General features: G+C 69.6%; 57 protein-coding genes (2 of these 57 cut by a window edge). 33 read left to right on the top strand and 24 right to left on the bottom strand.

Annotation, left to right across the window (positions count from 1 at the left end):
• A protein-coding gene (locus AB0M48_RS29600) for a tetratricopeptide repeat protein (protein ID WP_363848251.1) crosses the window boundary here: on the bottom strand, window positions 1–2225 show its 5' portion. It extends 706 nt beyond the left edge of the window; the window shows 2225 of its 2931 coding nt (coding positions 1–2225); the start codon lies at window positions 2223–2225; its stop codon lies off the left edge, out of view.
• A gap of 120 nt (window positions 2226–2345) precedes the next feature.
• Here AB0M48_RS29600 and AB0M48_RS29595 point away from each other — a divergent pair, with 120 nt between their 5' ends.
• Both AB0M48_RS29595 and AB0M48_RS29590 read left to right on the top strand, forming a co-directional pair.
• Complete coding sequence (locus AB0M48_RS29595; protein ID WP_363848248.1) at window positions 2346–2918, top strand: hypothetical protein; 573 nt, start codon at window positions 2346–2348, stop codon at window positions 2916–2918.
• A 94-nt stretch (window positions 2919–3012) separates the two neighbouring features.
• Window positions 3013–3942 carry a hypothetical protein gene (locus AB0M48_RS29590; protein WP_363848245.1) on the top strand — a complete coding sequence of 310 codons (930 nt, stop codon included), beginning with the start codon at window positions 3013–3015 and terminating at the stop codon, window positions 3940–3942.
• On the opposite strand, the gene AB0M48_RS29585 is transcribed toward AB0M48_RS29590, so the two are convergent.
• The 3 genes from AB0M48_RS29585 to AB0M48_RS29575 all read right to left on the bottom strand — a co-directional run bounded on the left by AB0M48_RS29585 (window position 3937) and on the right by AB0M48_RS29575 (window position 6297).
• A complete protein-coding gene (locus AB0M48_RS29585; protein ID WP_363848242.1) occupies window positions 3937–4338 on the bottom strand; it encodes a PPOX class F420-dependent oxidoreductase in 402 nt (133 codons plus the stop codon). The two genes, AB0M48_RS29590 and AB0M48_RS29585, sit on opposite strands and share 6 nt — an antisense overlap.
• A 33-nt stretch (window positions 4339–4371) precedes the next feature.
• The gene (locus AB0M48_RS29580) at window positions 4372–5355 is read right to left on the bottom strand and encodes a hypothetical protein (protein WP_363848239.1); all 984 of its coding nucleotides are present in this window, start codon (window positions 5353–5355) and stop codon (window positions 4372–4374) included.
• Between the two features lie 87 nt (window positions 5356–5442).
• On the bottom strand, window positions 5443–6297 hold the full coding sequence (locus AB0M48_RS29575; protein ID WP_363848237.1) for a glycosyltransferase family 2 protein: 855 nt from the start codon (window positions 6295–6297) through the stop codon (window positions 5443–5445).
• Between the two features lie 38 nt (window positions 6298–6335).
• On the opposite strand from AB0M48_RS29575, the gene AB0M48_RS29570 reads away from it, so the two are divergent.
• From AB0M48_RS29570 to AB0M48_RS29545, 6 genes are all read left to right on the top strand, one after another.
• Entirely contained in the window at window positions 6336–6824 is a 489-nt protein-coding gene (locus AB0M48_RS29570) for an HAD domain-containing protein (protein ID WP_363848234.1), read from the top strand.
• Window positions 6825–6913: 89 nt separating this feature from the next.
• Complete coding sequence (locus tag AB0M48_RS29565) at window positions 6914–8035, top strand: extracellular solute-binding protein (RefSeq protein ID WP_363848231.1); 1122 nt, start codon at window positions 6914–6916, stop codon at window positions 8033–8035.
• A complete protein-coding gene (locus AB0M48_RS29560) occupies window positions 8032–8952 on the top strand; it encodes an ABC transporter permease (RefSeq protein ID WP_363848228.1) in 921 nt (306 codons plus the stop codon). Before AB0M48_RS29565 ends, AB0M48_RS29560 begins: the two co-directional genes overlap by 4 nt.
• Window positions 8940–9722 (top strand): ABC transporter permease subunit, encoded by a 783-nt coding sequence (locus tag AB0M48_RS29555; protein ID WP_363848226.1) that lies wholly within the window; start codon window positions 8940–8942, stop codon window positions 9720–9722. The genes AB0M48_RS29560 and AB0M48_RS29555 overlap by 13 nt, the downstream gene beginning before the upstream one ends.
• Window positions 9723–9726: 4 nt before the next feature.
• The gene (locus tag AB0M48_RS29550; RefSeq protein WP_363848223.1) at window positions 9727–10758 is read left to right on the top strand and encodes an ABC transporter ATP-binding protein; all 1032 of its coding nucleotides are present in this window, start codon (window positions 9727–9729) and stop codon (window positions 10756–10758) included.
• Window positions 10755–11885, top strand: coding sequence for a low temperature requirement protein A (locus AB0M48_RS29545; protein WP_363848221.1), 1131 nt, complete (start codon window positions 10755–10757; stop codon window positions 11883–11885). Before AB0M48_RS29550 ends, AB0M48_RS29545 begins: the two co-directional genes overlap by 4 nt.
• On the opposite strand, the gene AB0M48_RS29540 is transcribed toward AB0M48_RS29545, so the two are convergent.
• A complete protein-coding gene (locus AB0M48_RS29540) occupies window positions 11867–13054 on the bottom strand; it encodes a hypothetical protein (protein WP_363848218.1) in 1188 nt (395 codons plus the stop codon). The genes AB0M48_RS29545 and AB0M48_RS29540 overlap by 19 nt on opposite strands.
• A 75-nt stretch (window positions 13055–13129) precedes the next feature.
• Here AB0M48_RS29540 and AB0M48_RS29535 point away from each other — a divergent pair, with 75 nt between their 5' ends.
• Together AB0M48_RS29535 and AB0M48_RS29530 are read left to right on the top strand one after the other, a co-directional pair.
• Window positions 13130–13525 (top strand): VOC family protein, encoded by a 396-nt coding sequence (locus AB0M48_RS29535; protein ID WP_266041445.1) that lies wholly within the window; start codon window positions 13130–13132, stop codon window positions 13523–13525.
• Window positions 13526–14686, top strand: coding sequence for an MFS transporter (locus tag AB0M48_RS29530; protein WP_363848216.1), 1161 nt, complete (start codon window positions 13526–13528; stop codon window positions 14684–14686).
• Between the two features lie 16 nt (window positions 14687–14702).
• Here AB0M48_RS29530 and AB0M48_RS29525 read toward each other — a convergent pair whose 3' ends face one another.
• Window positions 14703–15974: a hypothetical protein gene (locus AB0M48_RS29525; RefSeq protein WP_363848547.1), complete on the bottom strand. Its 1272-nt coding sequence runs from the start codon at window positions 15972–15974 to the stop codon at window positions 14703–14705.
• Window positions 15975–16275: 301 nt separating this feature from the next.
• On the opposite strand from AB0M48_RS29525, the gene AB0M48_RS29520 reads away from it, so the two are divergent.
• The gene (locus tag AB0M48_RS29520) at window positions 16276–16878 is read left to right on the top strand and encodes a DUF305 domain-containing protein (protein ID WP_363848213.1); all 603 of its coding nucleotides are present in this window, start codon (window positions 16276–16278) and stop codon (window positions 16876–16878) included.
• Window positions 16879–16886: 8 nt separating this feature from the next.
• Here AB0M48_RS29520 and AB0M48_RS29515 read toward each other — a convergent pair whose 3' ends face one another.
• Window positions 16887–17213, bottom strand: coding sequence for an antibiotic biosynthesis monooxygenase (locus tag AB0M48_RS29515; protein WP_363848210.1), 327 nt, complete (start codon window positions 17211–17213; stop codon window positions 16887–16889).
• 80 nt (window positions 17214–17293) lie between these two features.
• Between AB0M48_RS29515 and AB0M48_RS29510 the strand changes: the two genes are divergently transcribed.
• The gene (locus AB0M48_RS29510; RefSeq protein ID WP_363848206.1) at window positions 17294–17884 is read left to right on the top strand and encodes a helix-turn-helix domain-containing protein; all 591 of its coding nucleotides are present in this window, start codon (window positions 17294–17296) and stop codon (window positions 17882–17884) included.
• On the opposite strand, the gene AB0M48_RS29505 is transcribed toward AB0M48_RS29510, so the two are convergent.
• Window positions 17877–18701: an SDR family NAD(P)-dependent oxidoreductase gene (locus AB0M48_RS29505; RefSeq protein ID WP_363848204.1), complete on the bottom strand. Its 825-nt coding sequence runs from the start codon at window positions 18699–18701 to the stop codon at window positions 17877–17879. The two genes, AB0M48_RS29510 and AB0M48_RS29505, sit on opposite strands and share 8 nt — an antisense overlap.
• Before the next feature lie 100 nt (window positions 18702–18801).
• On the opposite strand from AB0M48_RS29505, the gene AB0M48_RS29500 reads away from it, so the two are divergent.
• The 3 genes from AB0M48_RS29500 to AB0M48_RS29490 are packed head-to-tail and all read left to right on the top strand — an operon-like array spanning window position 18802 to window position 21391.
• The gene (locus AB0M48_RS29500; RefSeq protein WP_363848201.1) at window positions 18802–19731 is read left to right on the top strand and encodes a LysR family transcriptional regulator; all 930 of its coding nucleotides are present in this window, start codon (window positions 18802–18804) and stop codon (window positions 19729–19731) included.
• A 57-nt stretch (window positions 19732–19788) separates the two neighbouring features.
• Window positions 19789–20682 (top strand): ABC transporter ATP-binding protein, encoded by an 894-nt coding sequence (locus tag AB0M48_RS29495; RefSeq protein ID WP_363848199.1) that lies wholly within the window; start codon window positions 19789–19791, stop codon window positions 20680–20682.
• Window positions 20666–21391 (top strand): ABC transporter permease, encoded by a 726-nt coding sequence (locus tag AB0M48_RS29490; RefSeq protein ID WP_363848196.1) that lies wholly within the window; start codon window positions 20666–20668, stop codon window positions 21389–21391. Before AB0M48_RS29495 ends, AB0M48_RS29490 begins: the two co-directional genes overlap by 17 nt.
• On the opposite strand, the gene AB0M48_RS29485 is transcribed toward AB0M48_RS29490, so the two are convergent.
• Window positions 21283–22800, bottom strand: coding sequence for a transposase (locus tag AB0M48_RS29485; protein ID WP_363848193.1), 1518 nt, complete (start codon window positions 22798–22800; stop codon window positions 21283–21285). The genes AB0M48_RS29490 and AB0M48_RS29485 overlap by 109 nt on opposite strands.
• A gap of 29 nt (window positions 22801–22829) precedes the next feature.
• Between AB0M48_RS29485 and AB0M48_RS29480 the strand changes: the two genes are divergently transcribed.
• Window positions 22830–23984 carry a sensor histidine kinase gene (locus AB0M48_RS29480; protein ID WP_363848190.1) on the top strand — a complete coding sequence of 385 codons (1155 nt, stop codon included), beginning with the start codon at window positions 22830–22832 and terminating at the stop codon, window positions 23982–23984.
• Window positions 23981–24616, top strand: coding sequence for a response regulator transcription factor (locus tag AB0M48_RS29475; protein ID WP_363848188.1), 636 nt, complete (start codon window positions 23981–23983; stop codon window positions 24614–24616). Before AB0M48_RS29480 ends, AB0M48_RS29475 begins: the two co-directional genes overlap by 4 nt.
• Window positions 24617–24772: 156 nt before the next feature.
• Here the strand turns inward: AB0M48_RS29475 and AB0M48_RS29470 are convergent, their stop codons facing one another.
• From AB0M48_RS29470 to uraH, 10 genes are all read right to left on the bottom strand, one after another.
• Entirely contained in the window at window positions 24773–26038 is a 1266-nt protein-coding gene (locus tag AB0M48_RS29470) for a hypothetical protein (protein ID WP_363848185.1), read from the bottom strand.
• Window positions 26039–26157: 119 nt separating this feature from the next.
• Window positions 26158–26526, bottom strand: coding sequence for a gamma-glutamylcyclotransferase (locus AB0M48_RS29465; RefSeq protein ID WP_363848182.1), 369 nt, complete (start codon window positions 26524–26526; stop codon window positions 26158–26160).
• A 106-nt stretch (window positions 26527–26632) separates the two neighbouring features.
• Window positions 26633–27583, bottom strand: a complete 951-nt coding sequence (locus tag AB0M48_RS29460) for an XdhC family protein (RefSeq protein ID WP_363848179.1) — start codon at window positions 27581–27583, stop codon at window positions 26633–26635.
• A 160-nt stretch (window positions 27584–27743) separates the two neighbouring features.
• Window positions 27744–29150 (bottom strand): NCS2 family permease, encoded by a 1407-nt coding sequence (locus AB0M48_RS29455; protein WP_363848176.1) that lies wholly within the window; start codon window positions 29148–29150, stop codon window positions 27744–27746.
• Window positions 29151–29245: 95 nt separating this feature from the next.
• Window positions 29246–29707, bottom strand: a complete 462-nt coding sequence (locus tag AB0M48_RS29450; RefSeq protein WP_363848174.1) for a nucleoside deaminase — start codon at window positions 29705–29707, stop codon at window positions 29246–29248.
• 19 nt (window positions 29708–29726) lie between these two features.
• Window positions 29727–31913: a molybdopterin cofactor-binding domain-containing protein gene (locus AB0M48_RS29445; RefSeq protein ID WP_363848171.1), complete on the bottom strand. Its 2187-nt coding sequence runs from the start codon at window positions 31911–31913 to the stop codon at window positions 29727–29729.
• Window positions 31910–33262, bottom strand: coding sequence for an 8-oxoguanine deaminase (locus tag AB0M48_RS29440; protein WP_363848168.1), 1353 nt, complete (start codon window positions 33260–33262; stop codon window positions 31910–31912). The genes AB0M48_RS29445 and AB0M48_RS29440 overlap by 4 nt, the downstream gene beginning before the upstream one ends.
• Window positions 33259–33720 (bottom strand): (2Fe-2S)-binding protein, encoded by a 462-nt coding sequence (locus AB0M48_RS29435; protein ID WP_319987244.1) that lies wholly within the window; start codon window positions 33718–33720, stop codon window positions 33259–33261. The genes AB0M48_RS29440 and AB0M48_RS29435 overlap by 4 nt, the downstream gene beginning before the upstream one ends.
• Window positions 33711–34571 (bottom strand): xanthine dehydrogenase family protein subunit M, encoded by an 861-nt coding sequence (locus tag AB0M48_RS29430; protein ID WP_363848166.1) that lies wholly within the window; start codon window positions 34569–34571, stop codon window positions 33711–33713. The genes AB0M48_RS29435 and AB0M48_RS29430 overlap by 10 nt, the downstream gene beginning before the upstream one ends.
• 2 nt (window positions 34572–34573) lie before the next feature.
• Entirely contained in the window at window positions 34574–34888 is a 315-nt protein-coding gene (gene uraH / locus AB0M48_RS29425; RefSeq protein WP_363848164.1) for a hydroxyisourate hydrolase, read from the bottom strand.
• A 128-nt stretch (window positions 34889–35016) separates the two neighbouring features.
• Here uraH and AB0M48_RS29420 point away from each other — a divergent pair, with 128 nt between their 5' ends.
• The 10 genes from AB0M48_RS29420 (at window position 35017) to AB0M48_RS29375 (ending at window position 43857) form a co-directional block, all read left to right on the top strand.
• Window positions 35017–36456, top strand: coding sequence for a PucR family transcriptional regulator (locus AB0M48_RS29420; RefSeq protein WP_363848161.1), 1440 nt, complete (start codon window positions 35017–35019; stop codon window positions 36454–36456).
• A 9-nt stretch (window positions 36457–36465) separates the two neighbouring features.
• Window positions 36466–36765 (top strand): hypothetical protein, encoded by a 300-nt coding sequence (locus AB0M48_RS29415; RefSeq protein ID WP_363848159.1) that lies wholly within the window; start codon window positions 36466–36468, stop codon window positions 36763–36765.
• Window positions 36766–36908: 143 nt separating this feature from the next.
• Window positions 36909–37157 carry a hypothetical protein gene (locus tag AB0M48_RS29410; protein ID WP_363848156.1) on the top strand — a complete coding sequence of 83 codons (249 nt, stop codon included), beginning with the start codon at window positions 36909–36911 and terminating at the stop codon, window positions 37155–37157.
• A gap of 51 nt (window positions 37158–37208) precedes the next feature.
• Complete coding sequence (locus AB0M48_RS29405) at window positions 37209–37943, top strand: hypothetical protein (protein ID WP_363848153.1); 735 nt, start codon at window positions 37209–37211, stop codon at window positions 37941–37943.
• Between the two features lie 122 nt (window positions 37944–38065).
• Window positions 38066–38908: a helix-turn-helix transcriptional regulator gene (locus tag AB0M48_RS29400; protein WP_363848151.1), complete on the top strand. Its 843-nt coding sequence runs from the start codon at window positions 38066–38068 to the stop codon at window positions 38906–38908.
• A gap of 98 nt (window positions 38909–39006) precedes the next feature.
• A complete protein-coding gene (locus AB0M48_RS29395) occupies window positions 39007–39906 on the top strand; it encodes a superoxide dismutase (protein WP_363848148.1) in 900 nt (299 codons plus the stop codon).
• Between the two features lie 223 nt (window positions 39907–40129).
• Complete coding sequence (locus AB0M48_RS29390) at window positions 40130–42499, top strand: nitrate- and nitrite sensing domain-containing protein (RefSeq protein ID WP_363848145.1); 2370 nt, start codon at window positions 40130–40132, stop codon at window positions 42497–42499.
• Complete coding sequence (locus tag AB0M48_RS29385; protein WP_090066952.1) at window positions 42496–42930, top strand: roadblock/LC7 domain-containing protein; 435 nt, start codon at window positions 42496–42498, stop codon at window positions 42928–42930. The genes AB0M48_RS29390 and AB0M48_RS29385 overlap by 4 nt, the downstream gene beginning before the upstream one ends.
• Window positions 42930–43295 carry a DUF742 domain-containing protein gene (locus AB0M48_RS29380; protein ID WP_363848141.1) on the top strand — a complete coding sequence of 122 codons (366 nt, stop codon included), beginning with the start codon at window positions 42930–42932 and terminating at the stop codon, window positions 43293–43295. The genes AB0M48_RS29385 and AB0M48_RS29380 overlap by 1 nt, the downstream gene beginning before the upstream one ends.
• Window positions 43276–43857, top strand: a complete 582-nt coding sequence (locus AB0M48_RS29375; protein WP_363848138.1) for an ATP/GTP-binding protein — start codon at window positions 43276–43278, stop codon at window positions 43855–43857. The genes AB0M48_RS29380 and AB0M48_RS29375 overlap by 20 nt, the downstream gene beginning before the upstream one ends.
• 164 nt (window positions 43858–44021) lie before the next feature.
• On the opposite strand, the gene AB0M48_RS29370 is transcribed toward AB0M48_RS29375, so the two are convergent.
• The 4 genes from AB0M48_RS29370 to eat all read right to left on the bottom strand — a co-directional run bounded on the left by AB0M48_RS29370 (window position 44022) and on the right by eat (window position 48240).
• Window positions 44022–44885 (bottom strand): 3-hydroxybutyryl-CoA dehydrogenase, encoded by an 864-nt coding sequence (locus AB0M48_RS29370; protein WP_319987230.1) that lies wholly within the window; start codon window positions 44883–44885, stop codon window positions 44022–44024.
• Window positions 44878–45771, bottom strand: a complete 894-nt coding sequence (locus AB0M48_RS29365; protein ID WP_363848135.1) for an NAD-dependent epimerase/dehydratase family protein — start codon at window positions 45769–45771, stop codon at window positions 44878–44880. Before AB0M48_RS29365 ends, AB0M48_RS29370 begins: the two co-directional genes overlap by 8 nt.
• Window positions 45772–45784: 13 nt before the next feature.
• Window positions 45785–46597, bottom strand: a complete 813-nt coding sequence (locus AB0M48_RS29360) for an IniB N-terminal domain-containing protein (protein WP_363848132.1) — start codon at window positions 46595–46597, stop codon at window positions 45785–45787.
• Between the two features lie 218 nt (window positions 46598–46815).
• The gene (gene eat / locus AB0M48_RS29355) at window positions 46816–48240 is read right to left on the bottom strand and encodes an ethanolamine permease (RefSeq protein WP_363848129.1); all 1425 of its coding nucleotides are present in this window, start codon (window positions 48238–48240) and stop codon (window positions 46816–46818) included.
• Between the two features lie 111 nt (window positions 48241–48351).
• Here eat and AB0M48_RS29350 point away from each other — a divergent pair, with 111 nt between their 5' ends.
• From AB0M48_RS29350 to AB0M48_RS29325, 6 genes are all read left to right on the top strand, one after another.
• A complete protein-coding gene (locus AB0M48_RS29350) occupies window positions 48352–49692 on the top strand; it encodes a glutamine synthetase family protein (protein WP_363848126.1) in 1341 nt (446 codons plus the stop codon).
• Window positions 49679–50374 (top strand): gamma-glutamyl-gamma-aminobutyrate hydrolase family protein, encoded by a 696-nt coding sequence (locus AB0M48_RS29345; protein WP_363848123.1) that lies wholly within the window; start codon window positions 49679–49681, stop codon window positions 50372–50374. Before AB0M48_RS29350 ends, AB0M48_RS29345 begins: the two co-directional genes overlap by 14 nt.
• Window positions 50371–51723 carry an aldehyde dehydrogenase family protein gene (locus tag AB0M48_RS29340; protein ID WP_363848120.1) on the top strand — a complete coding sequence of 451 codons (1353 nt, stop codon included), beginning with the start codon at window positions 50371–50373 and terminating at the stop codon, window positions 51721–51723. The genes AB0M48_RS29345 and AB0M48_RS29340 overlap by 4 nt, the downstream gene beginning before the upstream one ends.
• A 13-nt stretch (window positions 51724–51736) precedes the next feature.
• Complete coding sequence (locus AB0M48_RS29335; RefSeq protein WP_363848117.1) at window positions 51737–52504, top strand: 3-oxoacyl-ACP reductase; 768 nt, start codon at window positions 51737–51739, stop codon at window positions 52502–52504.
• Entirely contained in the window at window positions 52505–53203 is a 699-nt protein-coding gene (locus AB0M48_RS29330; protein ID WP_363848114.1) for a GntR family transcriptional regulator, read from the top strand.
• Between the two features lie 182 nt (window positions 53204–53385).
• Entirely contained in the window at window positions 53386–55029 is a 1644-nt protein-coding gene (locus AB0M48_RS29325; RefSeq protein ID WP_363848111.1) for an AMP-binding protein, read from the top strand.
• Between the two features lie 133 nt (window positions 55030–55162).
• Here the strand turns inward: AB0M48_RS29325 and AB0M48_RS29320 are convergent, their stop codons facing one another.
• On the bottom strand, window positions 55163–55603 hold the 3' portion of the coding sequence (locus AB0M48_RS29320; RefSeq protein ID WP_363848108.1) for a hypothetical protein. It continues 87 nt past the right edge of the window; 441 of the gene's 528 nt are visible here — the last part of the coding sequence; its start codon lies beyond the right edge, outside the window; it ends in the stop codon at window positions 55163–55165.

The raw sequence follows: 55603 nt of genomic DNA, 5'->3' as shown, positions 1-55603 counted from the left end.
AGGTCGCCGCACTGCTCGCACTTCGCCTGTGCGGCCTCGAAGTGCTTCATCGCCTCGTCGTGGTCGCCGAGCTGCAGGGACGACACAGCGAGCGCGCCCAGTGCCACGGCCTCGCCCGCCACGTCGCCGAGGCGGGTCCACCGCCGCAACGCCTGTCCGGCCAGCTCCAGCGCCTCCGCGTGCCGGCCGCACCTGTCGTTCGCGGTGGAAAGCCGTTGCAGCACATGGGCCTGGGCGTAGTCGTCGTCGGTGCGCACGGTCTCGACGGCCTGGATCCAGTCCTCGAACCGGTTCGCGGTGTTGAAGTGCCGCCAGATCAACGCGGCCAGCCGCCACGCGTGGTCCGGGCCCGAGTGCCCGATCGCGGCCATGAGGTTGTCGCGCTCGGCGGTGATCCACGCCAGCGCGCCGTTCTCCTGCGGGAACCGCAGCCCGTACGGGCTCTCGCTGTCCACGGAAGGCAGGCCGAGGCGGTCGAACGGGTACGCGACGCTCACCGCGCCGGCCAGCGTCGCGAGGTAGAAGTCGAGCAGGCGCGCCAAAGCGTCGGCCGGGGGTTCCCCGATGGCGGCGAACTCCTTGACGGAGTCCAGCATCTGGTAGCGGTCGGGTGCGACCTCTTCCAGCAGGCAGACCTCGTGCAGTTCGAAGAGGAGCTTGCGGGTGGCGGCGACGTCGAGACCGGCCAGCGCCGCCGCGCCGACGAGGTCGACGTCGGGGCCGGGCAGGTGCCCGAAGAGCCGGAAGAGCCGCTGCTGCCGCTCGTCGAGTTCCCCGTAGGAGGCGCGGATCGCGGCCGCGCCCTCCTGCCACGAACCGCTGTCGTCCATCAGGCCGAGCAGGTGCTCCAGCGACCACCTGTCGTGCTTGCGCAGCAACGCGGCCGCGACCGTGATCGACACCGGCAGGTAGCCGCAGCGCTTCACCAGGCCCGCCACGTCCGACGGCCTGCCGCGCACCCGCGGCCCGATCAGCGCCAGGAACAACGCCGCCGCGTCGTCCGGTGGCATCGGGGCGAGCCTGACGTGCTCGCTGATGTCAGGCTCGCCCATCTTGCGGCTCGTGACGACGGCGAAGCAGTCGCGCGCCTCGGGCAGCAACGGCCGGATCTGCTCGGGTGACGCCGCGTTGTCCAGCACCACCAGCGTTTTCGTGCCGTAGAGCTGGGTCTGGTAGAGCGTTGCCTTGCGCCCCACCGTGTCCGGGATCTGCTCGGCGGGCACGCCCAGCTCGGTCAGCAGCTGGGTCAGCGCCTCCGAGACCGACATCGGCGCCACGCCGGGCGTGAACCCGTTGAGCCGCACCAAAAGCTGCCCGTCCGGGAACCGGTGGCGCAGGCGGTGCGCTGCCTCGACGGCCAGGCCGGTCTTCCCGACGCCGGGAGCGCCGCTGATCCACACCGCGCGCCGCTCGTCCGACCCCGCCGCCGCGGCGTCGATCGTGGCGAGCTCCTCGGCCCGGCCGGTGAACCCTCCTGGCCGGGACGGCAGCGAGCTGACCGGCTCCCCGCGCCGGGCGCGTTCCGCGAGGTTGCGCAGCACGGTTCCCGGTTCCAGCCCGAGCTCGGCGAGTGCCTCGGACGCGACCTCGAACGCCCTGAGCGCGCCGACCCGGTCGCCGCCGGCGATCAGCGCGCGCATCAGCAGTTCGGCGTACTTCTGGTTGTCCGGGGCGGTGCGGACGGCGCGGCGCATCCGGTCGCGGGCCGAGCGGTGGTCGCCGGAGAGCAGTTCCAGCTCCGCCAGGTCGCCGAGCGCGTCGAGGTGGGCCTCGTCCGGCGGGATCACCTCGGCGCCGCCGACCCGGTCGATGTCGATGTCCTCCAGGAACCTGCCGCGCCACAGCGCCACCGCCTCGCGCAGCAGTGCGACGGCCCGGCGCTGCTCGTTGTCCTGCAGGGCCTGCGCGGCCTCGGCGCGCAGCCGGTCGAAGCGGAGCGCGTCGACGCGGTCCTCGTCGACGCGCAGCACGTACCCGGTGGCCGTGCGCTCGATCTCCGCGTCGGTCCCGTCGAACGCCTTGCGCAGCTTGTTGATGTACCCGCGCACCAGCGTCCGGCGTTCCGGGTGGTCCGGCCACACGACCTCGGTGATCCGTTCGGGTGACACGGGCTTGTTCACGTTCAGGAGCAGCACGACGAGGATGAAGCGTTGTTGCTGGTCCCCCAACGGTACGGCGGTGTGGTCGTGCCACGCCTCCAGCGGACCCAGCAGACGAAATTCCACGCCGTCCTCCTGTGTCTGAGCTTCCATCTGGGTGGAATGTCGCGCAAGAGCCCTTTGGTGTGTCGGCGAATCAGCTTTTTGTCCACGTTTGATCAACGCGATCGGGTAACGGTGCACGGCATGGAGCCCGATGTGTTGCCGTGTTACCTGGTGTGCGACGTGTCGTTCTCGATGAGCGACCACATCGACGAGGTCAACGCGGGAATGCGCGAGTTCCGCGGTGTCGTGCACGCGGATCGGCGTGCCACCGCGCAGATTCGGCTCTGCGTCGTCGCTTTCGCGGAAAGCCCGCTGGTCGTGCGGCCTTTGCAGCCCGCGCTGGACCCGGCGGAGCTGATCAGGCCGCGGCAGGAATCGGGTTCCGACTTCGGATCCGCCTTCACCCTGCTGCGCACCGTCATAGAACGCGACGTGCGCGCCCTCAAAGAACGAGGTCTGCGGGTGCGCCGCCCGGTGCTGTTCTTCGTCTCCGACGGCAGGCCGACGGACCCGGCCTGGCCCGCCGCACTGGCACGGCTGACGGCCACCGAGCCGTGCCCGGAGATGATCGCGTTCGGGCTGGGTGCCGTCGACCAGCCGACGCTGGACCGCATCGGCACCTCACGCCTCTTCCTCGGCCGCGACGGCGTCCGCCTGGGCATCGCGCTGGCTTCCTCGGTCGCGCGGACGGTCTCGCGGCAGGAGCTCGTGTGACCTATCCACGGCGTGTCCACTTCTCGTCCACACGTCCGTCGCAACCTGCCTCCGCCACACGCGAGAGAGAGCACGGGGAGGAGATCGGGAGATGATGACGAACCTGGTCAGGGAGCTGAAGACCCTCCGCAAGGGGCGGGGAGTGCACGCCGGGAGGATCGCGGACAGGGTCGGGCCGTCGCTGGCCGCCGCCTGCGGCATCACCAGCGCGGACGGGTCGGTCGCCGCGAAGCAGAAGCTCGTCACCCGGCTGACCGAGCTGGTCGAGCAGCTCCCGGAGGACCTGCAGCTCGCGGCCAGGGCGGCGTTCGGCCTCATCGCCGACGTCCGGCAGCCGCTCTACCAGGAGCGCGTCACCTGGGTGGCCGCGCGGATCGACCGCGACTCGCGCACCGTGCGCCGCCGGGTGGACGAGGCCGTGGAGCAGCTGGCCGAGCTCGCCGCCACGACGTCCCCGCGCACGGACGGTGGCTGGCACACCGCGGAGCTCAGCGTCGCCGTGGTGCTGGACCAGGGACAGCCGGAGGTGCTGGAGCGCTACCAGGTCGTCGTCGACCAGGACGGCGTCGACTCGTTGGACTTCGCCTCGGTCTTCCCGGTCCGGCGGCGCGACGTGGACGTGCACCTGCTCTACGGCGGCACCCTGAAGGAGCGCGCCGACGGTGGCCGTCCCGGCTTCACGCTGGTCCCGGCCGAACCGCTGGTGCGCGGTGAGACCCACGACTTCGCGATCCGCTACCGGATGTCGCACCGCGACGCCATGCACCCGTGCGTGCTGCACGTGCCCGAACGGCCGTGCGAGCTGTTCGACCTGCGCGTGCGGTTCGAGCACGACCGCAAGCGGCTCGTGCGGGCGTTCGACGGCGTGCTGGTGCAGCGGTCCGAGGCCGAGCCGACAGGGTCGCAGCTGACGGTGGACCGGGCGGGGGAGATCCACCTGCGGTTCCGGCGGCTGCTGCCCGGGTTGCTCTACGGCGCGCGGTGGGGGAGTTCGGCGGTGTGCTCGGCGCGGCGGGCCTCATGAGCGGCGGGGCTCGTACCAGGTCTCGCCCACCGGTTCGCCCGCCATGTTCCAGGCCCAGACGCGGGTCGGCGTGATCCGGCTGTAGACGCCGGGTCCGACGAGGCCGGTGCGGTCGACCGGGTCGTCGGCGAGGCCGTAGATCCGGATGGCCCTCGCGACGAACGGGGTGAACGAGACCAGGTCGTCGACCACGAGCGACACCTGGCGGCGGCCGGCGGTGATGTTGCGGAACTTGCGGGTGTTCCTGACCTGGTCACCCGCACCGCCGACCCAGATGTGCGTGCCGTCGTACTCGAACGCCAGGGGCACCACGTCCGGCTGGCCGTCCTCGTCGACGGTCGCGAGGCGGGCCAAGGGCTGTTCGCGCAGGTAGGCGATCTCCTCGTCGGTGAACATGCCCTCCATACGAACAGGAAACCGCGTTTTCGACTACTTGGCGTCGTTGTTGAACGTGAGGAGGCACCAGCCGTCGGACTCCTTCTTCAGGAACCCGCCCGCCTTGGTCTCCGTGCCGTTCAGCGTGTACCACATGCGGGCTTGGCCGGAGTCCTCCGCTTTGGTCGTGGTGACCTTGTCGTGCAGCCGCAGCTGCCCGCCCGCCGCGATGGCCTTCTCGGCCCACGTGTTGACGGAGCGGGCCGTCGAGCAGATGTAGAGGCGCGCGGCCGTGATGTCCTTGGCGTTGATCGCCTTGGCGAAGGCCTGCACGCGACCGGTCGGACTGTTCGGATCCGGGTCCGGCGGCGGCTCCTGGGAGTCGGCCACCGGCACGAAGCCCATCTCGCAGACGACGTACCCGTTGTCCTCCTGGAAGAGCGCCAGCACGCCGCGCCGCTTCTCGGGACCTCTGTCCGTCGCGTACTCGACGGACATGATCGCGACGGTCGCGTCCTTGTTCCCGTCGTTGTAGACCGGGTCGCTGGGCTTGATCTTGCGAACCTCGTCGAGCTTGAAGACCGGCTCGGCGTCACTCCCGCGCTTCGGATCGAGCGGTTCGACGTCCCGGTAGAGGATCTCCTCGGCGCGCGAGATGTCCTTCTTCTCGGCCTTGGTGCGGCCGTCCTTGCACACCAGCACGTTCACGAACTGGTCGATGTCGCGCCGGTTGAGCGCGTCCTCGACGGCCTTCGCGGCGCTTTCCGGCGTGGACTGGTCCACAGGGGCGGAGCTGGCGGCCGGCTTGGACTTCATCCAGCCCGGCCAGAGCAGGCCCGTGCCCAGGACGCCGGCCCCCACGAGCAGCAGCGCCACGAGACCGAGCACGACGAAGACCACCGGGGACTTCTTCTTCGGCGGTCCGGGGTGCGGTTGCCCCCACGGCTGCTGCGGCGGCGGACCCCACGGCTGCTGACCCTGCGGCTGGTGGTTCCACGGCTGTTGCGGCGGTCCGGACTGGTGGGGCGGCTGCGTCACGACGACCAGTCTGGCGGAGCCGGCGGCGCGCTGTGGCCCGAACGGGCGAACGTCCACCTGACGCGTGAGTGCCTGACCACCGCGAACTCAGGTCGCGGTCACGGCCCGCAACGCCCACGGCACCACCGGGTCGAGCGACGTCAGCCGGTCGCGCAGCCGGGTGTCCACGGTCAGCACCCCCGACGCGAGTCCCGCCGCGACGTCGGGCCGGCGGTCGAGGTAGGTCTGGTGCAGCGTGCCGTCGCGGAGGCGTTCGTAGTCCTCGCGCCAGTGCCAGCCGACTCCGGGATCGAGGCGGGTGTTGGCCGCGTAGGACGCGCCGCCGTTCGCGATCTTGCGCTGGTACTGGTCGTAGCCGCGGTCCGGCACGTGCAGGATGTCGATGCCGGCCGTCGTCATCGGGCCGAGGAGCGGACCGGACACGCCGTGGTTGCCCTGGTCGACGGTGACCTCCGGGTCGCCGCGGTGGCAGGTCTTGGGCCCGATCCTGGTGCCGCGCGGGGACAGCGACGCCGTGTCGCGCAGGATCAACCGGTGCACCCAGCCACCGTCGGCGGACGGGTCGGCGACCAGGTTGTCGCGCCGCATCTCCACCACGCCGAACGCCGGGTCCACCGCGCCGAGGTCGTCCTTCAGCGAGGCGGACGCGGGCCAGAAGAACTCGTCGGCGTCCGCGTTGATCACCCAGTCCGCGCCGTGCGCGGCGGCCGCGCGGCGGGCCATCGCGGTCACCCAGCGGCCCTGCTCGTAGTCCTGCGCCGGTTCGTGGTGCAGTTCGAGCACGCCCGCGTCGCGGTACGCCTCCAGGATCTCGACCGTGCCGTCGGCCGAACCGTTGTCGGTCGCGACGACGAGGTCCACGCCCGCGGCGAGGTGGTGTTCGATCATCGCGGCGACGACGTCCGCCTCGTCGCGGACGAGCAGGGTCATGATCAGGCGCACTCGCACAGCGTACGGACGGGGCCGGGCATGCTGGACGGATGCGTCCCCTGGTCCTGATCGACGTCGACGGCCCGCTCCACCCGTGGGCCGCGAACCCCAAGCCGGACAACTACCGGCTGTTCGAGATCAAGATCGGCTGGCGGCGCCGGCTCCGCGTCTGGCTCGACCCGGACCACGGCGTCCAGCTGAGACAGCTGGCGGAGGACACCGGCGCCGAGCTCGCGTGGGCCACGACGTGGCTGCACCGGGCGAACACCGAGATCGGGCCACGTCTGGGGCTGCCGCCGCTCAAGGTGATCGAGTTCCACGACGAGACCGGCTGGAAGTACCCCGCGGTCGCCAGGTACGCCTACGAAAGGCCTCTTGTCTGGTTCGACGACGACTTCGGGCTGCACGCCGGGCGCCGGGAGCAGTTCGTCCACAAGCGACGGCACCTGACCACCGCGCTGATCCACGTCGATCCCCGTACCGGGATCACGGCACAACACCTCGGCGAGGCACGGAAAGCATTCAGCGGCAACCCGTAGGACGCCGAGAATTCACGGTTGGAGTCGAGAAGGTCTCAACCGGCGCGGCTGGCTTGACAACGAAAGCAATCCGAGCGAATCCTCCGCTGGTGCTGAAGCGAGGGAACGTCACGACGAAGTTGATCGGCGTCGGTGCGCTGGTGCTGGCGGTGGCCGCCTGTGGCGCCCCGCCCGCCAAGGAGACGCCGGCTGGTGCCGCCGGAACCGCGAAGTCGGCGAGTGAGCTCGGTGGCATGGACAAGCTGGTCGAGGCCGCCAAGAAGGAGGGCAAGCTCAACGTCATCGCGCTGCCCCCGGACTGGGCGAACTACGGCGAGATCATCAAGGCCTTCGAGGCCAAGTACGGCATCAAGGTCGACTCCGCGCAGCCGGACGCCTCGAGCCAGGAAGAGATCAACGCCGCCAAGCAGCTCAAGGGCAACGACCGCGCGCCCGACGTGTTCGACCTCGGTCTGAACGTGGCCCTGGCCAACAAGGACCTGTTCGCCCCCTACAAGGTCAGCACCTGGGACGACATCCCCGCGGAGCTCAAGGACGCGGACGGCCTCTACTACGGCGACTACGGCGGCTTCATGTCGATCGGCTACGACGCCGCGAAGGTGCCGGCGCCGGCGAGCGTGAAGGACCTGCTCAAGCCCGAGTACAAGGGCAAGGTCGCCCTCAACGGCGACCCGACGCAGGCCGGTGCCGCGTTCTCCGGTGTCGTCATGGCGGCGCTGGGCAACGGCGGCAGCGCCGACGACATCGCCCCCGGCGTCGAGTTCTTCAAGCAGCTCAAGGCCGCCGGCAACTTCCAGCCGGTCGACCCGTCGCCCGCGACGATCGAGTCCGGTCAGACGCCCGTCGTCATCGACTGGGACTACACCAACGCCGCCCAGGCCGACAAGCTCAAGGGCAAGCTCGACTGGAAGGTCGTCGTCCCGGCCGAGGCCCAGATCGGCGGCTACTACAACCAGGCCATCAGCAAGGACGCCCCGCACCCGGCGGCCGCGCGCCTGTGGCAGGAGTTCCTCTACTCCGACGAGGGCCAGAACCTCTACCTGTTGGGCATGTCCCGCCCGGTGCGCCTGGAGAAGATGGGCGACAAGGCGGACAAGGCGGCGAAGGACAAGCTGCCCAAGACCGACGGCAAGCAGGTGTTCCAGACGCAGGCCCAGGCCGACAAGGCCAAGGCCGTCCTGACCGCGACCTGGGCCCAGGCCATCGGATGACCTCGGTCGCTCCGGTAGCGGCGGCGAAGCCCGGCGGCCCCACCCCGAAGACGGGTGGGGCCGCCGGTCGGCCATCTGTGGCCGCCTGGCTCGTCGCGGTGCCGTTCCTGGCGTTCGTCGGCACCTTCCTGGTCTACCCCACGGTGCTCGTGCTGTTCGGTGCCTTCCAGGACTCGAACGGCGCGTTCACGCTCGACAACCTCAAGACCCTGTTCACGGGCGTCGTCTTCGACGCCTTCGTGCGCAGCATCGAACTCTCCGCGCTCACGGCGGTCATCGGCGCGATCTTCGGCGCGCTGCTCACGTGGGCCATCGCGGTCGGCAACCCCGACGGGATGCTGCGCCGGACCGTCATCGCGGGCAGCGGTGTGCTCGCGCAGTTCGGTGGCGTGCCGCTGGCGTTCGCGTTCCTCGCGACGGTCGGCTTCGAGGGTCTCGTCACGAAGTTCCTCCGCGACAACGTTGGCATCGACCTCTTCGCCGGCAGCGCGTGGCTGTTCGAACTGCCCGGCCTGACGCTCGTCTACACGTTCTTCCAGATCCCGCTGATGGTGATCGTGTTCCTGCCCGCGCTCGACGGCCTGCGCCCGCAGTGGCGCGAGGCGAACGCGAGCCTCGGCGGCACGAGCTGGACGTACTGGCGCCACGTCGGCGGCCCGATCCTGACGCCGCCGTTCCTCGGCGCGCTGCTCCTGTTGTTCGCCAACGCTTTCAGCGCCTACGCCACGGCCGCGGCGCTCGTCTCGCAGGGCAGCCCCATCGTGCCGCTGCAGATCCGCGGGTTCCTCACCGGCGAGGTCGTGCTCGGCCAGGAGAACCTCGGCAAGGCGCTCGGCCTCGGCATGGTGATCGTGGTCAGCATCGCGATGGGCGTGAACGTGCTGCTGCAGAAGAGGGTGGCCAAGTGGGTTCGCTAGTGAAGCAGCGCGTTCTGCGCACGGTCGTCCTGCTGGTCCTCGGCGTCTACTTCATCCTGCCGTTGATCGCGATGGCGGAGTTCTCCACGCGTGGCAGGAACGACACGCGCAGCCTGGAGTCGTGGACGTCCATCGTCGACGACGAAGGCCTGATGGAAGCCCTCGTCAACTCGCTGCTGCTGTCGGTGACGAGTGCGGTTCTGATGCTGGTGCTGCTCGTGCCGACGATGGCGTGGATCCGGTTGCGGCTCCCGCAGTTGCAGCGGCTCGTGGAGTTCCTGTGCCTGCTGCCGCTGGCGATTCCCGCCATCGTGCTCGTGGTCGGCATGGCGCCGCTCTACGCGTGGGTGAACTTCTTCCTCGGCGACTCACCGCTGACGCTGACGTTCGCGTACACGATCCTGGTGCTGCCGTTCGCCTACCGCGCGGTCGACGCCGGACTCGCCGCGATCGACCTGAAGACGCTCGCCGAAGCCGCGCGCAGCCTCGGCGCGTCGTGGTTCACGGTGCTGTGGAAGGTCGTCGTGCCGAACATCCGCGTCGCACTGATCGGTGCCTCGCTGTTGAGCGTCGCCTTGGTGCTCGGCGAGTTCACCATCGCGTCGCTGCTCAACTTCGACACGTTGCAGGTGCAGGTCAACCTGCTCGGCAAGCGCAACGCGGGTGTGTCCGTCGCGGTGTCGCTGCTGTGCCTGATCTTCGCGTTCGTCCTTCTGTTCGCACTTTCTTATGTCGGCCAGCGGCGCCGTCAGACCGTTGCCGAGGAGTAAGCACATGGGTCACCTGGAACTCAAGGGACTGCGCAAGACCTTCAGCGGCAACACCGCCCTCGACGGTCTCGACCTGGAACTCGCCGAGGGTGAGCTCGTGTCGCTGCTCGGCCCGTCGGGCTGCGGCAAGACGACGGCGCTGCGCATCGTCGCGGGTTTCGAGACGTCCGACTCCGGCACGGTCACCGTGGGCGGCAAGGACGTCACGAAGGTGCCGGCCAACAAGCGGGACATGGGCATGGTCTTCCAGGCCTACAGCCTCTTCCCGAACATGACCGCGGCGCAGAACGTCGCGTTCGGCCTGAAGATGCGCAAGGCCGACGCCAAGAAGGCGGGCGAACTGCTCGAACTGGTCGGTCTCGCCCACCTCGGCGGCCGGTACCCGCACCAGATGTCCGGTGGTCAGCAGCAGCGCATCGCACTGGCACGCGCTCTCGCGATCCAGCCGCGCGTGCTGCTGCTCGACGAGCCGCTGTCCGCGCTGGACGCCAAGGTCCGCGTGAACCTGCGGGACGAGATCCGTCGCATCCAGACGGAGCTCGGCATCACGACGCTGTTCGTCACGCACGACCAGGAGGAGGCGCTCGCCGTCTCCGACCGGGTCGGCGTGATGTCGCACGGCCGCCTGGAGCAGCTCGACACCCCGTCCGTGGTCTACCGGCAGCCCGCGACGGCGTTCGTGGCGCAGTTCGTCGGCGTCACGAACTCGGTGGAGGCCAAGGCCGAGGGCCAGACCGTGGTGGTCAACGGCGTCACGGTGCCCGTGACCCACGACCAGCCGTCCGGAAGCGACGTCCGCGTCATCGTGCGTCCGGAGGACATCGGCGTTTCCGCGCACGACGGTGACGTCAATGGCAAGATCGTGGGCGATGTGCTGACCCAGTCGTTCCTCGGGCCGGTCACGCGGATCTCGGTGAGGGTGGGGGACCAGGTGCTGCGCATCGACCAGCCCTCCAACACCGCCGCCGCGTACCAGCCGGGCACGCGGGTCGCGCTCGACCTCAGCGAATCGCGGATCATGGTGGTGCCTGGATGATCAAGAAGCTCCTCGCGCGCGACACGGCGGAGGCCCACCGGGTCGCGACGCCGTTGGAGCTGCTGTTCGACCTGAGCTTCGTGGTGGCGGTCGCCCAGGCCGCCGCCTCGTTGCACCACGCCGTCTCCGAGAACCACGCCGGTGCCGGTGTGCTGGCGTTCTGCATGGCGTTCTTCGCGCTGTGGCTGCCGTGGCTGAACTTCACCTGGTTCTCCAGCGCGTTCGACAACGACGACACGCTGTACCGGATCATCACGATGGTCCAGATCGCCGGTGTCCTGGTGATCGCGGCGGGCATCCCGGCCGTGTTCGAGCACCAGGACTACCGGATCGTCGTCGGCGGCTACGTGGTCATCAGGCTCGCGATGGTCACGCACTGGCTGCGTGCCGCGCGGGACAACCCGTCGCACAAGGCGTGCGCGCACCGGTACGCGGCCGGCATCGCGGTCATGCAGGTGCTGTGGGTGCTGTGGCTCTTCGCACCGCCGAGCCTCGCGCTCGGCCTGTGGGCGCTCGGCATGCTCGCCGAACTGCTCGTGCCCGCCTGGGCCGAGAAGGCGAGCGCGACGACCTGGCACCCGCACCACATCGCGGAACGGCACGGCCTGTTCACGCTGATCGTGCTCGGCGAGTCGATCCTGGCGGCCACGCTCGCGTTCCAGAAGGGCTTCGACACCGGCGTCAACCTCATCTCGCTCGCCGCGGCGTCGCTCGTCATCGTGTTCTCGGTGTGGTGGATCTACTTCGAGGCACCGTTGCACCTGCACAACCTGAAGAAGGCGTTCCTGTGGGGGTACGCGCACCTGTTCATCCTCGGCGCGATCGCGGCACTCGGCGCCGGTCTCGCGGCTTCGGTCGACTACGACCTGCACCTCTCGCACGCGCCGGGCACGACGGTGGCCGCGTTCACGACGGTGCCGCTGGCCGTGTTCTTCCTGTGCGTCTGGTACGTGCAGGACTGTCCCGGGCAGGACGGGCTGCGCAAGTACCTGCTGCCGATCGGGGCCGTGGCGGTGCTGGCGGCGACGTTCGGACCCGCGCCGATCCACGTGACGGCGGGGATCGCGCTGGTCCTGGCGATCGCCACGCGGCTGGCGCTCGGGCAGGCTCAGCGCGTCGAGGTGTAGTCCCGCAACGCTTCGCAGGAGTGCGGCAGACCGTACTCGCGGACCAGCGCGCTGAAGTTGCCGAAGTTCCTGCCGTCGATCAGCCAGGTGCCGGGGGAGCCGGCGAGCGCGTCCACGAGCCGGCGTCCGTGGTCGTCCAGCGACGGGTAGCCGGTACCCGCCGGGAGCGCTCCCGCGGGGAACGCCAGGCGCAAAGCCTCCTTCACGACGTGGAAGGCGCTGCTGCCGGACACCGTGGGGATGCGCTCCAGCAGCGCGTCGAACGTCCGGCCGGCGTACCGGTCACCGGTCAGCTTCAGCACGCCGCCCGCGTAGGCGGCGAGATCGCCGTCGAGGAACGGAACCCTGTCGTTGCCGGGCAGTGAGCCGCCGGCGGCGGAGATCAGTTCGTCCACGACGTTCCGGGGTGCGTCCGGACCGTCGAGGGTCGCCAAGGCGATCGCGGCGCCCCAGCGGGCGATCGGCCTCGGGTCGTCGAGCGTGATCGTGGGACGGCCGCCGAGCAGGCCCATCGCGACCGACGCGGTCGCCGCCACCACGCCCTCGTCGTCGCCCTCGGTGACGTTCGCCAGCGCCCGCAGGCTGTCCGGTGCGTCTTCGGGGAACCAGGCCAGCGTGTACGCGGCCATGCACTGCACCGGTGGCTCCGCGCCCAGGAGTTCGCGGAACAGCGGAACCCCTGCGCGGACGGCGTCGTAGGCCCGCACCCAGATGTGCGCCAACATCCGGCCGCGGTCCTCGTCCGACAGGCCCTCGACGTACTCGTAGTCCGCCTCGTCCTCGTCGAAGTCGTCGTCGCCCGGCCGGGGCGCGGCGGCCAGGACCGCCTCGCCACCCGCTGCCCGCGCGCGGTGTTCGGCGACGGGCAGGCCTCCTGGCAGCCACCTCTCGTCGAACCCGGTGACGATCCCGCTGAGCAGGCTCAGCAGTTGCGGCTGTTCGTCGCACTCGGGTGCGGTCAGCACCTCCAGCAGGAACGGGACCGCGTACGCGGTGGCCTCGTAGATGGTGCCCTGGTGGTAGATGTTGCCGTTCAACTCCCACAGCGACTCCCGCCGGCGATCCCCGTCCGGCGACACCAGGCCGCGGATCTGATCGGGCACGTCGTCGGCAGCTCCGTAGGCGTGGGTCAGCCGCGCCCAGTCCACCTGATCAAGTCCGTTCAGCACGGAGGACATCCTGTCAGGCCGGGCACTTCGGCGGGTTCGCCTCGTTCTGACACCGGTGGTGCGATGATCGTCGCCATGACCGGTGTCCGTGAACTCCGCTTGGTCGTCACCGCTGACGACTACGACGAGGCCCTGCGTTTCTACCGAGACGTGCTGGGGCTTGAGCAACGGGCGGCGTTCTCGTCCGACGGCGGCAGGGTCACGATCCTCGAAGCCGGGCGGGCGACGCTGGAGATCACCGATCCGCCGCACGCCGAGTTCATCGACGAGGTCGAGGTCGGCCGGCGCGTCGCCGGGCACGTCCGGGTGGCCTTCGAGGTGGACGACTCCGCGGCGGCCACCCGTGCGCTCGAGGCCGCCGGGGCCGAGGTGATCGCGGAACCGACGCGCACGCCGTGGAACTCGCTGAACGCCAGGCTGGCGGCGCCGGCCGGGCTGCAGCTGACGTTGTTCCAGGAGCTGGGCGAGTAGATGACGATCTCCGCTGCCGGGTACCGCGATCTCGCGAACCGGGACGTGCTGGCGTGCGCCGTGGTGACGGTCGCCGCGAAGTTACCGATGTCGATGACGCCGCTGATGATGGTGTTCCTGACCAGGGGACTGCCCGGCGGGTACGTGCTGGCAGCGTCGCTGGTCGCCGTCTACGTGCTGGGGGAGATCCTCGGCGCCGCGCTGCTCGGGCTCTTCCTCGACCCGTCGCGGATGCGCGGGCAGCTGTCGGTCGGGCTGATCGTCGGCGCGGGGGCGTTCACGACGCTGGCGCTCACGCAGAACGTGACGGTGCTGGCGATCGCGGCGTTCGTCGCGGGTGCCGGGCCGTCGACGACACCGGGCGGGTTGCGGGCGATGCTGCTCGGGCTGGTGCCGGACGCGTTGGTGCCCAAGGCGATGGGCTTCGACGCCATGATCACGCAGGTGGTGTGGGCGGTGGCTCCAGCGCTGGTCACCGTGCTGGCGTTGAGCGTCGACCACCGGGCGCCCGTCGTCGTGTCCGTGTCCCTGGTCGTCGTGGCGGCGTGGCTGGTGTTCATCCTGCCGCGCGGGCACGTGACGTCCCGGTCCGGTACGGCGAAGGTGCGCGTGGTCGCGTCGGCGTGGCCGATCTATTTGGTCAGCGCGGCGGCACTCGCGCAGCTCGCGGTCGCCGAACTCGTGCTGCCGGCGTTGCTGGAGCACCGGGGGATCGGCATCGGCTGGACCGGGCCGCTGCTCACCGGGTTCGCGGCGTGCAGTGCGCTGGGCGCGGTGCTGTACGGGCTGCGCCCGTGGCCGGGATCGTTGCGCGCACAGGGTCTGGTGCTGCTCGTCGTCACGGCGACGTGCGTCGGCGCGCTGGCGCTGTTCCCGAACCTGCCGGGCATCGCGGGCGCGTTGCTGGCCGCCGGGCTGTTCCAGTCCGGTGTGCTGGTGACGCGCAGCCTGGCGTTGCGCGAACGGCTTCCCGTCGGCGCGCACGCGGCCGGGTTCTCGATGATGTACGCCGTGACGGGCGCCGGTTACGGGCTCACGGCCGTCGTCGTCGCGTGGGCGCTGGACGTCGGGTCGCCGGTCTGGGCCGTGTTCGGTGGTGTCGCGGTGACCCTGGTCCTGACAGCGGTCAGCGCGGCTGCCGAACGCCGGCAGCCGCGCTGATCTGGGTGGAGAGCCACTACCCGCGGTAGAAGTTCCCCTGGGTCTGCACGTTCAGCTCGTCCGTGCGGAACAGCTTCGCCACGAACGTGCGCGGGTCGCGCATGTCGATGACGTCGAAGCCGCGGCCCATCTCCGAGGAGTAGATGTAGCCGTTGTACCAGTACGTGGACCACGTACCGCCGCCCGCGCCGTTCGGCATCGGGCCGCGCTCGAAGAAGCCGATCTCACGCGGCTTGGCCGAGTTCGTGAAGTCCCACACCGAGACGCCGCCCTGGTACCAGGACTGCACCATGATGTCCTTGCCGGGCACCGGGATCAGCGAACCGTTGTGCGCGACGCAGTTCTCCGTGTCGCCCTGCATGCGCGGGATCTTGTAGTAGGACTTGAACTCCAGCTTGCGGTTCTTGCCCTTGCCCACGATGTCGTAGATGCCGTTGGCACCCCGCGTCGGGCCGATCTTCTCGTTGCAGGTCGCGGCGCCGCCGCCACCGAGCTCGTCGGTGAAGACGACCTTGGTGCCGCTGTTGTTGAAGGTCGCGGAGTGCCAGAACGCGAAGTTCTTGTCGTCCTGCACCCGGTTGATCTCGACCAGGTTCTCCCGGTCGGTGATGTCCCAGAGGACGCCGTCACCCATGCAGGCGCCGGCCGCGAGGTCGAGCTGCGGGTAGACGGTGATGTCGTGGCAACCCGAGGTGGCCGAGGTGTAGCCGGTCTCGATGGTGCCGGGGACACCGGCGTTGCCGCCGTCCGGGAAGAGGACCGGGGCCTTGAGCAGCGAGGCCGCGGCCGGGTTCTTCACCGGCACCTTGACGATGGAGATCTTGTCGTGCGGCGGCTGGCAGTCCGGGAACGTGGCGTTGGGCGAGTAGGAAGAGACGTAGAGGTAGACGTCCTTCTTGTTCTTGCCCGGCACCAGCGTGTGGGTGTGCGAACCGCAGGCGGTCTCGACGGCGGCGACGTAGCGCGGGGCGCTCTTGTCGCTGATGTCGAAGACCTTGATGCCCTCCCACGACTCCTTGATCGTCGCGGACTGGGACACGCTGCTGCAGGAGTTGTCACTGCGCGACGAGTCGGTCGACAGGAACAGCAGGTTCCCGTACACCGAGATGTCGTTCTGCGAGCCGGGGCACAGGACCTGGCTCTTGATCGTCGGCTTCTTCGGGTTGCGGATGTCGTAGATGACGAAGCCGTCGTAGTTGCCGACGAACGCGTAGTTGTCCTGGAACGCGATGTCGGTCTGCGTCGAGCTGAGCGGAGCCTGCTTGTCCAGGTGGGCGACCGGGACCATGTTGCGGCTGCGGGAGATCTCGTCAACCCCCGGAAGGCCGTCGACCGCTTCCGCCTGCGCTTCGAGTTGAGCCTCGCTCAGTCCCTTGCCATCGGCAGGGAGGTCGGGCTCGGCGTACGCGGGCGCGGTCAACGTTGACAGCGTCAGCGCGAGCGCCCCCAGAACCGACAACGACGCTCTGCGCCGGCGGGCCGTTGCGCGTGAAGTCACTGCTTTACCCCCTCAGTACGGGTTGGTGAGGGGGAGTATCACCCCTTCGCCTTGCTAAAGGCCAGCGTCTTTCGGAGGTATTCTCCGGAGCATGCGCTCTGGGGTTCTTGTCATCGCGGCGGCATTCGCCCTGCTTGCAGGCTGTACATCGGAGCCTGATGCGGCACCGGTCATCGCACCGGACACTCCCGGCGGCTCGGCGTCGACCGTCGCGCCGTCGGACCTGACCGGCGTGACCCAGCCTCCGCCGAACGACGCCGACCGCCAGTACGTGGCGATGATGATCGTCCACCACGAGCAGGCGCTCGCCATGACGCGGTTCGCTCCCGACCGTGCGCAGAACGAGACGGTGAAGGGCCTGGCGGAGCGCATCCGGTTCAGCCAGGAACCCGAGATCGGCGCCATGAAGCAGTGGCAGCGCACGTTCAACGCCATCGGAACGCACGGGGACCACGGCTCCATGCCGGGCATGGCCACCCAGGACCAGCTGAACGCCCTGGGGGCCGCGCGGGGCAAGGACTTCGACCGGATGTTCCTCGAGCTGATGATCAAGCACCACGAGGGTGCGATCAAGATGGCGACGGACGTGCGCGCGTCCGGCACCAACGTCCAGGTCGAGGAGATGGCCGACGACGTCGTGGCCACGCAGGACGACGAGATCAACCGGATGAAGAAGCTGCTGACGGAGCTCTGAGCGCCTCGCTATTCCGTGCGCTGCCGGGGCAGCACCATGTCCTCGGCGTGCTGGAAGGTCTCGACGGCGTTGCCCGTGACGTGCCGGGCGATGCCGCGGTTGCGCTTGTGGGCCTCCCGGAACGAGTCGGAGGCGACCCAGTCGCGGAAGTGCTCCTCGGACTCGAACTCGTTGACCGACACGTAGGGCTGGTCGTCCTTCGTCGGCTTGAGCAGCGTGCTGCGCAGCAGGCCGGGGACGCCGGGCAGGAACGTGCGCATGTTGTCGCGGAAGTGGGCCTCGAACTCCTCTGCCCGCTCGGCAGGGACGAACAGCCGGTTCGTCGCGATGAACATGGGGCCCTCCTTGATTCCGACGCTCTGTCGGGAACTATTCCAACTCCCCGTCGGGAAATCAAGCGCGATACGATCCGGATGTGCCGAGGATCAGCGCAGACACCGTGGCGGAACACCGCGCGAACCGGTTGCGCGCCCTGCTGGACGCCGGGCGGGACATCGTGGCGACCGACGGGGCGGAGGCGCTGACGCTCGCGTCGCTCGCCAGACGCGTCGGCCTGTCGCGGCCGAGTCTCTACGAGTACTTCCGGTCGCGGGAGGAACTGGTCGCCGCGATCGTGTCCGACGCGCTGCCGGAGTGGGCGGACAAGCTGGAGGACGCGGTCAACAGCGCGTCGTCCGTGCCGGCGAAGATCGAGGCGTACCTGCGCACCGAGCTCGCGATCATCACCGACGGCAGCCACGGGGCGGTGGTGGCGTTGTCCGCGCACACGTTGCCGGACTCGTCGCGCGAGCAGATCCGGGCCGAGCACGAACGGTTGCTGGCTCCGCTGGTCGGCGTCTTCAAGACCGCCGGGGTGCAGCGCGCGCAGTTGCGGGCGATGCTCGTGCACGCGATGGTCGAGGCGACGTCGCGGATGATCACGCCGGGTCGCAACGAGCACAACGAGGCCGTCATCCAGACCCTGCTCGACCAGGTGGTGCACGGGCTGGACAAGCCCATCAGCTGAACGGCACGACCTCGCCGTGGCGGACGAGTTCGCCGTGGTGCGCCGGGTCGAGCGGGCCGAGGGCCAGGTCCAGCAACGCCGTCGCGGCCTGGGCCGGGGTCGGGGCGGTGCTGACGTCCCACCACAGCCCGGACGTGGGCGTGTTGATCATCCCCGGGCAGACCGCGGCGATCAGGACGCCTCTGGCGAGGTCCGTCTCGCGGCGTTCGGCGGCGAGCACGCGGACGGCGGCGACCTGGCCGATCTTGGACGGGATGTTCACGAAGCCCGGCCACGCTCCTGCTTTCGCCCTGCCGTCCTTGACCTCGTCGCGCCAGCGGGCGATCTGCGCGTCCACCTCGTCCAAAGAGGACGGTTCGGTGAACCGCCTGTGCAGCACCGGTGCCAGCTGGTGGAGGGTGCCGAGCGAACTGGCGACCACGATCAGCCTGCCGTTGTCGGCGAGCAGTGGCGCGAAGGCCTTCAGGAGCCTGGTGGTGCCGAAGTTGTTGACCTGGGTGTAGGCGTCGATGATCGTGGGCGGGTCGTCGCCGGGACCGACGCGCATGACGGCGTTGCCGAAGACGATGTCGATGCCGCCGTGCCGTTCTTCCAACCGTGCGGCCAGTTTCGCGGCGGCTTCGGGATCCGCGACGTCCAGGAGTTCGCCGCGGACCGCCGCGCCGCCGCCCGGCACGGACCGCACGGCCTCGGCGATCTTGCCGACGTCCCTGCCGGTGAGGTAGACGGTGTCGGTGGGCCGCAGGCGTTGCGCGAGCCCTTCGACCAGTGCCAGGCCGAGGCCCTGGGTGGCGCCGGTGACCAGTGCGATCGTCATGTCATGCCTTCGCGAGGAGGGTTTCGGAGTACGTCCAAGCTAGGACGCGCGGAGGCATGCGGGTAGCGAGCGAATCTCAACAGGGGTATGCGTAGACGTCATGGCTCTGACCGATGCGTCACTGGTGGCGCTGCGCGTGTTCCGCGAAGTCGCCGAGCGCGGCACGTTGACCGCGGCGGCGACCGCGCTGGGGTACACGCAGTCCGCCGTGTCACGGCAGATCGCGGCCCTGGAACGAGCGGCGGGCGCGGAGCTGCTGGAGCGGCGGCACGACGGTGTGCGGCTCACCCCGGCCGGACGGCTCGTGCTGCGGCGTGCCGCCACCGTGGTGGACGAGGTCGACGCGGGTGCCCGTGAGCTCGCGGGCCTGCCCGGGGACGTGAGCACCGTCCGGCTCGGCTGGTTCGCGACGGCCGGTGCGTGGCTGGTCCCCCGTGCGCTCACAGCGCTGGGGCGCACGCATCCGTCGATCACCGTGGTCACGCGCGAGGGGAACACGCCGGCGTTGGTGCGCGCGTTGCGGGCCGGCACGCTGGACGTCGCGTTGATCTCGTCGGTACCGCCGTTCCGCGCGCCTGACGACGAGACACCGCCCCTGGTGGTGGACACCCTCGTCGAACGCAGTCTGCGCGTGGCCGTGCCGTCCACGCATCCGCTGGCGCGCAACGACTTCATCGACGTCGCCGACCTGCGGGGCCAGCGGTGGATCTCCGGCCCCGGCGACCGGTGGGTGATGGGCATCTGGCCCGGGCTGGACGAGCGGCCCGTGGTCGCCCACACCGCGCGGGACTGGCTGGCGAAGCTGCACCTGGTCGCGGCGGGCCTCGGCATCACGACGATCTCCGCGTCACTGGTGGCCGTCGCGCCCGCGGGGGTGCGGATCCTGCCGGTGCGGGGCGGGCCCGCCGAGCAGCGCCGGACCGTGCTCGCGCGGCTGCCCGGACCGGTGCCGGAGCCGGTGTCGCGCCTGGCCGCCGCGCTGCGGGCCGCCGTCGTGGAGGCTGACCAGCGGCATCAACCGATCGGTTGATCAGGGTCCCGCTCGTTGTTCGATGATCTTCGCGCGCCGTGCTCCCAGGCTGGGGACATGGCAATCATCGAAGTGCGCGACCTCGGGAAGAGGTACGGGCCCCGCGTGGCGGTGGACTCCGTGTCTTTCGAGGTCGCCGAGGGGGAGATCTTCGGCGTCCTGGGGCCGAACGGGGCGGGCAAGACGACGACCGTCGAGTGCGTGGCGGGGCTGCGGACACCGGACCGGGGGAGCGTGTCGGTGCTGGGGCGGCGACCGGCGGACGTCCGCGCTTCGATCGGCGTGCAACTGCAGGCCTCGGAGTTGCCGGAACGGATTCGGGTCGGCGAGGCGCTGGAGCTGTTCTCGTCGTTCTACCCGTCGCCGGTCGACTGGTCCGCGCGGCTGGGGCTGGTACCGCACCGGAAGGCCGAGTTCGGGCAGCTGTCCGGCGGGTTGAAGCAGCGGCTGTCGATCGCGCTGGCGCTGGTCGGGTCGCCGCGGATCGCGATCCTGGACGAACTGACGACGGGGCTCGATCCGCAGGCGCGGCGGGACACCTGGTCGGTCATCGAGGAGGTGCGCTCGGCCGGCGTGACGATCCTGCTGGTCACGCACTTCATGGAAGAGGCGGAGCGGCTCTGCGACCGGGTGGCGGTGTTCCGCGACGGCCGCATCGTCGCGCTGGACACGCCCTCCGCGCTGGTGTCGCGTGTGGACGGTGCCACTCGGGTGCGGTTCGTGCCGTCCACCGCCTTGGACGTGTCGCTGCTGGAAGCCCTGCCGGAGGTCACGTCGGTGGCGTCGGTGGGAGAGCAGCTCGTGGTCAGCGGATCGGAGAACCTGCTGCACGCGGTGACCTCCCTGCTGGCACGGCGGCAGGTCGTCGCACACCAGCTCCGCGTCGACCAGGTCTCCCTGGACGACGCCTACGTCGCACTGACCGGGGGTCGTGATGCTGAAGATCGTTGAGATCGAGGCGCGGTTGTTCCTGCGCGATCGGATGAACTCGCTGTTCGGGTTGCTGTTCCCCAGCGTGCTCCTGCTGGCGCTGGGCGCGATCCCGGCGTTGCGGACGCCCGACGAGAACTTCGGCGGGCAGCGGTTCATCGACAGCTACGTGTCCGCGCTCGTCGTGTTCGCGCTGGCGTTCATCGGGTTGCAACGCCTGCCCGCCGTCGTGGCGACCTACCGGGAGAGGGGCGTCCTGCGGCGGCTGTCGACGACGCCCATGCACCCGGCGCGGTTGCTGGCCGGGCAGATGGTCGTCAACTTCGCCGCGGTGATCTTGTCGGTGCTGCTCCTCATACTGGTGGGGTACGTCGTTTTCGGCGTCGACCTGCCTCACCATCCACTCGGCCTGGCGTGTGCCGTGGTGCTGGGAGGCGCGGGCACGTTCGCGTTGGGCCTGGTGATCGCCGCCCTGGCCCCGACCGCGCGGGCGGCCGGTGGCTGGGCGGCGGTGGTGTTCATGCTGCTGATGTTCGTCGGCGGCGTGTACCTGCCGCGGTTCATGCTGCCTTCGGCGATTCAGGCGATCGGCTCGTACTCGCCTCCCGGCGTGGAGGCGATTCACCAGGCGTGGCTCGGTACCGCGCCGGACTGGAGGCATCTCGCGATCATGGGACTGGTCGGGCTCGTGGCAGGTACCGTCGCGGCCAGAACCTTCCGCTGGGATTGACGTTCTCCCCCCGAACTAATGGTGGGGATTCCCTCCACGCTGCGCGTGAATTGCGCGGCGCCTGGGTGGATTACCGTTTCACCGCGCGGTGCCGGCATCGCTGCTGGTCTGACCCGTGCTCCACGGTCGTTTAGCCTCTCCGCACGTCCTGCGGCGAGAATGTTGATGGCCGCGTTGACATCTCGGTCGTGGACTGCTCCGCAGGGGCAGGTCCACGCTCGGAGGCCGAGCGGCATCTTGCCGTTGATCTGGCCGCAGGCCGAGCACGTCCGAGTCGACGGGAACCAGCGGTCGACCCGGCCGAATGTGCGTCCGTGCCGGCTGGCCTTGTATTCCAGCATCGCGGTGAACTGCGCCCACCCCGCGTCGTGAACGGACTTGGCCAGGCGCGTGCGTGCGAGACCGGCGACGCACAGATCTTCGACGAACACCGCTTGGTTGTCACGGATGATCATCGTCGAAAGCTTGTGCTGCCAGTCCCTACGAGTGTCGGTGACCTTGGCGTGTGCGCGGGCGACTTTCGCGACTGCTTTCTTGCGTCGGTTCGAGCCCTTCGTCTTGCGGGACAGGTCCTGTTGCAACTTGCGGAGTTTGCGGGCGGCGTTCCGCAGAAACTGGGGTGCGGTGACTTTGGTGCTGTCCGACAACACCGCAAAATGCGTGAGCCCCAGATCGATACCGACCTCGGAGCTGGTCTCCGGCAACGGCTCGTTCAAGGCGTCCACGACGAACGACGCGAAGAACCTGCCCGCCGCGTCCCGCACAATCGTCACACTCGACGGTGGCGCGGGCAGTTCCCGCGACCATGCCACCCGCACATCACCGATCTTCGGCAACCGCAAGCGGCCGTTGTCCAGGACCTTGAACCGGGCGTTGGCGGTGAACCGGATGGCCTGCCGGTTGTCCTTGCGCGACCGGAACCGTGGTGCTGCGACCTTACGGCCCTTGCGTTTTCCGGACACCGAAGCGAAGAAGTTGCGGTACGCCACATTCAGATCAGCCAGGGCCTGCTGCAACACCACCGCGGACACCTCGCCCAGCCACGCTCGCTCTTCTGTCTTCTTGGCCTGGGTGATGACCTGCTTCGACAAGTCGCCGTCCGAGATGTACCGCGATCCGGCCGTGTGTGTTTCCTGCCGTAGGCGCAGGCCGTCGTTGAACACCACCCGTGCACACCCGAATGCCCGCGTCAGCGACTCCTGCTGCGGGGGTGTCGGATAGACGCGGTATTTGTAGCGAAGCCGCACAGCAAAGATCATAAACTCGATCTGAGGGCTGGTGTCGCTGACCCACATCTGAGCTCGGCTGGATGAGAGCATGCAGGCGGTGTGTGCACCGACTTCGAGATTGAGCTGGCCTTCTGGCTCGCTCGCAGCGTCGACGGCGCCGCTCTCGGAAGCCCGGCGCACTGGCCCACACTTGGGAGTAGCTCGTGGACATGGCCGCGTTGGACAGGTGGGAGCGCAGGCTCGTCGCGATCGCCCGCGTGATCCCGTACTTCGTGCTGACCGTGACGACGGTGCTGTACACGATCTTCACGACGCAGTCGGTGCCGGAGCGCTGGTTCACCTACGGCGTCGTGGCGTTCGGTTTCGTGTGGATGGCGTGGTGGTTCACGTTGCATCCCGCGTGGCACCGGCGTCCGGAGCTCATGGCCGTGTTCATCGGTGGCATGGTCGTGTTCTACGCGGTGCTGGGCATGCGCGAGCACTGGTTCGGCGCGGTGTCGTACGCGGTCTACATCTACGCGAGCGAGCTCCTGCGCGGACGCTGGATGTTCGTCGTCGTGGCGCTCACGGCCGGGCTGGCGACGCTGTCGCTGTTCGGCGGCTACCCGCCGCCGGGCGAGGAGGCGGCGTTCTGGTTGCTGCTGCTCGTCTTCGTGGTGCTGGCGTGCACCTTCACCTACGTCGGCCACGTGACGACCGAACAGTCCAGGCAGCGCAAGGAACTCCTCGACGAGAACGAGGGGCTGCACGCGCAGTTGCTGGTGCAGGCGCACGAGGCAGGCGTGCAGGACGAACGCCACCGCATGGCCGGCGAGATCCACGACACCCTCGCCCAGGGCCTGGCGGGCATCATCACGCAACTGTCGGCGGCCACGGCCGCCGACTGGGAACGCCGCGTGGCGGTGGCCGCGGAACTGGCGCGCGCGAACCTGGCCGAGGCCCGTCGTTCGGTGCACGCCCTGCGCCCACCGGCCCTGGACTCGGCGGCGCTGCACGAGGCCCTGGACGACGTGGCGTCGGGCTGGTCGAAGCACAACGGCGTACCGATCTCGGTCACGCTGACCGGGGCCGTGCGCGAAACGCACCCGGAGGTGGAGGTCGCGTTGCTGCGCACCGCCCAGGAGGCCCTGGCGAACGTGGCGAAGCACGCCTCGGCGTCCCGCGTGGGCCTGACCCTGTCGTACATGGAGGACGTGGTGACACTGGACGTGCGCGACGACGGAGTGGGCTTCGACCTGACGGCCCCGTCCGACGGCTTCGGCCTGCCCGCGATGCGCCACCGCGTGCACCGCCTGTCCGGCGCGCTGTTCGTGGAGTCCGAACCGGGCGCGGGAACGGCGATCTCGGCGCGGGTGCCCGCGTGATCCGCCTCGTCATCGTCGACGACCACCCGGTCGTCCGCGACGGCCTGCGCGGCATGCTGTCCACCGGCGACTTCGAGGTGGTCGGCGAGGCCGCGTCCGGGGACGAGGCGGTCGCCGTCGTCACGGCCGTGTCGCCGGACGTGGTGCTGATGGACCTGCGCATGCCGGGCTCGGACGGCGTGTCCGCGATCGAACGGCTGCGCGACCACCCGTGCCGCGTCCTGGTGCTCACCACCTACGACACGGACCGCGACGTGCTGCCGGCGATCAAGGCGGGCGCCACCGGTTACCTGCTGAAGGACACCCCGCGCGACGAACTGCAACGCGCGATCCGTGCCGCGCACGCGGGCGAGGCCGTGCTGTCGCCCGCCGTGGCCACGAGGCTGCTGGGTCAGGTGCGCGAGCCGGCGCTGGAACCGTTGTCCGCACGGGAGCTCGACGTGCTGGCGCTGGTCGCCAAGGGCTCGACGAACCGGGCGGTGGCGGCGGCGCTGTTCATCAGCGAGGCGACGGTGAAGACCCACCTGCTGCACGTCTACGCGAAGCTCGGTGTCTCGGACCGGGCCGCTGCCGTGGCGGTGGCGTACGAACGCGGGCTGCTGCGCGGCGCGGGCGGTGGTGCCCGGACCTGATCGTGATCAGCCCGGTGAGTGGCAGCGCCGCAGCCCCCCGCGGCGGGATCGATTCGATCGACCCCGCCGCCTGCGGCAACTCCCCCTTGCCACTCCCTCACCCCTCGTCAGAAAAGGAGTGGGAAGGGGACGCTGGAATACACGGCACCGTCGAGATCACTCGTTCGGGGTAGTCCAGAGCTCGTCGACCAGGGCTTTCGCCGTGTCGGTGAGCTGCTGTCCACCGAAACGGCCGATGCGCGTCCACGGGCCGAGGCTCACCTCGTAGACGGGCGTGTCCCACGCCTCGGGGTAGGTGAGGTAGCCGAGGTAGTCGTTGGCGTACCCGACGGGCAGCACCGTGCGGCCGTCGCCGGACATCGACTTGAGCTGGAAGCCGAGTTCCACGAACGGCTCGCCGGGCAGGCCGGCGAGAGCGAGTCCGCCGATGCGCAGCACCTGCACCTCGGCATCGATGGGGTCGGTGCCGCGGTCGATGGCGACGAGGGTCTCCTCGACGTCCTGCACCCGTTGCGTGAGCCGGACGATCTCGGCCTTCGGGGCGTTGCGGCCGATGGCGTCCGCGAGTGCGCGCCGGCGGCCGATCAGCTCGGCCTCGAAGGGCCCCCGGTCCGGCAGGTCGCGGGAGTCGACCCGGACGGTGCGCCGGGCGGCCGTCACCGGGCCGCTGAGTTCGGTCTCTCCCGGGACGTCGAGCGCGGTCTGGGCGAGGTACATGCCCATGCGCGCGGTGTGGGCGAACAGGTTGCGGATGACCTCGAAGTCCGGGTTGTTCTCCTCGTCGAACCTGGCACCGCCGTGCGTGAGCGGGTCGGGCGGCGGCGCCTGGTTGCCGGCCGCGCCGGGCAGGAACAGCGCGGCCTGGCAGTGCGGTTCGTTGAGCTCGAGCATCGCGGACGTGACGCCGGGGAAGTCGGCCGACACGAACGGCTGCACCTGCACGTACACCGGGTGCGTGGTGAAGTGGTAGAAGACGCTGCTCCACTCGTCGCCCCGGAACCGCACCACCGTGACCTCGGGGTCCTGCGGCGGGATGCCGGGGTAGACGTGGCCGTTGCGGTTGATGGCCAGCGTGCCGGGCAGCACCGCGCCCCTGCCGATCGTCGCGGTCACCGGCCGCCGGCTCTCGACGGCCTCGCGCGCGGCCTGGACGATCCGGTCGCGGAACGTCTCCAGCCACTCCTGGTCGGGAAACGGTCTGACGTCACCCGTCTCCGGGCTGGAGTGCGTGTGGGAGCTGGCGATCATCACGTGCGTGGGCGGCACACCGGTCTGCTGCTGGACGCGCTCGCGGACCTCGGCGGTGAAGTCGCGGCCAGGCCCGAGGATGTCGTTGTTGATGCCGAGCGAGTCGACGGCGATCACGATGACGGTGTCTCCGCCGGTGATTGCCGTGGCCCTGACGAAGAGCGGATCGTGCACGCCGAGGAACAGGGAATGTCGTGGCTGACCGCCCAGATAAGGAGCTGTTGGAGGCGGCGTCACATCTACTTTCGCCGAACCGGCGTGGAATGGCATGGCCCTCACCCCTGAACGTGGATTTACCCGTGCAAGTACCGGATCCAGTCGCCCAGATGTGAGATGTCCGTGAGATCGCTCGAATGGAGGAACTCGTTCCTGAGGACGGTGGCGAGCGCGGCGCCACCGTCCTCGAGCTCGACGACCCCGATTTCCAGCTCGGCGGGCTCGGCGGGGATCAGGTAGTCGCGCAGCACCGTGAGCGGGAGGTCGTACAGCTCACCGACGACCTGTGCCCCGCCGGACGCGTGCATGGCGGGGAACTCGTCGCGGACGGAGAAGTAGCGGTACTTCGCCGCGCTCTTCACACGGCCGAGCATCGGTGTGCCCTGGAGCTGGCTGTGGAGGGGCCCACCCTGCATGCCGCCGCCGTTGAGAAAAATAAGTGTCATTCTCTTCTGACCTCGGGTTCTGGAATGGGGCTTCGGCGTGAAAGGTGTACCGGCCTGCGATTTCCCAGCAGATGAACGGTCCGTTCACCTCTCGTCGCCGAAGTGATCAGGAACTTGTGGTGAGAGAATTTCGTTGCGTCAGGAGGAAGCGCGCGGGGGAGCGGTGGATCGAGGTGGTGAGGTCTCTCAGCGGTAGACCGGTGCCACCGTGCTTGAGTGCGACGAGCTCGGCAGCGATCGACACCGCCGTCTCCGCGGGCGTGCGGCCCCCGAGATCGAGACCGATGGGGGAGCGGAGCCTGGCCAGCGCGGCCTCGGTGACACCTGCCTCGCGCAGGCGGTCGAGGCGTTCGAGGTGCGTGCGGCGAGACCCCAGCGCTCCCACGAAGGCGAGCGGCCTGGACAAGGCCTCCACGAGCACCGGGATGTCGAACTTGGCGTCGTGGGTCAGCACCACCACCACCGTGTCGGGGTCGGTGTGGGTGGACGCGAGGTAGCGGTGCGGCCAGTCGACGACGACCGAGTGCGCCGCGGGGAAACGTTCGGGAGTGGCGAACACGGGGCGTGCGTCGCACACGGTCACGTGATAGCCGAGGAAGCGCCCGATCTCGGCCACCGCGGCAGCGTGGTCGATGGCGCCGAACACCAGCAGGCGTGGCGGTGGCATCCACGACTCGGTGAACACCCGGCCCTCCGCCTCGAAGCGCACGGACAGCGGATGCCCGGCAACGGAAGCCGAGAGGGCCGCGCGCAACGCGGGGGAGTCGCGCTGCACCAGCACGTCGAGTGAGCCGCCGCAGGTGAGGCCGACCGCGAACGCCGTGTCGTCGGAGTAGCCGAACGAGGCGAGAACGGGCTCAGAGGTCGACAGCACCTGGCACGCCAGGTCGTAGACCTCGGCCTCCACGCAGCCGCCGGACACGCTGCCGATCACCTCGCCGGACGGCCCGACGGCCATCGCGGCACCGACCGGACGCGGGGCACTGCCCCGCACGGCCACCACCGACGCGACCGCGAACCGGTCCCACGACAGCAAGGCCGGCGCCAGGTCACGCATCGCACACTCCTCTCAGGGTGAGGTCCACGCCTCTCAGCGTGAGGTCGCGTCTCTCAGGGCGAGGTCCCGCCCTTAGGGCGAGGTCGCGCCTCTCAGGACGAGGTCCCGCCCTCAGGGCAAGGTCCCGGCCGGGTGGCCGCCCGGCCGGGACCTCACCGCGTCACTTGCCGCTGATCAGGTCCACGCCGAAGTACACGGCGAACATCAGGGCGAGGCCGGTCATCAGCCAGCCCGGCCAGCGGCCCTTGCAGACGCGCAGCACGACGTAGGACACGAGGCCCGCGCCGATGCCGTTGGTGATCGAGTAGGTGAACGGGATGATGGCGACGGTCAGGAAGACCGGGATCGTGTAATCCGTTTCGTGCCAGGGGATCCGGCGGATCTGGGTCATCATCAGGCCGCCGATCACCACCAGGGCAGGGGCCGCCGCCTGCGCGGGCACGACCGTCGCCAGCGGTGTGAAGAGCAGTGCCACCAGGAACAGGCCGCCGGTCACCACCGAGGCCAGGCCGGTCCGGGCGCCTTCGCCAACGCCCGCGGCCGACTCCAGGAACACGGTGTTCGGGGCGGACCCCGTGACGCCACCGGCGATCGCGCCGGCGCCGTCGACCATGAGGATCTTGCCCATGCCCTCGACGCGGCCGTCCCGCGTCAGTCCCGCCTCGTCGGCGACCGAGGTGATCGTGCCCATGGCGTCGAAGAAGCCGGACAGCACCAGCGTGAACAGGAAGATCGTCGCCGCGATCACGCCGGCGGACACGAAGCCGCCGAACAGGTCCACCCGTCCGAACAGGCCGAAGTCCGGTGAGCTGACCACGGAGGTGGGCAGCGACGGGGTCACGAGGCCCCAGCCCTCGACGTCGAACGCGGCGTTCACGCCGATGGCGACGACGGTGGCCACCACGATGCTGATCAGCACGGCACCGGGCACCCCGCGCGCCAGCAGCACGATCATCAGCAGCAGACCCAGGCAGAAGATCGCGATCGGCCAGCCGCTCAGGTGGCCGTCGAGACCCATTCGCACCGGCACCGTCGAGTGCGCCGCGTCCGGCGTGCGGGTCACGAAACCGGCGGAGACCAGTCCCACCAACGCGATGTAGAGCCCGATGCCCACGGTGATCGCGATCTTCAACGGCTCCGGGATGGCGTTGATGATCCGCTCGCGGACACCCGAGGCGGCCATGATCACGATACAGACGCCTTCCAGCACCACGAGGCCGAAGGCCTGCGCCCACGTCATGGCCGGCGCCATCTGGAAGGCCACCACGCCGTTGACGCCGAGTCCGGCGGCGATGGCGAGGGGCGCGTTGCCGACGAGTCCCATGAGGACGGTCATCACACCGGCGGCGAGCGCCGTCGCCGTGGTGATCTCGGCGATGGTGAGCTTGGCGCCGGTGATGTCCGCGGACGCGCCGAGGATCAACGGGTTCAGCAGCACGATGTACGACATCGCGACGAACGTCGTGATGCCACCGCGCACTTCACGGCCCAATGAGCTGCCACGTTCGGTGATGCGGAAGAACTGGTCGAGCGGCGACGTCGCGGCTCGGCTTCGTAACTGGGTCATCGGAGGACGGCCTTTCCCATGCCGGTGGGCGCGTTCCAACGCTGGAACGCGTTTGTGCGATGCGAGCTCCGGTCAGCTGGACAGGCTTGTGGCCGTCAGTAGTCGATTCGAGAAGCGAGGGACATCCACGCTGTGAACGGGGCGTTGTCCTCGTCGGTGGAGATCTGGTGCACGGGCAGGTCCCATTCGGAGCGGGACTTGCTGAACAGCTCGTAGAACTCCCGGTCGTCGAAACCGGCCGCCGCCGCGTCGTGGCGGTCGGCGGCGTAGATCACCTTGTCCACGCGTGCCCAGAGCGCGGCGGACAGGCACAGCGGGCACGGCTCGCACGACGAGATCAGCGTGCAGCCGGTCAGCCTGAAGTCACCGAGCGCCTGGCAGGCCGCGCGGATCGCGACGACCTCGGCGTGGGCGGTGGGATCGAGGTTCGGCGTCACCTGGTTCACCCCGGTGGCGATCACCTCGCCGTCACGGACGATCATCGCGCCGAACGGGCCCCCACCGGAGGCCACGTTCTGGGTGGCCAGGTCGATGGTGGCGAGCAGATGTGCGTTCACAGCAACAAACTCCAGAAGATCAGGTACCGGTGAGGTGTTCCGGGCGGACCGGGACGCGGGTGAGCGCCAGGCCGGTGGCCGCGCGGATGGCCGCCACGATCGCCGGGGTCGACGAGATGGTGGGCGGTTCGCCGACGCCCCGGATGCCGTACGGGGCATGGGGGTCGGCGAGCTCGAGCACGTCGATGCTCATCGGCGGCATGTCGAGCACGGTCGGGATGAGGTAGTCGGTGAAGGACGGGTTGCGCACCTTGCCGCCGGAGGTCTGGATCTCCTCCATCACCGCGAGGCCGAGGCCCTGGGCGGAACCACCCTGGATCTGGCCCACCACGGCCTGCGGGTTCAGCGCCTTGCCGACGTCCTGCGCGCAGTCCAGCGAGACCACGCGCACCAGGCCGAGTTCGACGTCCACGTCGACGACGGCGCGGTGGGCGGCGAAACCGTACTGGACGTGCGCGTTGCCTTGCCCGGTAACGGGATCGAGTGGCTCGGTCGCGCGGTGACGCCACTCGGTGGTCTCGTCGATCACTTCGTCGCCGATGTCGGTGCGGCCCGCCAAACGGTCGCGCACGATCGCACAAGCGGCCTTCACGGCGCCGCCGGTGACGTACGTCTGGCGCGACGCCGAGGTCGAGCCGCCGTTGCCGATCGTGGTGTCCATCGGCAGCACGGTCACGCGCTCGATGCCGAGCTCGGTCCGCACGATCTGCTGCATGATCGTCACCAGGCCCTGGCCGACCTCGCAGGCGGCGGTGTGCACGGCGGCGGCCAGCGAGCCGTTGACCATCGAGACCCGGACGCGCGCGGTCGAGTAGTCGTCGTAGCCCTCGGAGAAGCAGATGTTCTTGATGCCGACCGCGTAACCGACACCGCGGACGACGCCCTCGCCGTGCGTGGTGTTCGAGACGCCACCGGGCAGTTCGCGGATGTCCGACGAGGTGCCGGCGGGCAACGGCTTGTCCTGCACCAGCTTCAGCAGCTGCGCGACGGGTGCGGCCGAGTCGACGACCTGGCCGGTCGGCATCACCGAACCCTCGGTCATCGCGTTGCGGATCCGGACGTCGACCGGTGACATGCCCAGGGCCTCCGCCAGCTTGTCCATCTGGGACTCGTAGGCGAAACCTGCCTGCACAGCACCGAACCCGCGCATCGCGCCGCACGGCGGGTTGTTCGTGTAGAGGCCGTAGGCGTCGACCGTGACGTTGTCGACCTCGTACGGACCGACGCCCAGCGTCGCCGCGTTCGCCACGACAGCGGGCGTCGAGGAGGCGTAGGCGCCGCCGTCGAGGTACATCTTCGTGCGGACGTAGACCAGCTTGCCGGTGTGGTCGGCGCCGTGCTCGTAGTACAGCACGGCCGGGTGCCGGTGCACGTGCCCGTAGAACGACTCTTCGCGGTTGTAGACCATCTTCACGGGCTTGCCGGTGTGCAGGGCCAGCAGGCACGCGTGCACCTGCATCGACAGGTCCTCGCGCCCACCGAACGCGCCGCCGACACCGGACAGCGTCAGCCGCACCTGCTCCTGCGGCAGGCCCAGCGCGGCCGCGATCTGGTCGCGGTCGACGTGCAGCCACTGCGTCGCGATGTACAGGTCGACCGAACCGTCCTCCGCCGGCACCGCGAGCCCGGACTCCGGCCCGAGGAACGCCTGGTCCTGCATGCCGACCTCGTACCGCCCGGTCACCACGACGTCGGCCGTGACGTCCTGCGAGCCGCGCCGGATCGGCACGTGCCGCACCAGGTTGCCTCCTGGGTGCAACGGGGTGTCGTCCGCGGCGGTCTCCATGTCCACGACGGGTTCGAGCACGTCGTAGGTCACGACGATCTTCTTCATGGCGCGCAGCGCGGTCTCCGGGTGGTCGGCACCGACCAGCGCGATCGGTTCGCCCTGGTAGCGCACGACGTCCACGGCCAGCACCGGCTGGTCCTTGTGCTCCAGCCCGTACAGGTTGCGGCCGGGTACGTCCGAGTGCGTCAGCACCGCGTACACGCCCGGTACCTTCAACGCCTCGGTGATGTCCACCGAAGTGATGCGGGCGTACGGGTGGGGCGAACGCAGCGTCGCGCCCCAGATCATGTCCTCGTGCCACAGGTCGGAGGCGTAGGCGAACTCGCCGCGCACCTTCAGGTTGCCGTCCGGGCGCTGGGGCGACGTCCCGATGCCACCCGACACCGCAGAGGTCAGTTCGGCGGGAGTGAGGGTCATCGCGCAGCCTCCTGGAGCTTGGCGCTGGCAGCGGAGAGCTCACGCGCCAGCTCGTCGGTCGACGCCGTGAGCAGGACACCGTCCCGCACCACGACCTCACCGCCCACGATCAACAGTTTCAACGGCGGGGGAGTGCCGAGCACCAGTGCCGCCACCGGGTCCGCGATCCCCGCGTAGTCCATTCCGGACAGGTCCCACACGGCCAGGTCCGCGACCTTGCCCGGCTCGATCGAGCCCAGCGAGTCCGCGCGGCCCAGCACCCGCGCGCCGCCCATCGTGCCCATCCACAACGCCGTGCGGGCGTCCATCGCACCCGGTCCGCCGCGCTGACGCGCCTGGTACAGGGCCGACCGCAGCTCGACGACCAGGCCACCGTCCTCGTTGGACGCGGCGCCGTCGACACCCAGGCCGACCGGCGCGCCGGCGTCGAGCAGGTCGCGCACCGGTGCGATCCCGGTGCCCAGCCGCCCGTTCGACGTCGGGCAGTGCGCGGATCCGGTCGAGGTCGCCCCGAGCCGCTTCACCGCGCCGGCGTTGAGGTGCACGGTGTGCGCGAGCCACACGTCCGGCCCCAGCCAGCCGAGCTGCTCGGCGTACTCGGTCGGCGTGCACCCGTTCTCCGCCAGGCACTGCTCTTCCTCGTCCATCGTCTCGGCGAGGTGCGTGTGCAACCGGACGCCGTGGCGACGGGCCAGGGACGCGGCGCCGGTCATCAGTTCCCGCGACACCGAGAACGGCGAACAGGGCCCCACGGCCACCCGGACCAGCGCGTCGTCGGCCGTCGAGTGGTGGTCGCCGATCGCCTGCTCGGTCGCGACCAGCGCGGACTCGGTCTCCTCGACCAGGTTGTCCGGCGGCAACCCGCCGTGCGACTGGCCGCGGTCCATCGAGCCGCGGATCGCTTCCAGGCGGATGCCGATCCGCCGTCCCGCCGACACCAGCGCGTCGAACACGTCACCGCCACCGGACGGGAAGACGTAGTGGTGGTCGGCGGCCAGCGTGCAGCCGGTCAACGCCAGCCGGGCGAGCCCTGCCGACGCCGCCGCGTGCGTCACGGTGTCGTCCAGCCCGCGCCACACCGGGTACAGCGCGGTCAGCCACTCGAACAGCGTGGCGTCGGTCGCGAGACCGCGCGTCGCCCACTGGTACAGGTGGTGGTGGGTGTTGATCAGCCCCGGCGTCACCAGGCACGACGACGCGTCGACGTACGTGTGCGACTCGGAGGGCCGGGGTGCCGGGCCGGAGCCGACGGACCGGATCCGCCCGCCGCCGATCACGACGTGCCCGGACAGGTGTTCGGTCCCGGACTCGTCCACAGTGGACACCGCGCAGCGGTCGAGGACGATCATCGGCGCGACGCCGCCAGTCGCACGGCGTCCAGGATCTTCTCGTACCCCGTGCAACGGCACAGGTTTCCGGCCAGCGCCTCGCGGATCTCCGGGTCGGACGGCTTCGGCACGCGGTCGAGCAGGTCGTGCGCCGCCACGACGAGACCGGGCGTGCAGAACCCGCACTGCACCGCGCCCGCCTCGACGAACGCCTCCTGCACCGGGTCCAGGGCGTCCCCGTCGGCCAGTCCCTCGACCGTCCGGACCTCCCTGTCCTGCACCTGCCCGGCCGCGACCAGGCACGCGCACACCGGCACGTTGTCCAGGTACACCGTGCAGGAACCGCACTCGCCCTGCTCGCAGGCGTTCTTCGAGCCGGGCAGCCCGAGCCGCTCGCGCAGCACGAACAGCAGCGACTCGCCTTCCCACACGTCGTCGGCCTGACGCTGCTCGCCGTTGACCGTCACGTTCACGCGCATGCCCGCTCCTCGTCCACGAGTTCCTGCCACGCCCAGCCGAGAGTCCGGCGAGCCATCACGGCCAGGGCGTGCTTGCGATACGCCGCCGACCCTCGCACGTCGTCGATCGGTGACGCCGCCCGCGAGACCAGCTCGCCGAACTCGCGCTTCACCGAGTCGAGCAACGGCTTCGGGTTCTTGAAGTCCAGCGCCGAGGCCAGGAACTGCTCGGCCTCGTGCGCCCGGCGTGGTGTGGGAGCGGCCGATCCGACCGCCGCGCCCACCCGGTTCTCCTCGGGGAACAGCGAAATGCCGAACGAGCACACCGCGATCACCATGGCGTTGCGCGTGCCGACCTTGGAGAACTGCTGTGGCCCCTTGGCAGGCGCCAGGTGAACCGCCACGATCAGTTCGTCGGGCTCCAGCGCGTTCCGCTTCACCCCCAGGTAGAACTCGGCGGCGGGGATCATCCGCGTGCCGCGCACGGAGGCCACCTCGATGACCGCGTCGGACGCCAGCAGCACCGGGTGCGTGTCCCCGGCGGGGGAGGCCGCGCCGAGGTTGCCGCCGACCGTGCCGCGGTTGCGGATCTGCGGCGACCCGACCGTGCGCGAGGCCATGGCGAGGCCCGGCAGTGCGGCGCCGAGCTCCTCGATGATCCGCACGTACGGCACGCCCGCGCCGATTCGCAACCCGTCGGACCACTGCTGGAGCTCGGGAATCCGGGTCAGGTCGAGCAGGGCGGAGGGCCGGCGGTGGTCGTAGTTCAGCTCCACCATGACGTCCGTGCCGCCGGCGATCGGCACGGCGTCCGGCCGGGAGGCCTTCAGCTCCAACGCCTCCGCAAGCGTTTCCGGTCGAAGGAAGTCCATCGTCAGCTACCTCGGTAGGTGGAGTAGGCGAACGGCGACAGCAGCAACGGCACGTGGTAGTGCTGTGCCGGATCGGAGTAGTCGAAGGTGAGCACGACCTCGGGGAAGAACGGCGCCGCTTGCGCCGTGTCGAACACCAGCCGGTAGACGCCGGCCTCCAGGCCTTCACCCCATCCGGTGATCCGGCCATCGGTGTTCGTCTCGGCGTTCGCCACCTCGGTCCCGTCGCGTCGCTGCAGCGACACGGCGATACCGGCGAACGGCCTGCCGCGTGCCGCGTCCAGCACGTGCGTGGAGATCGTCACTCGCCCTCCCATCTGGTTGTGAGCCAGTACACAGACCCACTGTGTCCTAGAGCTACGGCCGCGTTACATGAATCGCCAGCCTCCTGCACACCGTGAATTTGTGCTTTCCTACAAACACGAATGGACGAAAGTGACCTGTCATGTTGCTGCTGCGGACGTTGCTGCAGATGCCGGAACTGCGCCTGAGCCTGCACACCGGTGAAGACCAGCTCGACCGCACCGTCACCCGCGTGTACGGGACGGAGCTGCCCGACCCCAGCCGGTACCTGTCCGGAGGGGAGCTCGTGCTGTCCGGCCTGCTCTGGCACCACGGCCCGCAGGACTCCGAGACGTTCGTCCACTCGCTCGCCACGGCCCGTGTCGCCGGCCTCGCCGCGTCCGAGACCGAGAACCGCGCGCTGCCCGTCGACCTGGTCGACGCGTGCGTTCGCCACCACGTGCCGCTGCTCGAGGTCCCCGTCGACCTGTCGTTCGCGACCATCACCGAACGCGTCTCGATGGAACTGGTGGGGCTCTCCCGCCACCGCCGCCTGCTGAACGTCGTCGCGGAGGGCTCCGGCCTGCCCGCGCTGCTGCTCGCCGGCGGCCACGAACTCGGCGCGTCGTGCTGGGTGCTGTCCACCGCGGGCCGGGTCGTCGCGGGTGGCGAACTGCCGGACCGGCTCGCGCTGGTGAAGGAGTTCCTGCAGGCCGACCGCCTCCCGAAGACGGTCAAGGGCGTCACCCTCGTGCCCGTCTCCGAACGCGGTGGCAACCGCCTCACGAGCTGGATCCTCGTCGTGGGCGGCTCGGTGCAGCCGGAGGCCGCCGCCGAGCTCGCGTCACTGGTCGCGCTGGAGAGGCTGCGCGAGGCGCAGGGCCGGCAGATCGAGAACCGCACCGCCGCACCCCTCGTGTCCGCGGTGCTGAGCGGCTCGGCCGACCTGGAGTCCCGGCTGGCGGCGGCCGGCCTGGAGCAGGCCCAGCTGCGGGTGATCAGCGCGCTGACGTCCGACCAGCGTGCCGACCTCGCCGCGGCCGTGCTGGAGGAGGCGCTGCCCCAGGCCCTCGTGACTCCCGTCGGCGACACCGTCTACGCGGTGGCCAAAGCAGGCGACTCGCAGCCCGACGACCTCCGCCAGGCTTTGCGCGTGATGGAACCGGGCCTCGGCTCGTCCCGCGTGCTCGTCGGCATCAGCTCACCCGTCACGTCCCGCGGGCTGCGCGGCGCTGCAGAGGAAGCCACGCACGCGCGCCGGCTGGGAGAGCGCCGTGGCGGCCGCACGTGTGTGGTGGCGGGCGAGGAGATCGCACTGCACCAACTGCTGCTCGCGGGCGTGCCGGAGGAGTTGCGCACTTCGTTGCGCCGCCGGCTTCTCGGGCCGGTGCTGGACTACGACGCCGAGCACGGTTCGGATCTGGTGGGCACCTTGAAGGTGTTCCTGGACTGCTCCGGTTCGTGGACGGCGGCGGCCGGCAAGCTGCACGTCCACGTGAACACGTTGCGGTACCGGGTGGGGCGCGTCGAGGAACTGCTCGGCGTCGACCTGGCGGAGTTCGAGGCGCGCGTGGACCTCTTCCTGGCGCTGCAGGCGGGGTAGCTTGGAGGGGTGTCCTTCGACTTCGTGAAGGCGCTGCTCCGGCCTTCCGCTCCGGTGCCCCACCATCGGCCGATCGAACGAGTCGCGGCCGACCTCCGTCGGGTGCGCCGGGCGCGTGCCTGCTTCGAGCCGGGGACGTCGGCGGTCAAGAAGATAGCCGCTCGTCAGGCCTATGACGCGCTGCTCGTGCAGGCCTGTTCGGCGTTGGAGGTCGCGCACCGGCTGGGCTCGCTGCCCGAGGGCGTGGACCGCGAGATCGAGCGGTTGCGGGTCGAGGAACGCCTTAGGGACCTCGGGTTGTCACTCTGATGGCTGATGCGGCTTGAGCCTTCAGGCTGATGTTCGGGCATGTTCCCGCTTCCTACTGTTCGGGACATGAAGACCGCCGCCTTACTCGTGGGCCTGCTGCTGGCCGGAACCACCGGCTGCGCGGTAGCGCCCAGCATCCGCGTGTGGTGGTGGAGGGAACGGGCACGACCGACCGGCTCACCTACACCTTCCCCGGCGAGGAGGAACGCACCCTGCGCAACCCCGACCTGCCGTTCGAGCGCATGGGCAAGCGCAGGGGACGGGTCGTCGTGCGGCTGGAGGGCGTGCGCGGCGAGCTCACGTGCAAGATCATCGTCAACGGCCGGCAGGTGCGGTCGTCGACGTCCCGGACGGGGGCCGCGCTCTCGTGCGATCACTCGATGGCCGTCTGATGTAAGACGAGGAAAGCCCGTAGCTTCAACATGTCGGGGAGGTACGGGTTGATGAGTGACGTACTGGCTGCCAGAGCCACAGGGGTCATCAGGGGCAGGAACGACGTACCGCCGAGATTCCGGCCACCCGCGCCGCCGCCGCACTTCGTCGGCAGGGACGCGGAGCTCGCGAGCATCAGGCCCGGGGTGACGGTGCTGTACGGCCCGGGCGGGGTGGGGAAGACCGCGCTGGCGCTGAAGTGGTTGCGGGACAGGGGATCCGGTGATCAGCTGTACCTCGATCTGGCCACGCACGACCTGGGGCGCGTGCTGCGGGCGTTCGGGCTGAGCGCCGACCCCGCCGACGAACGTGCCGTGTTCCGCAGTCTCGTCCTGCGCCGGCAGTTCACCCTGTTGCTGGACAACGCGGACTCGGCCGAGCAGGTGACGCCGCTGCTGCCCCCGTCGGGCACGGTGCTCGTGACCAGCCGGGTCAGGCTGACCCTGCCGCAGGCGCACGAGATCGCCGTCGGGTCGCTCACCGACGACGGCCGGCTCGGGCCGTTGCTCGACCGGTCCTATGTGGAGCTTCCCGAACGGCAGGCGCGGCTCTACCGGCTCTGCGCGTGGGAGCCGGACACGTTCGGCGTACCCGTGGCCGCGGCCATCGCGGGGGAGTCCGCGTGCGACGTCGAGGACGCGCTGGACGACCTGGTGGAGAAGTCGTTGCTGACCGAGGTGGGGGACGACGCGTTCCGGTTCCATGACCTCGTGCGTGCCCATGCGCGCGCAAAGCGCTATCAATAGTAAATACGCTCCACGGCCGTTTAACGCAAAGCGTTCCGTTTAACGAACTTCGTTGGCGTTGAACGGTTGTCCACACCGACCCGTCCCTTTCGGGAATCCGAATCAGTCATATCCTTCGCGTCATGCCGAAGGATTTCCGGGCCACGACTCTCGAACGCGCCATCGGGCGGCAGCTGGCCGGGTGGCGCGACGAGCGCGAGCTGAGCCTCACCGAGGCGGGCCAGCGCGTGGGCTTCAGCAGCGCCAAGCTGTCCATGATGGAGAACGCGGTGCAGCCGTCGGCTCCCGTGGACGTCATGGCGCTCGGTTACGTCTACAAGGTGCCCACCCCGGAATGGCAGGCAGTGGTGTTGCGCGCGCAGTACGCGGAACAGGTGCGCACGCGCCCGGTGAACGACGGGCCGCTTTTCGATCCGGCGGCGGACTTCGCGAATCTCGTGTTCGAGGCGACGTCGATGCGGGTGTTCACGACGGATCTGGTTCCGCCGGTGTTCCAGCTCCCCGGCTACACGAACACCGTCCTGCAGTCCGACGACCCGGTGCGCATCGCGCGGCTCGCGATGGTGCGGGAGGCGTGGTCGACGCGCCTGAACGACAGGGACCCGCTGACGGTGCGGGCCGTGTTCCCGGAAGCGGTGCTGCGGCACGTGATCGGCGGGCCGCGGGTGATGAAGGCGCAGCTGCTGCACCTGATGGAGGTCAGCGAGCACGAGACGGTGAGCGTGCGGGTCGTGCCGCGCGACGCGGGGGCGTACCCGGCGATGGGGTCGCCGTTCACGTTGCTCGGGTTCCCGCACCGGCAGCACAACGACGTGGCGTACCTGGAGACGTTCATCAGGGGCGACTACGTCGAGGAGCCGGGACTGACCGAGGGGTGCGCGCAGCGGTTCGGGGACCTGGAGAAGATCGCGCTGGGCACCGGGGAGTCGCTGGAGCTCATCGCGGAGGCCGCCGCTGACCTGTAGAGATGTCGGCTTCCTGAGAAAACTCCAGTTCGCCGCCCAGCCGGGGAAGGATCAGGGAGCACCTCAATCCGAGATATGTCCTCTGGCAAGGAGGCGGCATGTACCGCAGATTCGGTGTCCTGCTCGCGGCGGTCCTGGGCGTCACGCTCACCGCCGCGGCGCCGGCCACCGCGGACGGTTCCAGGCACTTTCCCACGGAGTTCTCGCTGCCCGACGGGTGGCAACCGGAAGGCATCGCGATCAGCGGCACCACGGCCTACTTCGGGTCGCGGGCCGACGGGTCGATCTACGCGGCGGACCTGCGCACCGGCACCGGCAAGGTGCTCGCCAAGGGGCCGGGCACGCCGTCGCTCGGCATGAAGGTCGACGCGCGCAAGCGGTTGTGGGTCGCCGGTGGTGTCGGTGGCGACGCACGGGTCTACGACACGCGCTCCGGCGCGTTGCTGGCGAAGTTCCAGTTCGCGACCGCGGACACGTTCGTCAACGACGTCGTGCTGACCGGGAAGTCGGCGTGGTTCACCGACTCGCGCAAGGCGGTGCTCTACGAGGTGCCGCTGAACCTGAAACCGCACCGCACGCTCGCGCTGACGGGCGACCTCGTCGTCACCCCCGGCGCGACGAACCTCAACGGCATCGTCACCGGGCTCGACGGCGGCCTGATCGTCGTGCAGAGCAACACCGGAAAGCTGTTCAGGACCGATCCCCGGAGCGGGAAAACGACCGAGATCAATTTGAGCGGTCAAACACTCACCAATGGCGACGGTCTGTTGCGTGAGGGACGTCAGTTGTACGTGGTGCAAAACCGCTTGAACAAAGTCGCGCGCTACACGCTGAGCCGTGATGGCGCGACGCTGGCGGCGGAACGCACGGACGCGCGGTTCGACGTTCCCACGACGGTCGCCGCGTTCGGCAAGCGGCTCTACCTGCCGAATGCCCGCTTCACCACGCCTCCCACGCCCGAGACGACCTACACCGTCGTCGCGGTCGAGCGTCCCTAGGACGTGCGGCAGAACTAGCCCGTACGGGGGTTCTTGCCTCGTGAGAACCCCCGTACCGGGTGTTGCTTCACTCACTCGACTGGGTAGCCTGCCAACCGCGTACCGCGTGTGATCGCTGTCATTGGGTAACGGTGATCTCCCGCCGTAACCTAATTGCAGCCGAAGGAGTTACTCAGGTAACCCGCAGCGCTAGCCGTGGGACACAGGAGACCGTGAGAGCGCTGTGAACGAGAAGAGCGGTTACACACCGACCAACTACCGGACCATTCGGTCGCGGCTGGCCGGTGTCGTGGTCGTTCCCAGCGTGGTGCTGCTGGTCATGTGGGCCGTTTTCTCCTCTTACACCCTTTTCGACGGTTTCTACATGCGGTCGGTCGCGGCCGGGGTGAAGGGCGCGACGATCCCGTCCGTCGAGGCGCTCGCCGGCCTGCAGAAGGAACGCCAGCTGACCCTGGAGGTCCTCAGCAAGGCCGAGGGCGTCGATCGCGGCGGGCTGGGGCGCCAGCGCAGCGTCACCGACGAGGCGGTGCGCAAGATGAAGGACGCGTTCGCGGAACTCTCCGAGAGCGCGCCCCAGGACACCGTCGACCGGATCAACGCGCTCAACTCCGTGCTGGACGAACTGCCGCAGCAGCGTTCGCGCGTCGACTCGGCGTCGGCGAACCCGCAGGCGGTCTACGACTACTACAACGGCATCCTCGACTCGGGCGTCGCGCTGCTCTCCCGGCAGGCGCGCCTCGTGCCCGACTCGGAGGCGAGCCAGGCAGGCGTCCAGGCCGTCACGATCTTCCAGACCGCGGACTGGCTCTCGCGCGGTGCCACCATCGGGTCGCGCGGGCTGCTCAACGGCACGTTCACCGCGCCCGAACGCGTCGAGTTCGCCCGGCTGGTCGGCGCCTACCACTCGGGCCTCGACTCCACGATCCCGTTCGCGCTGGAGCAGCCGCGCGTGCAGTACGACGCGTTGCGCGGCAGCACCGAGTACCGGACGCTGCTCGACCTCGAGGGCCGGATCATCAACGGCGACACGAAGGTCACCGACGTGCAGTGGCGCGCCGTGGCCGGTCCCGTGCACGACAACCTGGTCGGGCTCGCGGTCACGCAGGCCCGCAACGCCGCCGACCTCGGCCTGGACAAGGCCGACAGCCGGGTCGCCGCGGTGCTGATCGGCAGCCTGATCGCGTTGCTCGCCGTCGTCGTCGGCATCGTGCTGGCGTTGCGCATCTCGAACCGGCTCGTGTCGAAGGCCCTCGTCATGCGGCTGGCGTCGCTGCGGGAGGACACGCTGCGGCTCGCGCAGGAACGGCTGCCGCACATCGTGGCCCGGTTGCGAGGCGGCGAGCAGGTCGACGTGCACCGCGACATGCCGCCGCTGGACTACGGCAACGACGAGATCGGCCAGGTCGCGGACGCGTTCAACGCCGCCCAGTACACGGCCGTCGCGGCGGCGGTGAAGGAGACGCAGGCTCGCGAGGGCGTGAACCGGGTCTTCCTCGACATCGCGCACCGCAACCAGGGGCTCGTGCACCGGCAGCTCAAGATCCTCGACAAGCTGGAACGCGAGGAGGAGCACCCCGAGCAGCTCGACTCGCTGTTCCAGCTGGACCACCTGGCGACCCGCGCCCGCCGCAACGCGGAGAACCTGATCATCCTCGCCGGCGAGCAGCCCGGCCGGCAGTGGCGCAAGCCGGTGCGGCTGAGCGACGTCATCCGCTCCGCCGTCGCCGAGACCGAGCAGTACGTCCGGGTCAGGGTCAACCCGGTGCCCGACCGCGCGCTGGTCGGCGTGGCCGTCGCCGACACCATCCACCTGCTCGCCGAGCTCGTCGACAACGCGACGGCGTTCTCGTCGCCGCGGTCGGAGGTGATCATCCACTCCAGCGCCGCGCCGCACGGCCTCGTGGTGGAGATCGAGGACCACGGCCTCGGCATGACGCAGGAGGAGCGCCTCCAGGCCAACGCGAAGCTCTCCAACCCGCCGGACTTCGAGACGATGGCGTTCCGCGGCGAGTCCAGGCTGGGCCTGTTCGTCGTCGCCCGGCTGGCCGCACGCCGGGGCATCAAGGTGGAGCTGCGCGACTCGCCCTACGGCGGCACGGTCGCCCTGTGCGTGCTGCCGCCGAACATCGTCGCCCCGCACAGCGCCGCGGGCGACATCACCGAGACCACGCAGATGCCGGTGCGGTCGTTCCACGACACGTACCACGGGCACGTCGAGGAACACCCGAGCTTCCCCGTGAAGGTGAATCCCGAAGTCCAGGCGGCACTGAACGCGGGGCTGAACGCGCTCGTAGAACCTGACATGAGCGCAGTTGCCCCAGCGGCCGTGTCCGCCGCAGACGCATCGGTGGAAGAACCAACCTCCGCGGCACCTCCGGCCCAGGACGGGAAGGCACCCCTTCCCCGCAGGAAGAAGCGGCAGAACCTCGCGCCGCAGCTCATGCAGTCCTCGGAGGAGCCGCAGCACGCCGAGCCGGTGACCGGCGAACGGTCGGCCGAGCGGACCCGTGACGGTTTCGCCGCGTTCCAGCGCGGTACCCGTGACGCCCGGCTGACCGACGACTGGAGATCAGAAGGAGCCCCCTCGTCATGAAGGACAACGCAAGCCAGCACGGCGAACTGAACTGGTTGCTGGAGGACCTGATCCAGCGAGTGGTCGGCGCCCGCCACGCGGTCGTGCTGTCGGCGGACGGACTCCTGCTCGGCCGGTCGGCCGGGCTGTCCCGCGACGACTCGGAGCACCTGTCCGCGATGGCGTCGGCGTTCCAGTCGCTCGCCCGCGGCACCGGACGGCATTTTGGCGGTGGCGCCGTCCGGCAGACCATCGTGGAGATGGAGCACGCGTACCTCTTCGTGACGGCCGCGGGTCATGGGGCTTGCCTGGCCGTGCTGGGCGAGGAAGATGCAGACATGGGCATGATCGCGTACGAGATGAACATGCTGGTGAAGCGTGTCGGCACGTACCTCTCGTCGGCTCCTCGCGCGGAGACCGCGACTGTGCCCTCGGCGCGTGAGTCGCGCTGATGACCTCGCGCGAGGACTGGTGGTACGACGAGGCCGCGGGGCCGCTGGTGCGGCCCTACGCGATGGTGCGCGGCCGCACCCGGCCGAACGCGCCCGACCTGCACCTCGTGACGCAGGTCCGAGCCTCCTCGTTCACGTCCGACCAGACGTCGCTGACCGTCGAGCATCGCGAGATCATGGCCCTGTGCGCACGCCCGCTCTCGGTCGCCGAGGTCGCCGCCTACCTCGACGTGCCGCTCATCGTGGTGAAGGTCCTGCTGTCGGACCTCATCGAGCGTGGTGACGTGCTCGTGCAGAACTCGTCCCCCAAGATTCCCGACAGGAATCTCCTGCAGGCCGTACTGGATGGTGTTCGTGGGATCTGATGGCCAGCTGACCGTGCCGACCGCGGTCAAGATCGTCATCGCGGGCGGGTTCGGCACCGGCAAGACCACGATGGTCGCGTCGGTGTCCGAGATCCCGCCGCTCCGGACCGAGGAACTGCTCACCGAGGCCGGTGTGCACGTCGACGACCTCGCCGGCATCGAGGGCAAGGACACGACCACCGTCGCCCTCGACTTCGGTCGCATCACCATCAACACCAAGGTGGTGCTGTACCTGTTCGGCACGCCCGGCCAGAACCGGTTCTGGTTCATGTGGGACGAACTGGCGACCGGCGCGATCGGCGCCGTGGTCCTGGTGGACACGCGCCGGCTCGACTCGTCGTTCCCCTCGATCGACTTCTTCGAGCACCGGGCGATCCCGTTCGTCGTCGCCGTGAACTGCTTCGACGGGTCGCAGCTGTACACGGTGGACGAGGTGCGGCACGCGCTCGACCTGGACGAGGCGATCCCGGTGGTGCTGTGCGACGCGCGAGACCGGGAGTCGTCGAAGGCCGTGCTGGTCGAGCTGATCCAGCACTCGATGAACCGGCTGGCCGCCGTCTAGGCGTACACCCCGACGCCGTGGCTGCCCCGTCAGCCTCAGACATGAGCGCACCTCGCTCAAGTTTTTCACCGCACGCGGGGACCTTTCGTGCGGTCTGACGGTACGAAAGGTCCCCGCGTGCCGTCAGGAGGGGCCCGCTCCGGGGAGCGGGCCTTCTCGTTAGGTCACTTGGCGTAGTTGTGGAAACCGCGGCCGGACTTCTTGCCCAGCAGGCCCGCGTCCACCATGCGCAGCAGCAGCGGCGGCGGGGAGTACAGCGGCTCCTTGAACTCGTCGTACATCGACTCGGCGATCGCCTTCGTGGTGTCGAGGCCGATCAGGTCGGTGAGACGCAGCGGGCCCATCGGGTGCGCGCAGCCGAGCACCATGCCGTTGTCGATGTCGTCGGCCGAGGCGAAGCCTGACTCCAGCATGCGGATCGACGAGAGCAGGTAGGGGATCAGCAGCGCGTTGACCACGAAGCCGGCGCGGTCCTGCGAGCGGATGACCTCCTTGTGCAGGGTCTCGCGCACGAACTGCTCCGCGCGGTCCTGCGTGGCGGCGCCGGTCAGCAGCGACGGCACGATCTCCACGAGCTTGAGCACCGGCACCGGGTTGAAGAAGTGCACGCCGATGACCTGCTCCGGGCGACCGGTGGCCATGCCGAGCTTCATGATCGGGATGGACGACGTGTTGGACGCGAAGATGGCGTCGTCGTCCTTCACGACCTTGTCGAGCGCGGTGAAGACGTCGGTCTTGATCTGCTCGTTCTCGGCGACCGCCTCGACCACGAACTGCCGGTCGGCGAACTCGCCGATGTCGGTGGTGAACCGGATGCGCTGCAGAGCGGCGTCCCGGTCCTCCTCGCTGAGCTTGCCGGACTTGACGCCCCTGGCGAGCGAGGTGGCGATCCGCCCCTGCGCTGCCTCGGTCGCGGCCGCGTTGACTTCGACGACGATGACGTCGAGGCCGGCGCGGGCGCTCACCTCGGCGATTCCGGAGCCCATGAGGCCGGAACCGACGACTCCCACACGTTGAATGTCACTCACGTGACCGATCCTGCCACGAGCTGCTCGAAACGAGGTCGCGGAGCGTCTCCCGCACGGTGAGGGCGTAGTCGCCTACCGGGCGGTAGCCGAGTGCCAGTGCTGCCGAGGTGTCCAGGACGAAGCCCCGGCGCCACGGGTGACGGCCTGCCTCGTCGTGGTCCAGCAGGATCTCGTGCCACTCGTGGTTCAGTGCGCGGGCGATGATCCGCGAGATCTCCAGGCCGTTGGGCGCGTCCGGGTCGGCGGCGTTCAGCACCCGCGCGCCGGGGTGCTCCCCGGCGGTCTCGATCAGCGCGGCGAGGTTCGCGGCGGCGGTCGGGTGGTCGGCGCCCTCGCCGCGCGACGCGAGCAGGACGATCTTGTGCCCGGCGAGGATCCGGTCGACGAAGCAGGACTCCGGCGGCCGCCTGTTGCCGGGACCGTGCACTTTGGACGGTCGCAGCACGGTGACGGGCAGGCCGCTGTCGAGCAGCGTCCGCTCCGCCGCCACCTTGTTCGGCCCGTATCCCTCGCGGGTGAACGGGTCCGAGTCGAGCGGCGCGAGCGTCGGCTGGTCCTCGGTGACCGGGCCGTCGAACCGGGGAGGCTCGTCCGAGTTGACGTGGCGCCCGAGAGAGTCCGCGTAGACCGCCTTGGCCGAGATCATCACGACCGACCGGGCCCTGCGTGCCAACGGGAGCAACGTCCTCGCGTCCGCGGCGGAGTAGCAGAGGCAGTCGACCAGCAGGTCGGCACCATCGCCCATCGCGGAAGCCAGCGCGCGGGGGTCGGAACGGTCCACCTCGCTGCCTGCCGCGTCCACGGTCCAGCCCGACGCCCGCAGACGCCGAGCGGCGGCACGGCCGATGAGGCCCGTGCCGCCGAGGATCAACGCTCGTCTGCTCACTCGAGCGATCAGATCAGAGGCCGAGGCCTTCGGTCAGACCGCCGACGCCGTCGAGCAGGTCGAGGTCGGTGACTCCGCCGAGCACATCGCCGCCGAGCACGGTGCCGACCGTGCCGTCGACGACGCCGTGGACGGTGTCGTGCACGCCGCTGACCGGCGCGACGTCCGGGACGACCTCGTGGACCACGTCGGTGACGGTCGTGACGTCGGTGGTGACGGCGCCGAGCACGCCGGGCACGCCGTCGACGGAGACGACGCCGGTCACGCCGGTGACGGTGCCGAGGACGCCGTCGACGTCCGCCACCCCGGTCACCGTGCCGAGGACGTCGCCGGTGCCGGCGAGACCCGTGACACCGGACAGGTCGGTGACGTTGCCGAGGTCCGCGACGCCGCCCAGGCCGGCCACGTCGCCGAGGCCGGGGACGACGCCGCTGACGCCGTCGAGGGTGCCCGACACGTCGCAGTGGCCGGACAGGTCGCCGGCGAAGCCGCTGGCGGCGTCGAGGTTCGCGAGGCCCGTGAGGGCGCTGTAGGACGAGAGACCGTCGACGTCCGCGATCGAGGCGGCGTCGAGCACCAGCGGGAGGATCTCCTGGACGTCAGCGGGGGTGATGTCGCTCAGACCGCAGGCGCTGAGGACGCCTTCGGGGTCGAGTTCGAACGCCGACAGGGCCGCCGGGTCGTCCAGGAGGCTCAGGGCGAACTCCTGCAGCGTGGCCGGCTGGGCCTCCTGCGGCACGGCCACGGGGGCGGCCGGGGCGGTCACCTCGGGCGCGGCGGGCTGGACGGGCTGCTGCGGGGTGGCCGGCTGAATGTCCTGCTGCATCATGGGAGTGGAGCTCCTACGGCGGGTCGGGGGATGTCACCGGAACCGTATTGAGATCAACATCCCCCTGACATCGGGTGTGATCCCCCTATTTCGGACGGCCGAACTCCTTAGGGGCCGAGGTCACCCGTTAGGGGGACGCCCCACCTCGTTAGGGGCGCGCGGACGCCGAGCGGCGGCACGGCCGACGAGGCCCGTGCCGCCGCTCGGTCGCTCGCTCAGTCGAGTTCGGCCTCCGCCTTCGCGATCGCCGCGAACTCCTCCTCCGGAGCGTTCGCGACCAGGTGATGACGACTGTAGAACCAGTAGTAGGCGACCGCGATCAACACGATTCCCGCCGTCACGGCAGCAGCGATCTCGTCCACGAAGAACGTCGCGATGACGGCCGCGACGGCCAGGACCAGCGCCACGCTCGTGGTCACCACACCGCCAGGAGTCCGGTACGGGCGAGGCAGGTCCGGCGCCGTCTTGCGCAGAACGATGTGCGACACCATCATCAGCACGTACGACAGGGCCGCGCCGAACACCGCGATGTTGATGAGCCGCGCGCCACCCGTCACCGGGTCGACCGACTTCATCACCGTCGCCAGCACGAACCCGATGGTGCCCGGCACGATCAGAGCGAGGTACGGGGTCTTGCGCTTGCCGGTCTTCGACAGCCAGCGCGGCAGGTATCCCGCGCGCGACAACGCGAACAGCTGCCGCGAGTACGCGTAGATGATCGAGAAGAACGACGCGACCAGACCCGCGAGGCCGACGTAGTTGACCAGCTGCGCCAGGAACGTGTCACCGCCGTAGGCCGCGCGCACCGCCTCGGGCAACGGGTTCCCCGACGCCTCCAGCGCCTTCGAACCCGCACCGCCGGGCGCGACGAGCAGGATCGCCGCCGCGAACACCAGCAGCACGACCATCGCGCCGATGATGCCGCGAGGCATGTCCCGCTTGGGATCCCGCGCTTCCTCGGCGGCCAGCGGCACGCCCTCCACCGCGAGGAAGAACCAGATCGCGAACACGATCGCGCCCCACGCCCCTGTCACGCCCATCGGCAGGAACGAGCCGTCGCCGATGTCGAACAGCTTCGCGGAGTCGAACTTCGGGATCATGCCCGCCACGAACGCGACCAGGGCCACGACCGCGATACCGGTGATCACGAACATCACCCGCAGCGCCTCGCCGACGCCGTAGAGGTGGATGCCGACGAACACGATGTAGCACACCAGGTACACCGGCCAGGTGGCGTCCAGCAGACCGAGCGCCTTGATGTAGTCGCCGATGAACACCGAGATCGCCGCGGGAGCGATGGCGTACTCGATGAGGATGGCGATACCTGTGGCGTACCCGCCCAACGGGCCGAGCGCGCGCCTCGCGAAACCGTAGCCCGCGCCCGCCACAGGGAGCGCTGAGGCCAGTTCGGCGAGACCGAACACCATGCACGTGTACATCGTCGCCATCAGGATCGTGGCGACCAGCATCCCGCCCCAGCCGCCCTGGGCGAGGCCGAAGTTCCACCCGGCGAAGTCGCCGGAGATCACGTACGAGACTCCCAGCCCGGCCAGCAGGACCCACCCCGCCGCGCCTCTTTTGAGCTGTCGGTGCTCGAGGTAGTCGCTGCTCACCTTCTCGTACTCGACGTGCTTGGCCATATGGACTCCTAATAGTCCTTTAAGCGGTGGTTGAGGGTGGCGCCAGTCACCCGGTGGTGTCAAGATGGTGCGGCCAATGGCTCGCAGACATACCTTTGGAGGAACGCGGAGATGCTGACCGTCGAGGAGTTGCGCGATGCCGTGGACGCCGGTGAGATCGACACCGTCCTGGTCGCGATCGTGGACATGCAGGGCCGCCTGCAGGGCAAGCGGTGTGCGGCGCGGTACTTCCTCGACGAGGTTCTCGGGCACTCCGCGGAGGGCTGCAACTACCTGCTCGCCGTCGACGTCGAGATGAACCCGGTCAGCGGCTTCGAGATGTCGAGCTGGGAGCGCGGGTACGGCGACTTCGTGATGAAGCCGGACATCGGGACGCTCCGCCGCGTGCCGTGGCAGGAGGGCACCGCCCTCGTCATGTGCGACGTCGTCTGGGAGAACGGCGACCCCGTCGTCGCGTCGCCGCGCCAGGTGCTGCGCAAGCAGCTCGAGCGGCTCGACGCGCTCGGCCTCGACTGCTACGTAGGCACCGAGCTGGAGTTCATCCTCTTCGACGACTCCTACGAGCAGGCGTGGAACGCCGGCTACCGCGACCTCACGCCGTCCAACCAGTACAACGTCGACTACTCGTTGCTCGGCACCGCGCGCGTGGAACCGTTGCTGCGGGCCATCCGCAACGGCATGACGGGCGCCGGCATGGTCGTCGAGTCGGCCAAGGGCGAGTGCAACCCCGGCCAGCACGAGATCGCGTTCAAGTACACGACGGCGCTGCGCACGTGCGACCAGCACGCGATCTACAAGAACGGTTCCAAGGAGATCGCGTCCCAGCAGGGCAAAGCGCTCACGTTCATGGCGAAGTACAACGAACGCGAGGGCAACTCCTGCCACATTCACCTCTCCCTGCGCTCCAAGGACGGCGAGCCGGTCTTCGCCGAGGGTCACGGGATGTCCCAGCTGATGAAGCACTTCCTCGCGGGCCAGCTGGCCGGGCTGCGGGAGCTCACCTACTTCCTCGCCCCGAACATCAACTCCTACAAGCGTTTCGTGAAGGGCTCGTTCGCGCCGACCGCGGTGGCGTGGGGACGCGACAACCGCACGTGCGCGCTGCGGGTCGTCGGCCACGGCCACGGGCTGCGGTTCGAGAACCGGGTCCCCGGCGGTGACGTGAACCCGTACCTCGCGGTGGCGGCGCTGATCGCGGCCGGCCTGCACGGCGTCGAGCAGAAGCTGGAGCTGGAGGACGAGTTCGTGGGCAACGCCTACGCGTCCGACCGGCCGACGGTGCCGACGACGCTCAAGGAGTCGGCGGAACTGCTGGCGGGCAGCACGATCGCGCGCGAGGCGTTCGGCAAGGACGTCGTCGACCACTACCTGAACGCGGCCAAGATCGAGCTGACCGCGTTCGAGGCGGCGGTCACGGACTGGGAGAAGGTGCGCGGGTTTGAGCGCCTCTAAGCCGATCATCGGCATCAGCACGTACCTGGAGCGCACGCGCTTCGGGCTGTGGGACGTGGAGGCCGCGGTGCTCTACCGCGGTTACCTCGACTGCGTGGTCGAGGCCGGGGGCAACCCCGTCATGCTGCCACCGGTCGGCACCTGGAACGCCGAGACCATCGGGTTCCTGGACGGCCTGGTGATCGCGGGCGGCGCCGACATCGACCCCGCGGCCTACGGCGCGGAGAGGCACGAGAAGACCGGCGAGCCGAGCCGCGCCCGCGACGACGCCGAGTTCGCGCTCGTCGGCGCCGCGCTGAAGCTCGACCTGCCGGTGCTCGGCGTGTGCCGGGGCATGCAGGTGCTCAACGTGGCGCTGGGCGGCACGCTGCACCAGCACGTCGAGGGCCACAACGAGGCGCCCGGGGTGTTCGGGACCACCGAGATCGAGGTCGTGCAGGACACGCACCTCTACACGATCATCGGCCCGGAGACGACCGTGCAGTGCCATCACCACCAGTCGCTGGACCGCGTGGCGGACGGGCTGCGCGTCACCGCGAAGGCGCCCGACGGGACCGTGGAAGCCGTCGAGCTGGAAGGCGCGCGGTTCGTCGTCGGCGTGCAGTCGCACCCGGAGCAGGACATCGAAGACCTGAGGCTTTTCGAAGCCCTCGTCGATGCGGCAAGGAGCAAAGCGTCGTGACCTTTGACGTCATCAACCCCGCCACCGAGAAGATCGTGCGGTCCGTGCCGCACACCACCCTCGGTGACACCGACGCGGCGATCGGCCGGGCGCAGAAGGCGTTCGAGAGCTGGCGCGGCGTCGCCCCCGGTGACCGCGCGAGGCTGCTGCGGAAGTTCGCGGAGGTCGTCGACGCGCACGTCGAGGAGCTGGCACGGCTGGAGGTCGAGAACTCCGGCCACACCATCGGCAACGCGCGGTGGGAGGCCGGCAACGTCCGCGACGTGCTGCAGTACTACTCGGCCGCGCCGGAACGCCTGTTCGGCAAGCAGATCCCGGTCGCGGGCGGGCTCGACGTCACGTTCCACGAACCGCTCGGCGTCGTCGGCGTGATCGTCCCCTGGAACTTCCCGATGCCCATCGCGGGCTGGGGGTTCGCACCCGCGCTGGCCGCCGGCAACACGGTCGTGCTCAAGCCCGCCGAGGTCACCCCGCTGACCGCGATCCGCCTCGGCGAGCTCGCGCTGGAGGCGGGCCTCCCGGAGGGCGTGTTCCAGGTGCTGCCGGGCAAGGGCAGCGTCGTCGGCAACCGGTTCGTGACGCATCCGTTGGTGCGCAAGGTCGTCTTCACCGGCTCGACCGAGGTCGGCAAGCAGATCATGGCCGGCTGCGCGAACCAGGTGAAGCGGGTGACGCTGGAACTGGGCGGCAAGTCGGCGAACATCGTCTTCGCGGACTCCGACCTGGAGAAGGCGGCCGCCACGGCGCCGTACGGGGTGTTCGACAACGCGGGGCAGGACTGCTGCGCCCGGTCGCGGATCCTCGTGCAGGCGAGCGTCTACGACAGGTTCATGGAACTGCTGGAGCCCGCGGTCCAGGGCGTGCAGGTCGGCGAACCCGGCGACGAGGCGACCGAGATGGGGCCGCTCATCAGCGCGTCGCACCTGAGCAAGGTCGCGTCTTACGTCCCAGACGACACCCACGTCGCGTTCCGCGGGTCGTCGCCGGACGGACCCGGTTTCTGGTTCCCGCCCACGGTTCTGACGCCTCCCGCCGACCACGTGACGGTCACCGAGGAGATCTTCGGACCGGTCGTCGTCGTGCTGCCGTTCACCGACGAGGCCGACGCCGTCCGGATCGCGAACGACTCCGAGTACGGCCTGTCCGGGTCGATCTGGACCAACGACGTCAGCCGCGCGATCCGCGTCTCGCGTGCGGTCGAGGCCGGAAACCTGTCGGTGAACTCGCATTCGTCCGTTCGCTACTGGACCCCGTTCGGTGGTGTGAAGCAGTCCGGGCTCGGCCGTGAGCTCGGCCCGGACGCGCTCGACTCCTTCACCGAAGTCAAGAACGTCTTCATCGCTACCTGACAGGAGAAACAAGATGGTGCAGCGACTCGAGGGCCGCGTGGCCGTCGTGACGGGTGGCGGCAGCGGGATCGGACTCGCGACCGTGCGCAGGTTCGCGAGCGAGGGCGCGAAGGTCGTCGTCGCCGATCTCGACCCGGCCACCGGCAAGGCGGCCGCGGACGAGGCGGGCGGGCTGTTCGTCCAGGTCGACGTGACCGACGAGGAACAGGTCAAAGCGCTCTTCCAGACCACTGTGGACACTTACGGCAAGCTGGACATCGCGTTCAACAACGCCGGTATCTCGCCGCCCGACGACGACTCGATCCTCACCACGGGCATCGAGGCGTGGGAGCGCGTCCAGAAGGTGAACCTCACGTCGGTTTATTTGTGTTGCAAGTACGCCATTCCGCACATGCAGGCCAACGGCAAGGGTTCGATCATCAACACCGCGTCGTTCGTGGCGACGATGGGCGCGGCGACGTCGCAGATCTCCTACACGGCGTCGAAGGGCGGCGTGCTGGCGATGTCGCGCGAACTCGGTGTGCAGTTCGCGCGCGAGGGCATCCGCGTCAACGCCCTGTCGCCCGGCCCGGTCAACACCCCGCTGCTGCGGGAGCTGTTCGCGAAGGACCCGGAGCGGGCCGCACGGCGCCTCGTGCACGTACCGCTCGGTCGGTTCGCCGAACCCGAGGAGATCGCCGCGGCCGTCGCGTTCCTGGCGTCCGACGACTCGTCGTTCATGACGGCGTCGAACTTCCTCGTGGACGGCGGCATCGCCGGCGCGTACGTGACACCGCTCTAGATGGTGGAACACGCGCAGGAGGCGTTGTTCCGCCCGGTACGGGCGGGCAACGCCTTCGAGGAGACCGTCGAACGGCTCATGCAGTCCATCCGGCTCGGCGTCGTCGCGCCGGGGGAGCGGCTGCCGTCCGAACGGGAGCTGGCCACCCGGCTCGGCGTGAGCCGGGTGACCGTGCGCGAGGCCATCAGGTCGTTGCAGGAGAACCACTACGTCGAGTCCCGAAGGGGCCGGTACGGCGGCACGTTCGTCAACGACGTGCTGCCGAAGTCCGCGCCCGCCAAGGACTTCGGCGACGTCCACGACGTGCTGACGCTGCGCAGGGTGCTGGAGACCGGGGCGGCCGAGACGGCGGCGGGACGGTCGCTGGGCCCCGCCGAACGACGAGGGCTGCGCGCCCGTCTGGAAGAGGCCTCCACCTCGACGCTCGCGGAGTACCGCCGCAAGGACTCGCGGCTGCACCTGGCGATCGCCGAGGCCACCGGATCGGCCGCGCTGACCGCCGCCGTCGCCGAGTCGCGGATGCGCGCGAACGAGCTGCTGGACCACATCCCGCTGCTCGAACCGAACCTCGCGCACTCCAACGCCCAGCACGAACGAGTCATCGCCTCCATTTTGGACGGAGACCCCGTCGGCGCACGGCAGGCCATGGCCGAACACCTCGACGGCACGGCGTCGTTGCTGCGCGGCTTCCTGGTCTGACCCGTCAGACCCCGCCGGGACCGGTGGGAATGGTCACGGTTGTGAAAGCGGTCCGCTGTAAACGTTTGCAGGGTAGAATGTCGTGTTGTCATGCACATTCCGCATGGAACAGCCCTTGGCGTGAGCCTTGCGGACAGTTACCGTCCGAACACCTCGGGGACTTGCAGCGCGAGGAGCTGTTGATGCCAGGGTTGCGCAAGGTGTTTCGCGACGCCATGGGCCGGGTGCACTCACTCCGCGTCTTGTCCGCCGCGGGCATGGTGAGTCTCACGAACTTCAAGATGTCGATGCAGGCGTTGCAAGAGGTCAAGGTCTGGGGGCCGAACGTCACGGCGCTGCGCCGTTCCGTCCGGCTGAACCCGGACGGCATCGCCGTCGTCGACGAACGAGGATCCGTCACCTACCGCCAGCTGGACAGGCGTTCCAACGCGATCGCGCAGGGCCTGCGCGCTCTGGGCGTGCAGCACACCCACATCGTCGCGGTGATGTGCCGCAACCACCGCGGCATGGTCGAATCACTGCTGGCGTGCGCCAAACTCGGTGTCCGCGTGCTCCTGGTGAACACCGGGTTCGGCGCCCCGGTGGTCCTGGACCTCCTGCAACGTGAACGCGCGTCGCTCGTCATCCACGACGAGGAGTTCACGCCGCTGTTCCACCAGCTGCCGCCGTCGATCCCGCGCTGGCTCGCGTGGTCGCGGGACGGACTGGACCGTCGCACACCGACACTGGACCAGCTCGTGGCCAAGGCGCCGCGCGGCGAACTGGAACCGCCGCGCGAACCGGGCGTCGTGATCCAGCTGACGTCCGGCACGACCGGGACGCCCAAGGGCACCGCCCGCGAGATCAAGTCGGTGCTCACCGCGTCGGACTTCCTCGACCGCATCCCGATGACCTCCGGCGAGTCGACCTTCATCGCCGCGCCGATCTTCCACTCGGTCGGCTACTCGCACCTGACGCTCGCGATGTCGCTGGGATCACGCGCGGTGCTGCACCGCCGTTTCGACCCGCGCAAGACGCTCTGGTCGGTGCAGGGCCAGCGCTGCACGACGCTCGTCCTGGTGCCGACGATGCTGCAGCGGATCATGGAACTCGAACGGCACGTGATCGACTCGTACGACCTCTCCCACCTGAAGGTCGTGTTCTCCTCGGGCGCGCCGATCACACCGGACCTCGTCGAACGCACCCAGGCCGTGCTGGGACCGGTGCTCTACAACCTCTACGGCTCAACGGAAGTCGCGGTCGCCACGGTCGCCACCCCTGAGGACCTCGCGGCCGCGCCGTCCAGCGTCGGCCTGCCACCGCACAACTGCGTCGTGCGCATCTACGACGCCGAGGGCAACCGCATCACGCGGTCGTTCGTGACCGGCAAGATCTACGTGCGCGGCTCCCTGACCGTCGACCTGTACACGGACGGCACGCAGAAGGAGTCCATCGACGGGCTCGTCGCGACCGGCGACCTCGGGCACTTCGACCCCAGCGGCCGGCTGTACTTCGACGGCCGCGAGGACGACATGATCGTCTCCGGCGGCGAGAACGTGTACCCGGTCGAGGTCGAGAACCTGCTGATGACGCACTACCGAGTGCGGGACGCGGCGGTGCTCGGCGTGCCGGATCCCGAATACGGGCAGCGGCTGCGCGCGTTCGTGGTGCCGGTCGCCGGAGCGCGGATCGACGTGCGGGAGCTGCGCGAGTTCGTGCGCACCCGGCTAGCGCGGCACAAGGTCCCGCGCGAGGTCGTCGTGGTGCCGCAGTTGCCGCGCAACGCGACCGGGAAGGTGCTGCGGCGTCAGCTGCTGGCGATCCGGCTGGGGCCGCAGCCCCACTAGACAGGTGGGCGGAACGCACGCCACCGCAGAACGAGGGGGACTAATCCGGCCGTGGCGCGCGTTCCTGGTTTTGGGGAGCGCACGCCCAGCGCCGTCGGGGAATCGGTTGTTCGCTGGGCGTGCGCTCGGTCGGTCACCGCTCGAAGCGGTCGCCGGGCCGGCCCTCACCGAAGGGGCCGCGCTGCTCGAAGCGGTCTCCGCCGCGGTCGGGCCCGCGCTCTCCGCGCTCGTGCACCCGCACCTTGCCCGGACCGCCGCGGTGGTCGGAGCGCTCGGCGGCGACCGCTCCCACGATGCCGCCGCCGAGGACGAGCCCCAGCAGGCCCACGGCGACCAGCTGCGTGGCGCGGTGCCGCACGAAACGCCGTCCCCGGCCGGGGCCCACGGGCACGGCGGCCACAGGCGGCGCCGCTGGAGGGGGAGTCGGTGCTTCCGCCGCCGTGGCCGCGGCCGGTGCGGGCTGTTCAGCCGCAGCTGGTGCGGGTTGCTCCGCCACCGGCGTGGCGGGCTGGGCCGGCAGTTCGGCGGTCGGGTGCTGACCAGGCGTGGCCGGTGCGTCGGCCGGCAGCGGGGT

This window comes from Lentzea sp. NPDC051208, from assembly GCF_040682435.1.
Taxonomy (GTDB): Bacteria; Actinomycetota; Actinomycetes; order Mycobacteriales; family Pseudonocardiaceae; genus Lentzea; species Lentzea kristufekii.
This window is presented reverse-complemented; position numbering and strand designations above follow the sequence as displayed.

Coding starts and splice junctions, on each gene's coding strand:
- AB0M48_RS29480 (WP_363848190.1), top strand. CDS start 22,830: ATGGCCGCGTTGGACAGGTGGGAGCGCAGGCTCGTCGCGATCGCCCGC.
- uraH (WP_363848164.1), bottom strand. CDS start 34,888: ATGGGAGGGCGAGTGACGATCTCCACGCACGTGCTGGACGCGGCACGC.
- AB0M48_RS29375 (WP_363848138.1), top strand. CDS start 43,276: ATGGTGTTCGTGGGATCTGATGGCCAGCTGACCGTGCCGACCGCGGTC.
- eat (WP_363848129.1), bottom strand. CDS start 48,240: ATGGCCAAGCACGTCGAGTACGAGAAGGTGAGCAGCGACTACCTCGAG.
- AB0M48_RS29350 (WP_363848126.1), top strand. CDS start 48,352: ATGCTGACCGTCGAGGAGTTGCGCGATGCCGTGGACGCCGGTGAGATC.
- AB0M48_RS29465 (WP_363848182.1), bottom strand. CDS start 26,526: ATGACACTTATTTTTCTCAACGGCGGCGGCATGCAGGGTGGGCCCCTC.
- AB0M48_RS29430 (WP_363848166.1), bottom strand. CDS start 34,571: ATGGACTTCCTTCGACCGGAAACGCTTGCGGAGGCGTTGGAGCTGAAG.
- AB0M48_RS29535 (WP_266041445.1), top strand. CDS start 13,130: ATGACCGGTGTCCGTGAACTCCGCTTGGTCGTCACCGCTGACGACTAC.
- AB0M48_RS29500 (WP_363848201.1), top strand. CDS start 18,802: ATGGCTCTGACCGATGCGTCACTGGTGGCGCTGCGCGTGTTCCGCGAA.
- AB0M48_RS29595 (WP_363848248.1), top strand. CDS start 2,346: ATGGAGCCCGATGTGTTGCCGTGTTACCTGGTGTGCGACGTGTCGTTC.
- AB0M48_RS29385 (WP_090066952.1), top strand. CDS start 42,496: ATGAAGGACAACGCAAGCCAGCACGGCGAACTGAACTGGTTGCTGGAG.
- AB0M48_RS29545 (WP_363848221.1), top strand. CDS start 10,755: ATGATCAAGAAGCTCCTCGCGCGCGACACGGCGGAGGCCCACCGGGTC.
- AB0M48_RS29490 (WP_363848196.1), top strand. CDS start 20,666: ATGCTGAAGATCGTTGAGATCGAGGCGCGGTTGTTCCTGCGCGATCGG.
- AB0M48_RS29505 (WP_363848204.1), bottom strand. CDS start 18,701: ATGACGATCGCACTGGTCACCGGCGCCACCCAGGGCCTCGGCCTGGCA.
- AB0M48_RS29445 (WP_363848171.1), bottom strand. CDS start 31,913: ATGACCCTCACTCCCGCCGAACTGACCTCTGCGGTGTCGGGTGGCATC.
- AB0M48_RS29495 (WP_363848199.1), top strand. CDS start 19,789: ATGGCAATCATCGAAGTGCGCGACCTCGGGAAGAGGTACGGGCCCCGC.
- AB0M48_RS29325 (WP_363848111.1), top strand. CDS start 53,386: ATGCCAGGGTTGCGCAAGGTGTTTCGCGACGCCATGGGCCGGGTGCAC.
- AB0M48_RS29530 (WP_363848216.1), top strand. CDS start 13,526: ATGACGATCTCCGCTGCCGGGTACCGCGATCTCGCGAACCGGGACGTG.
- AB0M48_RS29460 (WP_363848179.1), bottom strand. CDS start 27,583: ATGCGTGACCTGGCGCCGGCCTTGCTGTCGTGGGACCGGTTCGCGGTC.
- AB0M48_RS29590 (WP_363848245.1), top strand. CDS start 3,013: ATGACGAACCTGGTCAGGGAGCTGAAGACCCTCCGCAAGGGGCGGGGA.
- AB0M48_RS29435 (WP_319987244.1), bottom strand. CDS start 33,720: ATGCGCGTGAACGTGACGGTCAACGGCGAGCAGCGTCAGGCCGACGAC.
- AB0M48_RS29400 (WP_363848151.1), top strand. CDS start 38,066: ATGCCGAAGGATTTCCGGGCCACGACTCTCGAACGCGCCATCGGGCGG.
- AB0M48_RS29570 (WP_363848234.1), top strand. CDS start 6,336: ATGCGTCCCCTGGTCCTGATCGACGTCGACGGCCCGCTCCACCCGTGG.
- AB0M48_RS29525 (WP_363848547.1), bottom strand. CDS start 15,974: ATGGTCCCGGTCGCCCACCTGGACAAGCAGGCTCCGCTCAGCTCGACG.
- AB0M48_RS29455 (WP_363848176.1), bottom strand. CDS start 29,150: ATGACCCAGTTACGAAGCCGAGCCGCGACGTCGCCGCTCGACCAGTTC.
- AB0M48_RS29440 (WP_363848168.1), bottom strand. CDS start 33,262: ATGATCGTCCTCGACCGCTGCGCGGTGTCCACTGTGGACGAGTCCGGG.
- AB0M48_RS29395 (WP_363848148.1), top strand. CDS start 39,007: ATGTACCGCAGATTCGGTGTCCTGCTCGCGGCGGTCCTGGGCGTCACG.
- AB0M48_RS29560 (WP_363848228.1), top strand. CDS start 8,032: ATGACCTCGGTCGCTCCGGTAGCGGCGGCGAAGCCCGGCGGCCCCACC.
- AB0M48_RS29380 (WP_363848141.1), top strand. CDS start 42,930: ATGACCTCGCGCGAGGACTGGTGGTACGACGAGGCCGCGGGGCCGCTG.
- AB0M48_RS29520 (WP_363848213.1), top strand. CDS start 16,276: ATGCGCTCTGGGGTTCTTGTCATCGCGGCGGCATTCGCCCTGCTTGCA.
- AB0M48_RS29405 (WP_363848153.1), top strand. CDS start 37,209: ATGAGTGACGTACTGGCTGCCAGAGCCACAGGGGTCATCAGGGGCAGG.
- AB0M48_RS29515 (WP_363848210.1), bottom strand. CDS start 17,213: ATGTTCATCGCGACGAACCGGCTGTTCGTCCCTGCCGAGCGGGCAGAG.
- AB0M48_RS29420 (WP_363848161.1), top strand. CDS start 35,017: ATGTTGCTGCTGCGGACGTTGCTGCAGATGCCGGAACTGCGCCTGAGC.
- AB0M48_RS29330 (WP_363848114.1), top strand. CDS start 52,505: ATGGTGGAACACGCGCAGGAGGCGTTGTTCCGCCCGGTACGGGCGGGC.
- AB0M48_RS29360 (WP_363848132.1), bottom strand. CDS start 46,597: ATGCAGCAGGACATTCAGCCGGCCACCCCGCAGCAGCCCGTCCAGCCC.
- AB0M48_RS29550 (WP_363848223.1), top strand. CDS start 9,727: ATGGGTCACCTGGAACTCAAGGGACTGCGCAAGACCTTCAGCGGCAAC.
- AB0M48_RS29335 (WP_363848117.1), top strand. CDS start 51,737: ATGGTGCAGCGACTCGAGGGCCGCGTGGCCGTCGTGACGGGTGGCGGC.
- AB0M48_RS29585 (WP_363848242.1), bottom strand. CDS start 4,338: ATGTTCACCGACGAGGAGATCGCCTACCTGCGCGAACAGCCCTTGGCC.